Consider the following 55973-nt stretch of genomic DNA (forward strand, 5'->3'; position numbering starts at 1 on the left):
GAGGTCTTCCACAAGGTCGCCAAGCGCTACGACATCATGAACGACGTCATGTCCATGGGCCTGCACCGAGCCTGGAAGGACGCGATGATCGCTGCGCTCAATCCGCGCAAGGACCCTGCCTACAGGGTTCTCGACGTCGCCGGCGGCACGGGCGACATCGCCTTCCGTATCGTCGAGGCCTCGGACCGGCTGGCACATGCGACCGTGCTCGACATCAACGGATCGATGCTTGCCGTCGGCGCCGAGCGCGCGGCGAAGAAGAAGCTTACCGACAACCTCACTTTCGTCGAAGCCAATGCCGAAGAACTGCCCTTCGAGCCCAATTCGTTCGACGCCTACACGATCGCCTTCGGCATCCGCAACGTGCCGCATATCGATGTGGCGCTGAAAGAAGCCTATCGTGTGCTGAAGCGCGGCGGCCGGCTGCTGGTGCTGGAATTTTCCGAAGTCGATCTGCCGCTGCTCGACCGTGTCTACGACGCCTGGTCCTTCAACGCCATTCCGAAGTTCGGCAAGGCGATCACCGGCGATGCCGAACCCTATCAGTATCTGGTGGAATCGATCCGCAAGTTTCCGAACCAGCAGGATTTCGCGACAATGATCCGCGAGGGCGGCTTTTCGCGCGTGAGCTTTACCAACTATACCGGCGGTATCGCCGCCCTGCACTCCGGATGGAAGCTCTGACGCATGATACCGAAAAATGTGAAGCGGTTTTCGGCTGGCATCAAGCGAGACCTTGAGACCTGATGAGTGCTTTCAACGCATATTTCGGCCTTGTCAGGGTCGGCTGGGTGCTGGTGCGCGAAGGCGTGGTCATCGCGCTTCCGTCCGAAGGATTGCCGCCCTCCGTCAGCCTTGCCAAATCCTTCGTCAGCATTTTTGCCCGCAGCCGCGCCAAGACCCAGGCGCGCAGCGACCGTCTGGCCAAGGCCGTCGAGCGCCTCGGACCTTCCTATGTCAAAATCGGCCAGTTCCTGGCGACGCGACCCGATGTGGTCGGCGTCGACATGGCCAATGACCTGTCGCAATTGCAGGACCGCATGGCTTTCTTTCCGCAGGCCGCGGCAAGGGCTGCGATCGAGGGTTCGCTCGGTCGCCCGGTCGACGATCTTTATGTAAGCTTTGACGAACCTATTGCCGCCGCATCGATTGCGCAGGTACATCCGGCGGAAGTGCAGACCGCAGAAGGCCGCAAGCGCGTTGCAGTCAAGGTGGTCCGGCCTGGCGTTCGGCAGCGTTTCGTAAACGATATCAAGGCGATGTATCTTGTCGCCCATCTGCAGGAACGCTTCATGCCGTCGAGCCGCCGCCTAAGGCCCGTCGAAGTGACGCGGACACTGGAGCAGACGACCAAGGTGGAGATGGATCTGCGGCTGGAGGCGGCAGCGCTGTCCGAGATCGCCGAAAACACTATGAAGGATCCCGGCTTCCGCGTCCCTAAGGTCGACTGGGAGCGCACCGGCCGGGACGTCATCACCATGGAGTGGATCGACGGCGTCAAGATGTCTGACGTCGAGGGGTTGAAAGCGGCCGGCCACGATCTCAACGTGCTCGCCGATACGCTGATCCAGTCTTTCCTGCGGCACACGCTGCGCGACGGCTTTTTCCATGCCGACATGCATCCAGGCAATCTCTTCGTCGATGCCGAGGGGGAGATCGTGGCCGTCGACATGGGCATCGTCGGGCGGCTCGGCAAAAAGGAGCGGCGCTTCCTTGCCGAAATTCTCTTCGGCTTCATCACCCGCGACTACGTTCGCGTTGCCGAGGTGCATTTCGAAGCCGGCTACGTACCGGCACATCATAATACCGAGAGTTTCGCGCAAGCGATCCGCGCGATCGGCGAGCCTATTCACGGCCAGCCGGCCGAAACGATTTCCATGGGCAAACTGCTGACGTTACTCTTCGAAGTGACCGAGCTTTTCGATATGGAGACGCGGCCGGAGCTGGTCATGCTGCAAAAGACCATGGTCGTGGTCGAGGGCGTGTCGCGCATGCTCAATCCGCGCTTCAATATGTGGAAGGCTTCGGAGCCCGTCGTCGGTGACTGGATCCGCACCAATCTCGGACCCAAGCGCATTGTAACCGACCTGCGCGACGGTTTGAAAGCCGCCGTGAAACTCGCCGAAGCTGCCCCCGAAATCGCCGCCAAGACCGAAAAATTCCACCACGAACTCCTCGCTATGAGCGAAACCGGCCTGCGCTTCGATCCGCAGACAGCGGAAGCGATCGGCAAGGCAGAAGCGAAACACAGCCGTTCAGGACGCCTGGCGCTCTGGATCATCGCGCTGACGCTGCTTTATATTGCATGGCATTTGAGCTGACCTATTTCTACGGCTATGCCGTTTAATGGAAGTGCGTATCTCCCCCTTTCGGTTGTAGTGCGTCATTGAAGGCGCTGCGGCAGGTTTTGCGTGTGCTTTTGCATATGTGCGCGGCAGGTGTTCGTCATTTGGGATATCCCAAAATCAATGGTGCTCGCTTAGCCTTGCAGGAAAGGAGAACAGCAATATGGAGCGTCAGAAGGCCGACATCGAACTCACCGGACAGCCCCTGGGGTTCAGCGATCTGGTGCGGATCGGCGCCGGCGTCGTGATGCCCACGGCATCGGAAACAGGTCTGGCGCGTGTGCGCGCGGCGCGTGAGGTTCTCGAAAGCACGATCGAGGCCGGCATGCCCGTCTACGGCTCGACCACCGGTGTCGGGGCGATGAAGGATGTGGAGTGGTCGCCCGAGGACCTCGACACCTTCAATCTTGGTCTGGTGCGTGCGCATCATTTCGGCACCGGAGCCCCCTTTTCCATGTCCGTCGTGCGCAACGCCATGGCGATCCGCGTCAATACGGCGCTGACCGGCCGGGTCGGCTGCTCACCGGAGCTGATCGACGCCTATCTCCAGCTTCTGCATGCGGATGTCATTCCCGTTGTGCGCCGCACCGGCTCGATCGGCTGCGCCGATATCGGCCTGATGGGCCAGATCGGAGCGGTGCTGACCGGGGTCGGCGAGGCCGTCTATCACGGCCGGCGCATGCAGGCGGCCGATGCGTTTGCAGCGGCTGGTGTCACTCCGGTAAAGATGCTGCCGCGCGACAGCCTGGCCTCGCTCAGCGTCAATGCTGTAAGTTTCGCAGCGGCAGCCGAGACGACCCGCAATGCCGCCTCCTCGACCCGTGTGCTGCTTGCGACCGGCATGATGGCGGCCGGCGCGCTTGGCGCCTCGCGTGATCCCTGGCACGCGGTACGCCATGTCGGCACGGCGCGCGAGGCTCTAATCGGCGCCTGGCTCTGCAATGCCTCCGAAGAATGGCCTTGGCCCGTCGCGACGCATGTGCAGGACCCCTTAAGCCTGCGCATGATCGGCCAGGTCTTCGGCGCGGTGATCGAAAATCTCCTGACCGCCGGCCACAAGATCCTGGCCGCGACCGGCCGCTCCGACGATAACCCCGTCATCGTCGACGGTCGCGTCATGACGTCGGGTGGCTCCTTGCCGCTCGATGTGACAATCCTGCTCGAGGCTGCGGTCATCTGCATGGCGCATGCAGCGCGCAACGCCTTCAATCGATGCGTCCTGCTCGGCAATGGCCAGCGGCGCGGCTTGCCGGTCAATTTGGTGCCGGAAGGCAAAATAGCTACCGGTTTCGGCCCGATCATCAAGCTTGCCGGCGAGATCTTTTCGCGGGTGCTGTCCATGTCTAATCCGGTATCGGCGCAATCTCTAGTGGTCGCCGCCGGCATGGAGGACGAAGCGGCTTTCCTGCCGCTGGTCATCGAACGTTTCGAGCGGCAAATGCGGGCGCTGAAACGCCTTGCGGCGCTGGAAGCGTTGCTCTCGGCGCAGGCGATCGACATTCTCGGCGACAAGCCGGAGGGTGTGGCCCGCATGCTATACGACGTCGTGCGCAAACATGCCGAATTCTACGTCGTCGACCGGCCGCTTTCGGCGGAAGTCGAAGCGATCGAAGAGGAACTCGGTTCTGAGGCCTTCGTGTCCGAAATGATCGCCCAGGCGCCGATCCTCGCCTATGATGATTTCTTCGCCCTCGGCTCGCTGGAGCGGGTCGAAGAGCGGCTTTATCGCGACGCTGTGGCGATCTGAAGAAACGGTTGAACGGAGACTGGACATGGCTGACTTCGATCTCGTTTTGCAGGGCACCGTGGTTCTGCCCGAACGCATCGTGGAGGAGGGTTATGTCGCCGTGCGTGAGGGCAAGATCGCCCAGATCGGCATCGGCATCCCACCCGCAGCGCGCGAACGGCATCTCCTCGGAAAAGCGCTGATCCTGCCCGGCGCGATCGACGCACAGGTGCATTCGCTCTCTCAGAAGGACCAGGAGGATTTCATCTGGTCGACGCGCTCAGCAGCGGCGGGCGGCGTCACCACCATCGTCGACATGCCCTATGATGAAGGCAACCTCGTCTGTTCGGAGGTAGCCGTGAAGAAGAAAATCGACCATGCCTCGCCGCAAGCTCGTGTCGACTTCGCGCTTTACGGCACGGTCGACCCGGAGGAAGGTCCCGCACGCATCCGCGAAATGGTCGAGGCCGGCGTCGCCGCCTTCAAATTCTCGACATTCGGCACGGACCCGAAGCGCTTCCCGCGCATCCCGCCCGCCTTGCTCGACGCCTGCTTTGCCGCGATCGCCCCGACGGGACTGACGGCCGGCGTGCATAACGAGGACGATGAAGCGGTACGGACCTATATGGAGCAGGTGAAAGCGAGCGGCGTTACCGATTACCGCGCGCATGGTCTATCACGGCCGCCGATCACCGAACTGCTCGCCATGCACACCATCTTCGAGACCGGTGCGGACACCGGCTGCCCGGCGCATGTGGTGCATTGCTCGCTCGGCCGCGGCTACGATATTGCTCGCGCCTACCGCCGCGACGGCTTCGAGGCGACGGTGGAGTGCTGCATCCACTATCTGACCCTGAACGAGGAAAGCGACGTGAAGCGCCTCGGCGGCAAGGCGAAAATCAATCCGCCGATCCGCCCGCGCGCCGAAGTGGAGACGCTGTGGCGCAAGGTGGCTGAAGGCAATGTCTGGCTGGTCTCGACCGACCATGTCAGCTGGTCGGAAAATCGCAAGACCAATCCGGACATGCTGGCGAATGCATCGGGCGTTCCAGGCCTCGAAGTCATGGTGCCGCTCTTCGTCAAGGGCGCATTGGAACGAGGCGTGCCGCTCACCTGGGCAGCGAAGCTGATGGCGCAGAATCCCGCCAAGCATTTCCGCTTGGACCATGTCAAGGGCGCGCTGACGCCCGACAGGGATGCAGATATCGTCGTGTTGGAGCCGCGGGAAACCGTCTACGACGCCGCTTCGAGCGGCAACAATGTCGTCGGTTGGAGCCCTTATAACGGCATCCGCCTGCCTTGGACGGTGTCCGCCGCGTATCTCAGAGGCAAGCAAATTGCCAATGGAAACAAAGTGCTGGCCGAGCCAGGCAGCGGCAGATTCGTCCGGCCACTTCCCCGCCAGATCATCGCCGGAGAGGCCTTACAATGAACCAATCAAAACGCCACAATCTACCCGTCAACGCCGATCGCATTGCCGAAGATATCGACGCCCTTGCCCGGATCACCGAGCCCGATCATCCCTGGACGCGCCGCGCTTTCTCGCCACTCTTTCTGGAAGGTCGTGCCTATATCGAAGCGCGCATGAAGGCGGCGGGGCTGGAGACCCGCATCGATGCCGGCGGAAACCTGATCGGCCGCCGCGCCGGCGCAAAACCCGGCCTCGGGACAATTATGGTCGGCTCGCATTCCGACACCGTGCCCGATGGCGGCCGCTTCGATGGCATTGCCGGTACGATTTCGGCGCTGGAAGTAGCCCGCTCCCTCAGGGAGCGCGGTATCGAGCTGGATCATGACCTGGAGATCGTCGATTTCCTGGCCGAGGAAGTTAGCATCTTCGGCGTCTCCTGCATCGGCAGTCGCAGCATGACCGGGCAGATCCCCGAGGCGTGGCTCACCCGCACCAGCGGCGACCGCACGCTTTCGCACGGAATTGCCGAGGTCGGCGGCAATCCCTCGGTGCTGCTGACGCAGAAGCGCCCGGATCTCGCCGGCTTCCTGGAGCTGCATATCGAGCAGGGTCCGGTACTGGAAGCCGAGAACAAGGATATCGGAATCGTGACTGCAATCGCCGGCATCACCCGCATCGAGATCACCGTGGAAGGCCGCGCCGACCATGCCGGTACGACGCCGATGGACCGGCGCTCGGATGCGCTGGTGGCAGCCTCGCAGCTCGTGCTCGACATCCGGAGCCGAGCAGCCGAACAGGCAAAGAAGCCGGGCCATTTCGCCGCAACGGTCGGCGAATTCCGCATCGAGCCGAACGCCGCCAATGTCGTGCCATCGAAAGTCGTGCTGCTGATCGACGGCCGCGCCGAAATCCGCAGCCACATGGAACAGTTCCTAACCTGGATCGACGGTCAGGTGCAGACCATCGCCGCGGACTATGGCGTGACGATCAACCCGCCGGTGCGCGTCTCCGATAACATGCCGACGCCGGGCGCTCAGGTGTTGCTCGAAACGCTGGAACGGGCTTGCGACACGGTTGGCGCAAAGCATCGCCGCATGGCATCAGGTGCTGGTCACGATACCGCCTGGATTGCCAAGGTCGCGCCTGCCGCCATGATCTTCGTGCCCTGCAAGGAAGGCCGGAGCCATTGCGCCGAGGAATGGGCCGAGAATGATGACATCGCCATGGGCGCCGCCGTTCTTTTCGAAGCGGTACGCGACATGGACAAGAACCTCAAACAGAACCGGGAGTAGTCAATGGGACGCGTACTCGTTGCCAAGGATGTCGAGGCGGCCGTCAAGGGTGGCTCCGTCTATGCGGCTGGCGGAGGCGGTTGGGCCGATCACGGCCGCATGCTCGGCTATGCGGCGGTCAATGTCGGCAAGCCAGAGCTGGTATCGATCGAGGAGCTCGCTGACAACGACTGGATCGCAACGGCGGCCGCCATCGGCGCGCCGGCGTCCACCACGCCTTGGGAGATGCAGGGCATCGACTATGTGAAGGCCGTGCAGATCCTGCAGGACGAACTCGGCGAGAGGCTCTCTGGGCTGATCATCGGCCAGAACGGCCGGTCCTCGACGCTGAACGGCTGGCTGCCGTCGGCCATTCTCGGCACCAAGGTCGTGGATGCGGTCGGCGATATCCGCGCGCACCCGACCGGCGATATGGGCTCTATCGGCATGGCGGGTTCGCCCGAGCAGATGATCCAGACGGCCGTCGGCGGCAATCGCGCGGAAAACCGCTATATCGAATTGGTGGTGAAGGGTGCGACGGCGAAGATTTCGCCGATCCTGCGCGCGGCATCCGACCAGTCCGGCGGTTTCATCGCCTCCTGCCGCAATCCGCTACGCGCCTCCTATGTCCGAACGCACGCGGCGCTCGGCGGCATCTCCATGGCGCTCTCGCTCGGCGAAGCGATCATCGAGGCGGAAAAGAAGGGCGGCAGCGCCGTCATCGACGCTATCTGCAAGACAACCGGCGGCCACATTATTGCCGAAGGCACGATCGGCAAGAAGGATGTCGTCTACACCAAGGAAGCCTTCGACATCGGCACCATCACGGTCGGTTCCGGCGAGAAGGCCGTCACCATGCATGTGATGAATGAGTACATGGCGGTAGAGGATGCCGACGGCGAGCGTCTGGCAACATTTCCTTCGGTCATCACTACGCTGTTGCCCGAAGGCGAACCCTTGAGCGTCGGCCAACTGCATGAGGGCATGCATGTCTTCATCCTGCATGTACCGATGGACATCATCCCGCTTTCGGCCAGCGTGCTCGATCCAACCGTCTATCCGTCTGTCGAAAAGGCGATGGGTATCGAGATCGCCAAATACGCCCTGACCGGCAAGAAGGGCTGACAGCATTGGGAGAAGACAATGGCCCGCGATGCAGGTCTTGAGGAATTGCTGAAAGAGGAGCTCGGGCAACGGCCAGGGCTCAGCGAAAAAGCGATGTTCGGCGGCTGGGCCCTTCTTCTCAACGGCCACCTGCTTTGCGGCGCCCGCGAGGACGGGATGTTGGTACGCCTCGGCAAGGGCAACGACGCATGGGCGCTGGAGCAGCCTGATATCAAGCCCATGCTGTCAGGTGGCCGCGAAATGAAGGGATGGGTACGCGCCGGGCCTGGCGCCTACGGCAATGACATGTTGCGCAAACGGCTACTTCTGGCCGCGCTGAATTTCGTCGAAGGCCTGCCGCCGAAGTAGCGGCTGCCGAAACAACGATCAATCAGGGAAGGGAATTCCATGCCGAAAGCCAATCCACGTCACCCGAAATTTCCCATTCCGGGCGGCCCGGAGCTGCGCGCCAGGGGCTGGCGGCAAGAGGCCTTGCTGCGCCTGCTCGAAAACGTGCTCTCGGTCGGCGAGGACCCGGACAACCTCGTCGTCTACGCCGCACTTGGCAAGGCGGCTCGCAACTGGGCGGCGCACAGAGGCATCGTCAAGGCGCTGACCGAAATGGATGAGAACCAGACGCTGCTTATCCAATCTGGCAAGCCGATCGGCCTCATCCGCACGCATGACAAGGCGCCGCTCGTCGTCATGGCGAACTGCAACATCGTCGGGCAATGGGCGAAGGCCGAAGTGTTCTACGAGCTGCAGCGCAAGGGTCTGATCTGTTGGGGCGGGCTGACCGCCGGCGCATGGCAATATATCGGCAGCCAAGGCGTCATTCAGGGCACCTATGAAATCTTCATGCGCATCGCGGAACGCCGCTTCGGAGGCGATCTCTTCGGCCGTTTCGTGCTGACCGCCGGTCTCGGCGGCATGGGCGGTGCACAGCCGCTTGCCGGCCGGATGGCAGGCGCCGCGATCCTCTGCGTCGATATCGATGCGGAGCGCGCGAAAAAGCGCCAGCAGATCGGCTATCTTCAGGAGATCGCGCCGGATCTGGATTCGGCCCTTGCGATGATCGATGCCGCAGTCAAGAATAAGCGGGCGCTTTCCGTCGGTCTCGTCGGCAATGCGGCCGAGATCTATCCCGAGATCGCGCGGCGCGGCATCGTGCCCGATATCGTCACCGACCAGACCTCGGCGCATGATCTCGTTTATGGCTATGTGCCGAAGGGCATGAGCTTGCAGCAGGTCAAGGATCTCCGCGATGACGGCCAGGGCCAGCTCATGGCGGCAAGCCGCGCCTCGATCGTCGAGCATGTGAAGGCCATGCTCGATTTCCAGAAAAAGGGCGCCGAAGTCTTCGACAATGGCAACCTGATCCGCACCCAGGCGAAGGAAGGCGGAGTTACCAACGCCTTCGATATCCCGATCTTTACCGAGGCCTATCTGCGGCCGCTCTTCTGCCGCGCGATCGGCCCCTTCCGCTGGATGGCGCTTTCGGGCGAAGAAAGCGATATTGCCCGCATCGACGACCTGCTGCTGGAGATGTTCCCCGACAACAAGATTATCACCAACTGGATCCGCCTTGCTCGGGAGCATGTTCCCTTCGAGGGGCTGCCGGCACGCATCGCCTGGCTCGGCCATGGCGAGCGCACGGCACTTGCCCGCCGCGTCAACGAGCTCGTGGCAAGCGGCGAGCTAAAAGGCCCGATCGCGTTTTCGCGCGATCATCTCGATGCCGGCGCTATGGCGCATCCGAACATCATGACCGAGCGGATGAAGGATGGCTCCGACGCCATCGCCGACTGGCCGCTGATCGATGCCATGATGCTTTGCTCGTCCATGGCCGATCTCGTCGTCGTCCATTCCGGCGGCGGCGGCTATGCCGGCTATATGACGAGCTGCGGCGTGACCGTGGTTGCCGACGGCACGCCTGCCGCCGACGAACGGCTCGATCACGCTCTGACCAACGACACAGCGCTCGGCGTCATGCGCTATGCCGATGCCGGCTATGAGGAAGCGCTGGACGAAGTTGCGAAAAAGGATGTGCCCTATATCCGCCTCGGATAAGTACGTCTGTTCTTACCCGCCTCAAGAGATTATGGTCCCGAGCAAATCGAAACGACCTATTATACACGCAATTCCGGGCGGAAAACCGCTGCGTATTTTCCTGGAATTGCTTTGGAGAGTTGCCCGTGATCCCCTGGACCTTGCTCGACACTGCGAAAATCCCCGGTGGCGGCGAGCTGCGTTTGAAGCAGCGCGGCCAGGAATTTTCCATCATGCTCGGCACCAACGAGCTGATGAATAGCCGCTTGAGCGGCTCCGAGCGGGCGCTTGCCACGCTTTCCTGCGAGAAGATCAAGGGCCGGAAGGCGCCGCACATACTGATCGGCGGCCTCGGCATGGGATTCACCTTGCGTGCGGCACTTGGCGAACTCGGTGCGGACGCCACGATCAGGGTTGCGGAACTGGTTCCCGCCGTTGTGACATGGGCCCGCGGGCCGATGGCAACGGTCTTCGACGGCTGCCTCGACGACCCGCGCGTTGCCATTCATGAAGGCGATGTGCGGTCGCTCATCCGTGCAAGCAAGGCAACTTACGACGCCATCCTGCTCGATGTCGACAACGGCCCCGACGGCATCACATCCGAAGCCAATGACGGCCTTTACGACTATCGAGGCCTGAAGGCGGCGCGTGACGCGTTGCGTCCGGCCGGTGTGTTGGCAGTATGGTCTTCCGGTCCCGATCGGGGTTTCACAAGACGGCTGAGCGACAGCGGTTTCGCCGCCGAGGCAGTCAATACGCGAGCCAACGGCAAGAGCGGTGCACGTCACATCATCTGGCTGGCAACAAAGGGGGGATCATAACGCCTCGAATTGAAATCGTACTGCAGTTGCTATATATCAATGTCATATCTCAAGGGAGTTATGGCATGGACACCGCAAAAATATTTTGGTCCGGCCGCTCACAGGCCGTGCGTCTGCCAAAGGAATTCCGCCTCGACGGCGAAGAAGTGCGTATCCGGCGGCAGGGAAAAGCAATCATTCTGGAACCGATCGCCGAAGATTGGGATTGGCTGGAGGCGATTACGGGGCCGCTCGATCAAGACTTCGTAGAAGCGACCGAGGAAGAGCCGGCTGAGCAGCAACGCCCCGAGCTGGATATCTTCAAGTGAAGTATCTGCTCGAAAACAATGCCGTCATCGCCTTGATGAAAGGGCATCCCGGCTTCGTGAGCGAACTTCGCAGACACAAGCCGCAGGATTTCGCCGTTCCGGCCATCGTAGTGCACGAACTATTCTATGGCGCCTACAAGGGCCAGCGTGTTGCCGAGAACCTTGCGCGGGTGGAAGGCCTGCAATTCGAGACGCTGGATTTCGATAAGGAAGATGCCCGTGCGGCCGGCGAAATTCGCGCGGCTCTTGCCTCCCTCGGCACGCCGATCGGTGCCTATGATGTGTTGATCGCGGGTCAGGCAATCGCCCGCGATCTGATCCTGATAACGCATAACGTCAGGGAATTTCAGCGTATTCACAAGTTGCGTTTCGAGGACTGGGAGTCCTTGTCGGACACCTAAAGATACCTCATTTCCTCCGGCGCACGATCGAAGCGATCGTCGCGGCCGTCGAAATAGCCGACGGGAAGGGCGGCGAGTTCCTCGTCGGTGGCATCGTCCAGGCAGCTTATGCTGATTGCATAGAACTTGCCGCCGAGTGCTGGATTCTCACCCCAGTTGAAGGAGCTAATGCCGCAGGTCTTGCAGAACAGATGATGCAGAACGCGCGGGCCGAACTGATATTCGCCGATGTTGTCTTCGCCCGATGTCAGGCGGAAATCGGCGGGTATGGCAACTGCCAGCCAATTGCGCTTCTTCTTGCAGATCGAGCAGTTGCATTTGAAAGTGCCCCCCTGCAGGTCGAGATCGGCCTCGTAGCTGACCGCGCCGCAATGGCAGCTTCCGTGATAGGTCTTCTTCATCACGCTCATCCTTCCCTTGAGGTGGTTTCTGCATAGGCAACATATTTGTCGAGGGCTTGCTCCCAGCCGCCGGTCTGCAGCCTCAGCTCGGTGTCGTCAGGCAGTTCGCTCTTGCGGAAGACCAGACGTGTCTTCTCGCCAAGCTCATGGAACTCCAAGGTAACCTGCATCGGGTTGCCGGGTTTGCCGTCCTGATTTTCCCAGGCGAAGGTGAAGACGAGGCGTTCGGGTGGGACGATTTCGAGATAGCGCCCATGGCTCCAATATTCCCTGCCCTCCGGCGTGAGAATGCAGTGCCGCCAGGCGCCGCCTTCACGCAGGTCGACGGAGACGGACGGCGCCGTCATGTTCTGGGGACCCCACCAACGCATCAGATGTTTCGGCTCGGTCCAGAGGCGAAACAGCAATGTGCGAGGTGCTGCGATTTCGCGATTCAGCACAATTTCGCGCAGTGGACGCGGTCTCCTGATCTCATTTGCTGCGGTCATCAGTTCCTCCCTGTTGCAATAGCGTTGCGTATGCTTCCAGACGATCGAGATTGTCGTTCCAGAACTGGCGATAGCTCTCCAGCCAGTCATCCACCTGCCGGAGCGGCTTGGCTTCCAACCGGCACGGGCGCCACTGCGCCTCCCTGCCCTTCGAGATCAGGCCGGCTTTTTCCAGCACCTTCAGATGCTTGGAAACGGCAACCAGCGACATGTCGAAGGGTTCCGCCAGCTCGGAAACCGAAGCTTCGCCGGTTGCGAGCCGCGCCAGAATCGCCCGGCGAGTCGGATCGGCAAGAGCGGACAGGGTCATGCTCAACGTGTCCATGCAATTTCTAAACCAATCAGTTAATTAACTTTTTGGTTTAATAACGTTGACAGCGCTGCATGTCAAGTGGCCCGAAAATGGGCTGACCTATATAGGGGAAGAGAATGCCGACCATGCGGCGCCCCAAATCTCAGGAAACGGTATTGGAGACTTCGATCAGGTTATCGTCCGGATCGCGGAAATAGGCTGACAGAATTGTGCCGGTGGCACCGATGCGGCGAACAGGCCCTTCTTCCACCGCAACACCCTTTTCCCTCAAGTGAGCAATCACGTCGTCGATGGGTGTCTGACTAATGAAGCAAAGATCGGCAGAGCCTGGCGTCGGGCGCTTGGCCTTCGGCTCGAATTCATGTCCCGCCTGATGCAGGTTGATCTTCTGATTGCCGAAAGTCAGCGCCTTGCGGCCTTCGGCAAAGGTCTCCACGCCCATGCCGAGGACACGGGCATAGAATGCGCAGCTCTCCTCGATGCTGGCGACCGTCAGCACCAAATGATCGAGATGGTCGATGCGGATCATCGTGAACCTCGAATTTCATCGCTCAGCGGCGAGCCAGCCTTGCCACCCCAAGTGCGGCGACAAGGCAGATGGCCAGCATGGTGAGAATGAAGGTAACCACGGCGGACCAGCCGTCGGCAAGCCAGAAATAACCACCAACGGAGCCAGCAATGCTGGAGCCGAGATAGTAGGCCAGCAGATAGAGCGACGAAGCATGGCCTTTGGCTCCACGAGCGAGGCGTCCAACCAAGGCGCTGGCGACGGAATGGGTGACGAAGAAGCCGATGGTCACCAGGACGATGCCGAGGATGACCAATGGCAGCGGCGTAGCCAGCGTAATCGCGGCACCGAGGGCGGCAAGCAACACGCCGGCGGGCAGCACGACGAAATGGCCGATGCGGTCGCCGAGCAGGCCGGCAAGCCAGGAGGCGACGATGCCGAAGAGATAGGCGGTGAAGATCAGGCCGAGTTCGGTCTGGCTGAGATCATAGGGATCGGCAACGAGGCGGAAGCCGGCATAGTTATAGACGGTGACGAAAGAGCCCATAACCAGGAAATCGATGACAAAGAGCAGCGGCAGTGCGGGATTGCGGAAATGACCCGCCCATGCCCTGATATGGAATGCGACGTCAAACCCCTTGCGCGGCGTGAAATTGCGCGATGGGGGCAGCAAAAGCAGGAAGCCGGTGGCAGCAGTCAGCCCAAGCACGCCGACGGCGGCAAGCGCTGGACGCCAGGTAAAGAATTCGGCGATAGTGCCTGTCACAACTCGGCCGGCCATGCCGCCAAAGGCGTTGCCGGCGATATAGAGACCCATGGCGCCGCCAAGGCCACGCGGATCGATCTCTTCCGCCAGATAGGTCATGGCAACCGCTGGCACCCCGCCGAGCAGGAAACCTTCAAGCGCGCGGAAAACCAGCAGCGTCTGCCAATTCGGCGCGATGGCGCAGGCGAGCGTGCAGAGGGCGGCACCCAGCAGTGAAATGAACATCAGGCTGCGGCGGCCGAGGCTTTCGGAAACAGCCGCAGCGCAGAAAATCGCAAAGGCAAGAAAGCCGGTCGAAAGCGATAACGACAACGAGCTTGCAGCGGGTGTGACACCAAAATCCTCGGAGAAGATCGGCATCAGCGGCTGCACGCAATAGAGCAGTGAGAAGGTCGCAAAACCGGAGAGGAACAGCGCGATGGTGGCACGCTTGTAGGCAGGCGTACCGCGCACCAGGAACTGACGAGCCTCAAGCTTCGGCTCGTTTTCGACAAGCGTCAATTCGGGGCGAGACGAGGCTTCTGAGACGGTGAGTTCTTGCTTTTGCGCGACACGGGACATGGGGGACACACAACCTTTCTTGCCCTCAAATCTAGTCAGGCTCGCTTCATTAGTCCAATATATAGATCAGGCGATCTTAATAGGTTTTGGAGATAGCGATGGAGCTACGTCATATCCGCTATTTTCTGGCGCTTGCGGAAGCTGGAAATTTCACCCGTGCAGCCGCCAAACTCGGCATCGGCCAGCCGCCGCTCAGCCAGCAGATCCGCGATCTCGAAAACGAAGTGGGCGCGATGCTGTTTCACCGTGTTCCGCATGGGGCGGAGTTGACCGCGGCTGGCCAGGCTTTTCTTGCGGAGGCTAAGGCCGCCGTGGATGCGGCGGAAAGGGCGAAGCTTGCCGCCCAGCGCGCCAATCGCGGCGAGATCGGCCGCCTGGCGCTCGGTTTCACAGCATCCTCGGCCTTCAACACGATCGTCACCGCCACTATTCGCGAATTCCGTAATCGCTGGCCGGGGGTGCGCCTGTCGCTGACCGAGATGAACACCAATGCGCTGATGGAACGCCTAATGCGTGGCGAGATCGACGCCGCCTTCATTCGCCCCGGCCTCGAAGACCCGCGCGACGTCCGGCTCAAGCGCTTTGCCGACGAGCCGATGCTGATCGCGCTGCCCGCCCATCATCCGCTTGCAGGCAAGGACCGCGTGCCGGTCGCCGCGCTCGCGAGCGAGCCCTTCATCCTCTTCCCGCGCATGGTGGGTTTAAGTCTCTATGACGACATCGCCGCCGCCTGCCGCGATGCAGGTTTCGAATTGGTGGTGACACAGGAAGCGCCGCAGATCCCTTCCGTCGTCAATCTCGTCGCCGCCAATCTCGGGGTGTCCATCGTTCCCGCTTCGATCGCCCAGATCAAGCTTGACGGCGTCGCCTACCGCCCGATCGACGGACCGCCATTGGTGGCACGGCTTGGGCTCACCACCCTCAAGGCGCAGCGTTCGCCGGTTGCGGCCAATCTGATGAGCCTGATCGCCTGACTATCCAGCAGGGTCCCAATAGGGCGGGTCGCCGAATGTCTTCTTCAGATGATCGGCGATGGCGCGCAGCTTTGCGGAGGGGTTGCGCCCCTCGGGATGCGCCATGAAGATGAATTCTGCATCCGGCCTGTAGCCGACATCGATTTCGACAAGCAGCCGTTCGTTGATCGCCGGGCCGACGATGAAGGCCGGCAGCAGCGCAATACCCAGCCCCGCAATCGCCGCATCGCGGCACACGTCGCCATTATTGATGCCGAGCGCCAGTTTCCCCCTGACGACCACGGGACCTTCCGGCCCCTGGAACCGCCAATCGGCGACGCCGCGGTTTGTGTAGAATATTCCTCGGTGATCCTCGAGGTTCGCCAGCGATGCGGGCATGCCGTTGCTCCTGAGATAGTCCGGCGATGCGACGAGAAGCCGGCGACTGGGAGCGAGCTTCCACGCAACGAGCCGCGAATCGGCAATCGGCCCATGGCGGATGATGGCGTCATAGCCGTCCGAGGAAGCGTCGACACGCCGGTCGTCGAGATCGAGTGTCAGTTCGATTTCAGGATGATCGGCCAGGAAAGGATAGAGTGCCGGGCCGAGATGCATGCGGGCGAAGGTGACTGGGGCGGCAATGCGCAGGGGGCCCGTCAGCGTGCCCCGCCGCTCTGCCAGATCGGCCGCCGCCTCCCGCACCTCATGTACGATCCGCGATGCACGCTCCAGGAAGGCGAGACCATCTTCCGTCAAGGTCAGCTTACGCGTCGTGCGATGCAGCAACGTGGCGCCGAGCGTTTTTTCCATCTCGGCCAACCGCTCGCTGACGGCGGATTTCGACAGACGCAACCGCCGCGCGGCTTCGCTGATCGATCCCGCTTCGGCAACGGCCACAAAAGCAGCGATTCCTTCAATCTTGAGCATCGTTCGGCAATCCCGAATTCGAGTTCCATGATTTAAAGACTAATCCGAACGATCGAAAAACACCATTCTCTGCGCATCGGACGGAACAACAGACACGTCCTCACACAGGAGATGGAACAATGAATCGCTTGAATGGAAAAGTCGCAATCGTCACCGGCGCCAGCTCCGGCATCGGCCGCGCCACAGCCAAACTCTTCGCTGCCGAAGGCGCCAAGGTCATCGTCGGCGCCCGTCGCGCACCGGAATTGCAAAGCCTGGTCGCTGAGATCAAGGACGCAGGCGGCGAGGCCGCAGCGCTTGCCGGCGATGTGCGTTCGGAAGCCTATCACAAGGCGCTGGTCGCCCTCGCCGTCGAGCGCTACGGCAAACTCGACATCGCCTTCAACAATGCCGGCATAATCGGTGAAGCCGGCCCGAGCACCGAGGTTTCCGAAGCAGGTTTTGCCGAAGCGCTGACGATCAATCTCACCGCTTCTTTCCTCGCCGCAAAGCACCAGATCGGCGAAATGGTCAAGCATGGCGGCGGTTCGGTGATCTTCACATCGACCTTTGTGGGCTACAGCTTCGCCTTCCCAGGGGTTGCCGCCTATGCCGCCAGCAAGTCCGGCCTGATCGGCCTGACGCAGGCGCTCGCAGCCGAATTCGGCCCGCAGAATGTGCGTGTCAACGCCGTGCTGCCGGGCGCCGTCGATACCGACATGTATCGTGAGATGAACGACACGCCCGACAAGCAGGGCTTTATCACCAATCTGCATGCACTGAAGCGCGTCGCTGGTCCTGACGAGGTTGCCCGCTCGGTCGTCTACCTTGCCTCCGACGATGCGAGCTTCGTCAGCGGCACCGCGTCGTTGGTTGATGGCGGCGCTTCGATCACTCGCACGTAATCGATGACTGCATGAGCAATCTCCGAGGCCCAAACCCGGAGTATCTGAAGCAAGGCCGCGGATGTACTCCACTCCGCGGCCTTTCCGCATTCGAAAGACTTTGACTCAAATGTCCTGCCGCCTCATGATTGCTGACAGAAAATCAGGGATGGCGCAATGTTCGACGGACGATCGCTGAATGGTCTCAGCGTGCTGACGGCAGTGATAGAGGGCGGCAGCTTCGTACGGGCCGCAGAGGTGCTCGGTCTGACGCCTTCCGGAGTCAGCCGGGCAGTCTCGAGGCTGGAGACTCGCATCGGCGTGCGCCTGCTGGACCGCACGACGCGGGCATTGCGGCTGACGGATGACGGCGCGCGCTTTTACAAGCAGGTGGCGCCGCTTCTCAGCGGCATCGAGGAGGCCGCAACGACGGTGGCCGGCGTCGCCCAGTCGGTGCGCGGCCGCCTGCGCATCAATGTCGATCCCTATTTCTCCCGCCTCGTCTTGGCGCCGCGCCTCGGCGCTTTCCTCGACCTCTATCCCGACCTTCAGATCGAGATCCTGACCCGAAACGAGATCGGCGATCTCGTGGCCGACGGCATGGATGTCGCCTTGCGCTTCGGCGAACCGCCGCAGACATCGCTGATTGCCCGGTTGCTTCTCGAAACCCGTGTGGTCACCGTCGCGGCTCCCACCTATATCGAGCACTATGGCCGGCCGAAAACGCCGGCCGACGTCGCCAACCATCTCTGCATCCACTATCAGGATCCGAGCACCGGGCGCGCATTCGAGTGGGAATTCCGACGCGGGCGCAAGGTCATTCCGGTCGAGACGCGCGGCCGCATCCTGGTCAACGATGCCGGAACGACGTTGGGAACCTGTCTCGCGGGTCTCGGTATCGCTCAGGTCTTCACGCTCGGCATTACGGACTTTCTGAATCGTGGAGAGCTTGTCGACCTCTTTCCGGACTGGAAGGACGAGCTCTACCCGCTTTACGCCTTTTACCCGTCCCGCCATCATGTGCCGGCAAAGGTGCGCGCCTTCGTCGACTTCTGCGTCGACATTCTCGGCTGACCGCGAGTGCCGATTGCCTATTGTGTGCCAAAAGCTTAGGTTCATGAGCATAAAAACAAGCGACGGGTTCGGGCCATGGTTCTCGCGGGAAAACGCATCCTTCTCATCATTTCCGGCGGTATCGCGGCCTATAAGAGCCTCGATCTCATCCGGCGGCTGCGCGAGCGCGGCGCCACCGTCCGCCCGATCATGACATCGGGCGCACAGCAATTCATCACACCGCTTGCCGTCGGCGCACTGGCCGCAGACTATGTCTTCACCGATCTGTTTTCCCGGCAGGACGAGCAGGATGTCGGCCATATCCGGCTGGCGCGCGATTGCGACCTCGTTCTGATCGCGCCGGCGACCGCCGATCTCCTGGCCAAGATGGCGAATGGCCTGGCGGATGACCTTGCATCGACCGTACTGCTCGCGACCGACCGGCCTGTACTTGCAGCGCCCGCCATGAATCCGAAAATGTGGGCGAATCCGGCGACAAAGCGCAATATCGCGACACTGAGGGGCGACGGCATCCGCTTCGTCGGCCCGACGTCCGGCGAAATGGCTGAGAGCAAGGAGGCCGGCACCGGCCGTATGGCCGAGCCGCTGGAGATCGTAGCCGCCGTCGAGATGCGACTGGATGACGGAGCAAGGCCGCTCGCAGGCAGAAAGGCCGTCGTCACGTCAGGCCCGACCTATGAGCCGATCGACCCGGTGCGCTATATCGCCAACCGATCCTCCGGCAGGCAAGGCCATGCCATCGCCTCGGCGCTCGCGGCCCTTGGCGCCGATGTCACACTCGTCTCCGGTCCCGTCTCCATTCCCGATCCGATGGGCGTGCACGTCGTGCATGTCGAGCGGGCGGAAGAGATGCGCGATGCCGTGCTTTGCGCTCTTCCTGCCGATATCGCCGTGATGGTCGCAGCCGTCGCCGACTGGCGCGTCGCTTCAGCCGCCGATCAGAAAATCAAGAAGCATCCAGGCGAATCCATCCCGACACTGGCGCTCACCGAAAATCCCGACATCCTGAAGACCGTTGGCCATCATACGCAGCGGCCGAAGCTCGTCATCGGCTTTGCCGCCGAAACGCAGGATGTGGAGGCAAATGCCAAGGCGAAACTGGAACGCAAGGGCGCCGACATGATCATCGCCAACGATGTCTCGCCGGCAACCGGCATCATGGGCGGCACGCGCAACAGCGTGAAACTCATCCGCCATGACGGCGTCGAACAATGGCCCGACCTGGAGAAGGATGAAGTGGCGGCGCGTCTGGCGACTGTAATCGCTGAGCAATTCAAGCCGGAATAACGGCAGCTGCCTCGGGCTCGGCGGATGCCCGCTTTTCCGGGTGGAAGGGCGTGATGTGGACGCCCATATCGTCGATCAATACGCTGCTGCCGTCCGGAATTTCGGTCCAGGCATCGACATCGTCATTCAACGGCTCGGAGACAAGGCAATAGCCGATGCCGACAGGCGAGGCATAGAGCGTCGGCGCTTTGCGGTCGGTAGCGTAGCGCACCGCATACAGCGACTTTCCATCGGAAAAAGCGGCCGTGAAGCGCACCAGCGCCGAACCGGTCAGATGGACGGATAGGCCTTCGACGAAGCTGATGGTCTCCGAAATGGCGGCGACCGGGTTGGCCGCAAGACCGAACTGCAGTGCCAGCAGGAACAGAAGCTCGGAATCCGTCGTGCCGCTGCGGGCTTGAAACAAGGGATCATCGAGCATCGCTTCCATCGGCCGGCGCAAGCGGTCGAAATTGGAGATCTGTCCGTTGTGCTGGAAGGACCAGTTCTCATGCACGAAGGGATGGCAATTGTCGCGGCGCGTGCCGCCGCCGGTCGCGGCGCGGACATGGGCGAGGAAGAGCGGCGAACGGATCTGACGCGCCAGGCTCTTGAGATTACAATCGGACCAGGCCGGGAGGATATCGCGATAACGGCCCGGCTCCGGCCGGTCGCCATACCAGGCAATGCCGAATCCGTCGCCATTGGTCGCGGTCTTGGCGCGGGTGGCGCAGTGGGATTGTTCGATCAGGGAGTGGGCGGGAGAAGACACCAGCTCCTCCAGATAGAGGGGGTCTCCACGATAGGCTGCCCAGCGACACATGCGTCTTTCGCTCCAATTCCCGCTTGCTTCCTCTGTCGCGGGAGAATGTCAAAATCAAGGACGATTGTTCGTGCGGAATAGGTAATAAACTCTTAATTTACCAAAGGATTGATGGACAAGATGACAGATATTTGACGTTCCGTCCGATCACATTTTGCGTCGCAGCATTTTCTTTGTGAACATACTTCTTCAAGGCGGTACGCTCTAATATCACCCAAAAGTTGTACGAGCCGTTGCGTTTCAAGACGACATGAAGAGTGACGCACCTCGTCCGATATGCACTCTTGAATTCAGCAAAATTTGAGTTACGTTAGGCATATCGACAACGTAACGAAAGGAAGGTGATCCAATGTCTAGTGAGATTTCGGTCCTCGTACCAGGCATGGAAATGGTTGTGAGCGTTGCGAGGCAGCCCTCGCTCTGATCAAGCCTTCCGGAAGCGTTTTGCGCTTCAGGCCAGTTACGGGCCAAAACTCATGGAAGGGTCGCTTCGGGCGGCCCTTTTTTGCATCTGTCGGTTGCTGATATTGCAATAGTTCGGGCTATCATTCCCGGAATAAACCTTGTTGTGATCGTTTTTCTCTTGCCGAACGAAAAGCGTGCCATAGCTAACCTCCCATGACTTACGAGGAACAGCCCGACCAGGGTGAAGCCCAACCGGCGCCGCCGAATGAGCCCGCGCTTACCGCACTCTCATTGTATCCCCAGGAATGGGCGCTGTTCCTCGATATCGACGGAACGCTGCTTGATCTTGCCGAGACACCGGAAGCAATTGTCGTGCCTCCGTCCCTGCCCTTCGCGCTTCAGGCGCTTTCCCGCCAGCTCGACGGCGCGTTGGCGCTGGTGACCGGCCGCGCGGTTGCCTTTGTCGACCCTCTGTTTGCTCCGTTCCACTTCCCGGTCGCCGGTCTGCACGGCGCCGAACGCCGCGATGCGGCGGGGCGCTTGCGGCGCGCGCTGATTCCGCCCGCTTTCCAGGAGATGAAGCGAGTGATCGCACAGGAGGTTGGAGCCTGGCCGGGCGTTCTCGTCGAAGACAAAGGGGCTGCGGTCGCGGTTCATTACCGGCTGGCACCCGAACGCGAAGGCGACGTCGCCGAAGCGATGCAGCGCTATCTGCACGAAGCAGGCCCGGATTGGATCCTGCAGCATGGCAAGCTTGTGGTCGAGATTTGCCCCGCACACGCGAGCAAAGGACATGCCGTCGAAGCCTTTCTTGGTGAGCCCCCCTTCAGCGGGCGTCGGCCGCTCGCAATCGGCGACGACGTTACCGACGAGACAATGTTCGGCGTCGCGAACCGCCTCGGCGGTCAGTCTGTGCGCGTCGGCACGCCCGGCGGCAAGACGCTGGCGCGTGCATCCATTCCCTCGCCGGCGCGTTTAAGAGAGATACTCGCAGCGCTCGCCAAATAATCAATTTTGGTCATTTCGGCCTACCGCCGCGGCCCTCTTGAAAGGAGCATTCCGTGAGTCGTCTCATCATTGTTTCCAACCGTGTTTCCGTTCCCGACAACCAAGGGGCGGCGGCGGCGGGCGGACTTGCCGTGGCGTTGCAAGCTGCCCTTGCAGAGCGTGGCGGCGTCTGGATGGGTTGGTCCGGCAAATCGAGCGGAGACATAGAGCCCGAACCGCTGGTGTTGACCGAAGACGGCAACATCACCTACGCATTGACCGATCTCACCCAGACCGATGTCGAGGAATATTACCAGGGCTTCGCCAACCGCGTACTTTGGCCGATCTGCCATTATCGACTGGACCTCGCCGAATATGGCCGGAAGGAAATGGCCAGCTATTTCCGCGTCAATCGCTTCTTCGCCCACCGCCTGGCGCCGCTGGTGGAGCCCGACGACATCATCTGGGTGCATGACTATCATCTCATTCCGTTGGCGGCGGAGCTCAGGCAAATGGGCCTGAAGAACCGCATCGGTTTCTTCCTGCACATCCCCTGGCCGCCGGCAGACGTGCTCTTCACCATGCCGGTGCATGAAGAGATCATGCGCGGCCTCTCTTCCTATGATCTGCTCGGCTTCCAGACCAAATACGATCTCGAAAATTTCGCCGGTTGCTTGAAGCGCGAGGGCATGGGCGTCGAAAACAGTCCCGGCCGTTTCAGCGCTCACGGCCACAACTTCCGCGGCGGCGCCTACTCCATCGGCATCGAGACGGCGGCCTTTGCCGAGTTTGCCCGCAAAGCCGCAGCCCACAGCATGGTGCGCAAGGCGCGGCAAAGCATCGAGGGCCGCGACCTGATCATCGGCGTCGACCGGCTCGATTATTCCAAGGGGATCACGCAACGCATCGATGCCTTCGAGCGCTTCGTCACCAACAATCCGGCCCATCAGCGCCGTGTCACCTATCTGCAGATCACGCCGAAATCGCGATCGGAGGTGCCGGAATACGAGGCGATGCAGCATGCCGTCGCCGAGCAGGCGGGCCGGGTCAACGGCGCGATCGGCACGGTCGATTGGGTGCCGATCCGCTATATCAACCGCTCGATCAGCCGCCCGGTGCTGGCGGGCCTCTACCGGCTGGCGAAAGTCGGTTTGGTAACACCTCTACGCGACGGCATGAACCTCGTCGCCAAGGAATATGTCGCCGCGCAGGACCCGGACGATCCCGGCGTGCTGGTGCTCTCGCGTTTTGCCGGTGCTGCGCGAGAATTGAGAGGTGCGCTGCTGGTCAATCCCTATGACGTGGACGGCACGGCAAATGCCCTGGCGCGCGGGATCAACATGCCGCTGGAAGAGCGACGCGAGCGCTGGCGCGGTATGATGGACCATCTGCTGGAAAATGATGTTTCGCGCTGGTGCGAGAACTTCCTGACTGACCTGAGAGCCGAGTGACGAATGGCCCGCTACATCGCCGCCGCTTCCCTGACCAGCCATTCCGTCAGCCATGCGGCATGCACGCTTTGCGACTTGGGCGGCAGAAGCCAGTAACCGCGGTTCGGCGCGCTCAGTACAGGACCGGCAGTCACCAGCATGCGCCCGGCAAGCAGCGAATCCACCAGTCCCATCCAGCCGAGCGCCAGCCCCTGCTCGCCGATCGCCGCCTGAACGACCAGAGAATAGGTGTTGAACCGCAGATCGCCATGGCCGGCATAGCTATCCCGGCTGATACCAAATTCAGCAAAATAGCTCTTCCAATCGAACCAGGGCGACGGCGTTTCCGTATCCAGATGCACGAGCGTCGCACGGGCCAGGCGGCTTGGATCGCTGAAAGGACCATATTTGTCGACGAAGCCTTGCGCACAGATCGGCGCTACCTTCTCCGGCAACAACAGCGCCGCTTCCGAGCCAAACTCTTCCCGCGCGCCGAAGACGACGGCGACATCGCCGCTTTCCGAATGGCGCTCCTGCCTCTGCGTAGCGACGATCTGTATGTCCAATTCCGGATGCAGCAGACGAAACCGGTGCATGCGCGGGATCAGCCAGAGCGCCGAGAAAGCATAGTCGGTCCGCAGCCGCACTGCCGGGCGCTCTGCCTCGGCTCGGAAGCTGCGCACCAGGGAATCAACGCCGCCGACCGCCTTCTCTGCGATCTCGAACAGCCGGCGGCCTTCCGGGGACAATTCGACACCGCGATGCTGGCGGTGAAAAAGAGCGACGCCCATCTGCTCCTCGATCCTCCGGATCTGATAGCTGACCGCCGGCTGGGTCAGCCCGAGGCTTGCCGCCGCGGACGAGAGGCTGCCCGAGCGCCCCACCTCGACAAAAATTCGCAGCCATCCAAGGTCCACCGACCGTTCAGCCATAGAATTTCCTTATGCTATCTATTCAAAAAAGCCTGCTTCACAGGCCGAATGCTACTGATGTTCAATAAAAACATCAAATACTAAGAGGGAACTATCATTATGCGAATTTCTGTTATGGGCCGGCTTGCTGTCGGCGTGCTCCTTTCGGCTTTTTCCTTCGCCGGCGTTGCAAAAGCAGATGGTGATTCCTGCCGCACCATTCATCTCTCCGATCCGGGCTGGACCGACATCACCTCGACCAACGGCGTGACGGGCGTGCTGCTCAGCGCGCTCGGCTATGAGCCGGACATCAAGACGCTGTCCGTGCCGATCGGCTATCAATCGATGAAGACCGGTGAAATCGACGTCTTCCTCGGCAATTGGATGCCGGCGCAGAAGGCCTTCGTCGACGACCTCAACAAAGCCAAAGCCATCGAGGTGCTGAACCGCAACCTTCAGGGCGCGAAATTCACCCTCGCCGTGCCGACCTATGTCGCCGACAAGGGCGTCAAGGGCTTCGCCGACCTGCAGAAGCATGCCGATGATTTCGATCATAAGATCTACGGCATCGAACCCGGCGCGCCAGCCAACGCCAATATTCAGAAGATGATCGACGCCAACGATTTCGGCCTGAAGGGCTGGGAGCTGGTGGAATCGAGCGAGCAGGCGATGCTGTCGCAGGTCGAGCGCGCCGGCAAAGACAAGCAGGCCATCGTCTTCCTGGCCTGGGCGCCGCATCCGATGAACGATCGCTTCCAGATTGCCTATCTCGCTGGCGGCGACGCCTATTTCGGCCCCAACTACGGCGGTGCGGACGTCTACACGCTGGCGCGTACCGGATGGTCGGCCGCCTGCCCCAACGCCGCAAAACTGTTCCACAATCTGACCTTCGACATCGGCATGGAGAACGCGCTGATGGGCTCGATCCTCGGCGGTCAGGATGCGACAGCGGCGGCCAGTGCTTGGCTGAAGGCGCATCCGGAGGCCTTGACACCCTGGCTCGCCGGCGTGACGACGGTCGAAGGCAAGCCCGGCCTCGATGCCGTCAAGGCTGCAGTCGGCCTCTGATTCAGTCAAGGACATCCAACATGGCGCGCCCGAATATCCTTATCCTCATGGTCGATCAGTTGAACGGGACATTGTTTCCCGACGGCCCGGCCGATTTTCTCCATGCACCCGTGCTGAAGGCATTGGCGAAGCGCTCAGTGCGCTTCGCCAACAGCTATACGGCAAGCCCGCTCTGCGCACCGGCGCGGGCTTCCTTCATGTCCGGGCAACTGCCGAGCCGCACCCGCGTCTATGACAACGCCGCGGAATTTGCCTCCGATATCCCGACCTTTGCGCATCATCTGCGGGCGGCGGGGTACCAGACGGCGCTCTCCGGCAAGATGCATTTCGTCGGGCCGGACCAGATGCACGGCTTCGAGGAGCGGCTGACCACCGACATCTATCCCGCCGATTTCGGCTGGACGCCGGACTATACCAAGCCGGGCGAGCGCATCGACTGGTGGTATCATAATCTCGGGTCGGTGACCGGCGCCGGCATCGCCGAGATCACCAACCAGATGGAATATGACGACGAGGTCGCCTATCACGCGACACGCAAGCTGCTCGACCTGTCGCGCGGCCATGACGAACGACCGTGGTGCCTGACCGTCAGTTTCACTCATCCGCACGACCCCTACGTCGCCCGCCGCCGCTTCTGGGACCTCTACGAGGATTGCCCGGCGCTTGACCCCGACGTTGCGGAAATCCCCTTCGACAAGCAGGACCAGCATTCGCAGCGACTGATGAAGGCGAGCGACCATACCGCCTTCGACATCACGCCCGAACAGGTACGCCGGGCGCGGCGCGGCTATTTCGCCAACATCTCCTATGTCGACGAAAAGATCGGCGAGATTCTCGATGCGCTGGAGCGCGGCCGCATGGCCGACAACACCATCGTGCTCTTCGTTTCCGACCATGGAGATATGCTCGGCGAACGCGGCCTGTGGTTCAAGATGAACTTCTTCGAAGGCTCGGCCCGCGTGCCGCTGATGATCGCCGCGCCCGGCTTGAACGCCCGGCGCATCGATCAGCCAGTGTCGACGCTGGATGTGACGCCGACGCTTGCCGGCCTTGCCGGGCTCGATATCGCCTCACTGAAGCAATGGATCGATGGCGAGGACCTGGCTCCCCTCGCCCAAGGTACCGGAAGCCGTAGTCCGGTACCGATGGAATATGCCGCGGAAGGGTCTGAAGCGCCGCTCGTCGGCTTGCGCGACGGCCGCTACAAGCTGATGCTCTGCCAGAAGGACGCGCCTCTGCTCTTCGATCTCGATTCCGATCCCAAAGAGCTGACGAATCTTGCCGACGACCCTGCATACGCGGAAATCTTGGCGCGGCTGATCGCGCAGGCGAGGCAGCGCTGGAATCTCGCCGCCTTCGACGCCGCCGTGCGCGAAAGCCAGGCACGGCGATGGGTGGTCTATGCGGCGCTGCGCAACGGCGCCTACTATCCCTGGGATTACCAGCCGCTGCAGAGGGCGTCCGAGCGCTATATGCGCAACCACATGGACCTGAACGTGTTGGAGGAGAACCAGCGTTTTCCGCGCGGAGAATGAGGTTTTTGTGGCGGGATTTTCCGATCGCGATATAGTCGCGCCGATATATCGGAGAAACGCCTATGAAAATCAGCGCACGCAACCGTCTCAAGGGCAAAGTCGTCGAGATCACCAAGGGCGCGACGATGGCCCATGTCCGAATCGATATCGGCAACAGCTTCGATCGTTACTTCGTCGATCACCAACGAGGCGGTCGACGAACTGGGGCTGACGGTCGGCGCTGATGCTTATGCCGTCATCAAGGCATCCGATGTCATGGTTGCCGTCGACTGACACCCAAAGCGAGCATGATCTTGTCCGAAAACCGCTTCACAGTTTTCGCTGCGCGGTCCCTCGGTTCGGGATCATGCTTCACGCCTTTTGGCAGTAATGCGCCGTTCCCGCGTCGCCAGTCTGGAAATCGCCGGGCTGCGGCGGCGCGATCGGTTTGAATAGGCTCCAATCGGGCTTGAGGTCGAGAAGCGGCGTGCCGTCGAGGCAATCGAGCCCGCGTACCAGCAGGACGGCGCCTTCGACCGCCTCCAGCTTAACGATGGAGGTGCCGATCGGGTTTGGCCGCACCGGCGAGCGCAGCGAAAATGTGCCGTGCACCTTGCCGTTGCTGGCCGGGCTCTGCAAAACGAGATCGCGGCGCGCGCGGTCCAGCCAATAAAGGATTTCCAGCCGCTCAAAACTCTCTACTCCCTTGAGCGCCGGCACCCAGGGTTCGAAAATCTCGATGCGGCAAAGCGGCCCGTCATGCCGTCCTTGGCGCGGCGTCTCCATCCGCGAAGTCCATGGCGTCGAGATGCGGCCGATGAAGACGAGACCGGCATCGGCTGGCGCCGGCGGTTCGATCGCCACTTCATTTTCTCGAATCTCGTTTTCCCGGACCATGATTTTTCCCTCTCGAGCAAATGTGTAACGCGATCATTCAGCGCTTTTCAGAAGCGCCGCCAGTTGATCATCCGTCAAATCCACCTGATAGAACAGCTTATAAAACCCTCTGACATCGGAGGAGAGATCATTCTTGAAAAGCTGCGGATAAAGCAACGTCTCCAACCAACGAATGCCGACCAGCCTGTTGACGCCGGGCGGTGAATCGAACCAGCCGAAGGGCAGCGACGGTTGCACGAACAGCCTGCCGTCCTTGACTGCCTTGACGCCGGCCCATTGCGGATCGCTTTTGACGGTGGCGGCGAATTTTCCGTCCTCGGCAAGGATCATATCCGGATTCCACGCCACGATCTGCTGTGGCGTCACCTGTGTCAGCCCGCCTTTGCCGGCGGCGGCCGCGACATTGACGGCGCCGGCCGCATTGAGAATCTCAAGATTGATTGAACCCGCCAGCCCTGTCTCCAAACCGTATGCGCCGCGGCCATAATAGACCCGCGACCGCTGAGTATCGGGCAAGGTCGCCAGTTTGTCGTTGAGGTCCTTGATCGAGGCGTCGGCATAATCGGCGAGCGTCTTGGCCCGACCCGTTACGCCGAGGATATCGCCGACTTCGCGCAGCGTATCGCCGGTGCGCGCAAAGCTGCCGTCGATCAGCACATAGGGTATGTGGGTCTCGCCGTGTACCTTGTCCGCCAGCGCGCTATAGGTGGGATCGACCGTGCCGACATCGAGGATGATATCGGGTTTCGCAGTCGTCACCGCCTGCATGCTGATGGTTCCGCCCTTGCCGGTCAGCCGGCCTATGGTCGGCAGGTTGCGAACCGAGGGCGCAAGATAGGCCTTAGCCGCATCGCTTGGCGCGCTTACCCACCCGGCAAGCTTATCCGGCGCCAATACATAAACGAGAGCAGCGGCGGGTGGGCCTGCAACCAAAACGTGGTTGATCGTATTGGGAATCTCGACCTTGCGCCCCGCAGCGTCGGTGATCAGCCGCGCTTCGACGGCCACCGGCGGTAGGCCTAAGAAAATGAACGCTAAGGCCGCGAAAAATTTTGCCATGACGAACCGCCGGCCGTGATGAAGGACGCAGGGCACTATGGCACAGCGCTATATTCGATGGAATATCACGGATGCGCGATCTAATGAACTGAGAGGCCTAGAAATCCTCCATCGCCAACGCGCAATTCGAGACCCGTGCCCAGCGCTCCGCTGACTGCTCGGCTAGTGCCGCCAACGTAACCTTTGCGAACCTCGCCAGTAAAATCGCTTCTCCCTCGCTCATCGCCTCGGCAAGGGAAGCGTTGACTGCCTGCTCGATGACGCAGTTCGGATTATCGCCCGCAAGACCAATCGAAAAAAGCTGCGGCGCACCCAGTGCGTTATGGATGTCCCGCAGCGTTATCTCCCGCAGTGGGCGGGCCAACACCCAGCCCCCGCCATGCCCCTTTTCCGAGCGGACATAACCCTGATCCCTAAGCCCAGCCATGGTTCGGCGCACCACGACGGCATTCGTGCCCAGCATCGCCGCAATGGTCTCGGAGGTCGCAGCACCTTCGTGGCGATCCATGTGGATCAGCACATGCAGCATGCGGGATAGGCGGGTGTCGTGTCTCATGAGTTCCGATCGTCTCCGTGTCGCATACAGATCTACCAAGAACGCGCTCACGCAACAATAGGAGTTGCGTAACTATTGACGCGGGCGATCACGTAACATAGAAAGTATCGTGATATCGCTTCCGGCCTTGCCGGCGATAAAGCAAACTGAGCATGAAAGGTGATTTCCATGTACTTCGATGTCATCATCATCGGCGGCAGCTATGCCGGCATGTCCGCAGGCCTGCAGCTCGCCCGCGCCAGACGGAATATTCTGTTGGTCGATGCGGGAGAGCGGCGCAATCGTTTTGCCGCAAGCTCACACGGCTTCCTCGGTCAGGACGGCCGCGATCCCGGTCTGATCGCCACTGACGCGCGTGCGCAGCTGGAGCGCTATCCGACCGTTCATTGGCTGAACGCCAAGGTGCAAACCGCCAAACAGATTGAACGCGGATTTTCCGTCGCGGTCGGCGCCGGAGAGCTATTGAAGGGCAAGCGACTGATCCTAGCCATGGGTGTCATCGACCAATTGCCGGCCATTCCCGGCCTGCAGGAGCGTTGGGGAAAATCAGTCTTCCACTGCCCCTATTGCCACGGCTACGAACTCGATCAGGGACGCATCGGCGTGATCGCGTCGTCGGAGCTTTCCATGCATCACGCCCTAATGCTTCCTGACTGGGGCACGACAACTCTCTTCACGAACGGCGCCTTCGTCCCCGATGCCGATCAGTCATCTCAGTTGCGTGCACGCGGGGTAGTAGTCGAGACTGTGTCGATTCGCGAGATTGGCGGCGAGCGAGCCGACGTGGTGCTGGAAGACGGCAGGGTCATTGTGATGGATGGCCTGTTCACCTTGACCCAGACCTCGGTGCCGGCACCATGGGCGGAACAGCTGGGCTGCATATTCGAGGAAGGACCGCTCGGTCGCTTCATCAGCACCGATGTTGTGAAACAGACCACCGCGAAAGGCGTGTTCGCTTGCGGCGATGCTGCAAGAGCCGCCGGTTCCGTGGCATTCTCCGTGGGTGACGGAGCCCTTGCCGGCACGGCAGCGCACCGTTCGCTTATGTTCGACAATGATTGACGGCGCCAGACGTCTGAGCAGTCATCCGGAATACCAGAGACGACAGATGGCCGGGCACCATACCAAATATCACGCCGCCTTGACGGCGTGATATTCCTTGATGGCGACCATTTTGATAGCCGGATAACGTTCGGCCTCGTAGCGCAGCGAAAAGCCGTCCTGGGCGAGGAAGACCGGATCGCCGTCGAGGTCGCGGGCGATGTCGCCGCGGCGCGCGGTAACGAACTTGTCGAGCTCGACGGTGTGATCGGCAGAAATCCAGCGGCACACGGAGAAGCGCGACATTTCGAAGGAGACCGGCAGGCCATATTCGGCCATCAGCCGCTCCTTCAACACGTCGAGCTGCAGCGCGCCGACGACACCGACGATGGCCGGTGAGCCGTCTTCTGGCGAGAAGAGCTGCACCACACCCTCTTCGGCCATCTGCTGCAGCGCTTCCTTCAGCTTCTTCGCCTTCATCGCGTCCTCGAGGCGGACGCGACGCAGGATTTCCGGCGAGAAGTTCGGCACGCCCTGGAAAACAAGGGATTCGCCTTCTGTCAGGGTATCACCGATGCGTAGCGTTCCATGGTTCGGAATGCCGACGACGTCGCCGGCATAGGCGGTATCGGCGAGCTGACGCTGTGAGGCGAAAAAGAATTGCGGTGCGGTCAAACCAAGCTGCTTGCCAGTGCGCGACAGCCGCGCCTTCATGCCACGTTCCAGCTTGCCGGAGCAGATGCGCGCAAACGCTATGCGGTCGCGGTGGTTCGGGTCCATGTTGGCCTGGATCTTGAAGACGAAGGCTGTCATCTTGTCGTCGGTCGCCTGCACCGTCCTGATATCGGCGACCTGGTCGCGCGGCGGCGGCGCGAAGTCGCCGAGCGCGTTGATGAGATCGCGCACACCGAAATTGCGAAGAGCCGAGCCGAAGAATACCGGCGTCATATGGCCTTCCAGGAACGATTCCCGGTCGAAGGGACGGCAGGCCTCGATGGCAAGTTCCGTCTCGTCGATGAAGGCTTGCCGCTCATTTTCCGGCAGCCGGCCGGCGACGGCCTGTGGGCCATTGACCCGGGTCGCCTCCACTTCGGTATCGGAGCCGCGGACGGTATTGTCGGCCAGATGATAGGAGCCGCAGAAGGTCTTGGAGCGGCCGACCGGCCAGGTGACCGGAGCAGTGTCCAGCGCCAGCTTCTCTTCCACTTCATCGAGAATCTCGAAGGGATCGCGGCTTTCGCGGTCCATCTTGTTGATGAAGGTGATGATCGGGATGTCGCGCATGCGGCAGACTTCGAATAGCTTCAGTGTCCGCGGCTCGATACCTTTGGCGGCGTCAATGACCATGACGGCGGCATCGACCGCAGTCAGCGTGCGATAGGTGTCGTCAGCGAAGTCCTCGTGACCGGGCGTATCGAGAATGTTGAAGACGTTGCCGTCATATTCGAAGGTCATGACTGAGGTCACAACGGAGATGCCGCGTTCGCGCTCGATCTTCATCCAGTCGGAACGCGTCTGCATACGATCCTTCTTCGCCTTGACCTCGCCGGCAAGCTGAATGGCGCCGCCGAACAGCAGCAGCTTTTCGGTGAGCGTCGTCTTGCCCGCGTCCGGGTGGGCGATAATAGCGAATGTGCGGCGGCGGGAGACCGCCTCGGCGAGACTTTCGGCCATGCTTGTGAAATCCTGTGAATTGCGGCTGTATCTAGCGATTCAACGGCGCAATTGCAATTGACCTCAGCGGTTCCAGCACAAACTAATGCCGCATGACCATTCACACAGATACGCGCCCGACGCTGCACCTCATTCGCCTGGCCCACGGCCAGGGCCTCAATCTGCCCGCCTACGAGACCAAGGGCGCGGCCGGTATGGACTTGCGCGCAGCCATCGAGGAAGGCGCGACGCTGACGATCGCGCCCGGCAAACGGGCGCTCGTGCCGACAGGCTTCATCCTCGAGATTCCCGAGGGTTTCGAAGCCCAGATCCGCCCCCGCTCCGGCCTCGCCTTCAAGCACGGCATAACCTGCCTCAACACGCCCGGCACGATCGACAGCGACTATCGCGGCGAAGTGAAGGTGCTGCTGATCAACCTCGGCGACGAGTCGTTCGACATCACGCGTGGCATGCGCATCGCTCAAATGGTGATCGCTCCGGTAACGCACGCATGTGTCGCGGAAATCGCTAACGTCAGTGAGACGGCGCGCGGCGCCGGTGGCTTCGGCTCGACCGGGGTGTAATGGCGGAATTTTAGGGAGAGAGGGGCGGCAATCGCCGTTTGACCGGGGTCGCCTTGATCATCGATGTATTCGTCTCGGCGCGCTCAGCGATCTTGTCCAAAATGCCGTCGAGTTCGCCCATCGAGCGGACCACAAGGCGGCCGATGAAACAGTCGTCTCCGGTGACCTTGTCGCATTCGATGAATTCCGGTGTTTCCTGAATGATGCGCTCCACCACGTGCAATTGACCGGGCAGCGGCCGGACGCGGACGATCGCCTGCAGGGAATAACCGATCGCCTCGGGCGCGATATCCACAGTGAAGGCCGCGATGACGCCACGGTCCTCGAGCCGGCGTAGCCGCTCGGCTGCGCTCGGCGAGGACAGGCCAGCCACTTCGGCCAATTCCTTCAGCGAAATCCGCGCATTGCGCGCCAAGGCCTCCAGCATGCGCTGGTCGATTGCGTCGAGTTCCATAGCTGCATTAGGCGTACTCATCTCCATACCTCACATAATTAGGCAAGTTAGCCATATCTCCTTATGTAGACTATATTATCTGCTCGCTCGCGGCAATATTATCAGGCTCTGGAAAATAGGGAGCCCTGACAATGAATGAGATAAGACGCGGCGCAGCGGAAATGACGGCGGCGATGCTGATTTCGGGGACGATCGGCTGGTTCGTCCTAATGTCGGGACAGCCTGTCATCGCCGTGGTCTTCTGGCGTTGCGTGTTTGGTGCGCTTACGCTTCTTGTCATCTGCGGGGCCATGGGCCTGTTGCGCCCCGGCATTCTCAGCCTCAGGACCTTTGCCATCGCCGTCGCTGGCGGTGTTGCCATCGTCCTCAATTGGCTGCTGCTTTTCGCCGCCTATTCGCATGCCTCCATCTCGATCGCCACAACCGTCTACAATACGCAGCCCTTCATGCTGCTCGGGCTCGGCGCGCTGTTTCTCGGCGAAAAGATCACGCTCACCAAGCTTTTCTGGCTGGGCTTTGCCTTTGCCGGTATGGCGGTCATCGTCGAGGGCAAGCCTGGAGAAGCTACCGGTGCCAGCAGCTATGCCATCGGCATCCTGCTTTCGATCGGCGCCGCCTTTTTTTACGCCCTTGCCGCTCTTGCCGCCAAATGGCTGAAGGGCACGCCGCCGCATTTGATTGCGTTGATCCAGGTCTCGACCGGCATCCTGATGCTTGCGCCCCTTACCGATTTCTCGACCTTGCCGCGGGACGCGGGCGTATGGCCTATTCTGGCGACGATGGGCATTGTCCACACCGGCCTGATGTATGTGCTGCTCTATGGCGCGATCCAGAAGCTGCCGACCCATCTGACCGGGGCACTGTCCTTCATCTATCCAATTGCGGCAATCGTCGTCGATCGCTTCGCCTTCGGCCATGTGCTCGGTGTGGCGCAGATCATCGGTGCGGCAATCATTTTGGCGGCGGCGGCAGGCATGAACCTTGGCTGGACGATCGCTTTGCCGCGTCCCAAAAGCGGTCATCTTTCAAAGGAAGCCGCCGAATAAGCACCTGCTATTTCCGCTATACTAGCGATCCTTACATGCTCGCGCAAACCGACTAGCGCTGCGCCTCGAAGGCCATGCGCATCGCAAGCCCTGCCAGGACCGTGCCCATCAGCCAGCGCTGCATCAGCATGAAGGACGGGCGGCTTGAGAAGAACAGCGCGACCGACCCGGCCGTCAGCGCGAAGATGGCGTTGAAAGTCATGCTGACGGCGATATGAGTAAAGCCGAAGATAACGGACTGGGCAAAGACGCTGCCGGCCGCGGGATCGATGAACTGCGGCAGCAGCGAGAGATAAAGTACCGCGACTTTCGGGTTCAGCAGGCTGGTAACCAGGCCCATGACGAAGAGCTTGCGCGGCCCGTCCTTCGGGAGATCGCGAACCTGGAAGGCCGAACGGCCGCCCGGCCTCAGCGCATTCCACGCAAGCCAGGCGAGGTAGATCGCACCGGCAAGTCGCAGCGCATCATAGGCAAAGGGCACGGCGAACAGGAAGGCCGTGATGCCGAGGGCGGCCGAAAACATGTAGAAGACGAAGCCGAGCACCACGCCGCCGAGCGAAATCAGCCCGGCCGCCGGCCCCTGCGAGATCGATCGCGACACCAGATAAATCATGTTCGGCCCGGGCGTCAGCACCATGCCGAGACAGATGAGGGCAAAGGTAATCATACTGGTGAAATGCGGCATGGAGTCTCCGGCGGCGAATGAAGTCAGAAGGAGACTTGGAGTGTCGACGCAAGCTTGATGCAATGCGGGCCGGCATCGAAGCCGTCAAGTAACATGTTGTGATGGGCAATGATCGCGTCGAACGTCAACTTGCCCATATCTGCGGTGGTGTGACCATCCGAGAGCAAGGTCACATCAAAGCCGAGCGAGGCGGCGCGCCGTGCGGTGGTGTCGACGCAGAATTGCGTCATGCAGCCGCCGAGAATGAGGTGCGTGATCTCTCGCGCACGCAGGCGCGCCTCGAGATCGGTCTCGAAGAAGGAATCGCAACTGGTCTTGTGGACCACGACATCGCCGGCCTCCGGCGCGATCTCGCGGCGCAACTGCCACCCTTCGCCGCGCTTCGCCAGGCGATGCGTCCCCTGGCCGTCATGCTGGACGATGTAGGAAGGAATGCCGGCGGCACGGGCTTTGCGTTTCAATGCCGCGAGCCTAGCTACCACCGTCTCCAGGGCGTCGTCGATCGCAGGCTGGCGCTGCGGCGAGCCGAGGCCGGTCAAAATGGCATTTTGAAGGTCGATCAGGAGCAATGCGGACGACATGAGAGCCTTGTGCAACACAGTTTCGACGGCCTGTTAACCCTTTGGTAGTATGTTCGCGTCGTTTGCGCAATCGCTTGAAAACGCAAGAGTGGTGGGATAGAGCAATTGCCTGTCCCTGGAGGATCGCATTATGACGCTTGCAGCCCTGCTCGCCTATAGCGGCGCGCTTTTCATCGCCGCCGCGATTCCCGGGCCGGGCATCACTGCGATTGTCGCCCGCGCCCTCGGTTCCGGCTTCCGCATAACCTTTTTCATGGGTCTTGGCCTCGTGCTCGGCGACATGACATATCTGACGGCGGTCATTCTCGGCCTCGCTTTCGTGGCGCAGACCTTCACCGAGGTCTTCATTATCATCAAGATCGCCGGGGCGATATATCTGGTCTATATCGCCTGGAAACTTTGGACCGCCGGACTGCTCTCTACCAATGTCGCGGCGAAAAAATCGACCAGCGTTGGCATGTCTTTCCTGTCCGGGCTGCTGGTAACACTCGGCAACCCTAAGACCATGTTGTTCTATGTGGCGCTGGTCCCAACGCTGATCGATATCCGCGGCATCGGCCTTCGCGAATATGCCATGTTGCTCGCGACGACGTTCGTGGTCCTCCTGGTAGTACTGGTCCCCTATATGCTGCTTGCTTCCCGCGCCCGCACCTTCCTTAAGCGACCGAAAGCGCTGCAGATTTTGAACCGGGTGGCCGCCAGCATTCTCGCCGGAACGGCTGCCTTCATCGCGACCCGCGCGGCCTGAAAAAACCTTTCTTGGGGAAGTTCTCGCAGAAGATTCTTTTCCCTTGGTATAGGATCGGCAGCGTGATCCCATTCTGGTTTCCGCTGACGTTTGACCCTATTGTGCCTCTACTATTCTAATGAAGGGAGAGCTACCCATGTCAGACACCCGCAAACCAGGTCGCGGCCGCGTCTATGCCTCGATCACCGACACCATCGGTGATACGCCGATCGTACGTCTCGACAAGCTGGCCAAGGAGAAGGGCGTTAAGGCCAATCTGTTGGCGAAGCTCGAGTTCTTCAACCCGATCGCCTCCGTCAAGGACCGTATCGGCGTTGCCATGATCGAGAGCCTGGAAGCCCAGGGCAAGCTCACTCCCGGCAAGAGCGTGCTGATCGAGCCGACCTCCGGCAATACCGGCATCGCGCTTGCCTTCGCCGCCGCAGCCAAGGGCTATCGGCTGATCCTGACTATGCCGGAGACGATGTCGATCGAGCGCCGCAAGATGCTGCTGCTGCTCGGCGCTGAGCTGGTGCTGACCGAGGGTCCGAAGGGCATGAAGGGCGCGATCGCCAAGGCCGAAGAGCTGGCCTCGTCGCTGCCCGACGCCATTATCCCACAGCAGTTCGAAAACCCGGCCAACCCGGAAATTCATCGCAAGACGACAGCCGAGGAAATCTGGAACGATACGGACGGCAGGGTCGATATCCTCGTATCCGGCATCGGGACCGGCGGCACGATCACCGGTGTCGGCCAGGTGCTGAAAGCCCGCAATTCGAATGTTAAGGTCATTGCGGTCGAGCCGGCCGACTCGGCGATCCTCTCCGGCGGCAACCCCGGCCCCCACAAGATCCAAGGCATCGGCGCCGGGTTCGCTCCGAAGATTCTCGACACGCATATCTATGACGAAGTCGTCACCGTCACCAATGACGAAGCCTTCCAGCAGGCACGTCTGGTCGCCAGGCTTGAAGGCGTGCCGGTCGGCATCTCCTCCGGTGCGGCCATCGCGGCTGCGATTAAGATCGGCCAACGGCCAGAAAACGAAGGCAAGAATATCGTCGTCATCATTCCCTCCTTCGCCGAGCGCTATCTGTCGACGGCGCTCTTCGAGGGTCTGGGCGGCTGATACGGCCTGCGCCGGTCGTCAGTCATTCAAAGGGCGCGGCGGCGCCTTTTGCATTTCAGCCGCTTGCGCTCGCGCCGCCGCCGGGCCGCGACAGCACTACCCTGTATGGCAGGCGTCCTCTCACGCTCGCTTGGATTCAATCGCGTCCCACAACAAGGCGGCGACATCGGCGCCGCCGAAGCGCTTGACTTCGCGCAGGCCGGTCGGCGAGGTGACGTTGATTTCGGTCATGTAGTCGCCGATGACGTCGATGCCGACGAGCAGGAAGCCGCGCGCCTTCAGTGCCGGGCCTATGCGCTCGCAGATCTCCTTTTCGCGCGGCGTCAGTTCGGTCGCCTCGGCGCGGCCGCCGACGTGCATGTTGGAGCGGCTGTCATGCTCCGCCGGGACGCGGTTGATGGCGCCGACAGCTTCGCCGTCCACCAGAATGATGCGCTTGTCGCCCTTGCGCACATCTGGCAAATATTGCTGAGCAATGAAGGGCTCACGGAACATCTGGCCGAACATTTCGAGCAGCGACGAGAGATTGCGATCGTCACGGGTGGAATGGAAGACACCGGCGCCGCCATTGCCGTACAGCGGCTTCAAGATGATGTCGCCCATCTCCTCGCGGAAACGGCGGATTTCGCCGGCATCGCGCGTGATCAGTGTCTTCGGCATCAGATCGGCGAATTCGGTGACGAAGATCTTTTCCGGCGAATTGCGCACCCAGGCCGGGTCGTTGACGACGAGCGTCTTGGGATGGATGCGCTCGAGCAGGTGCGTCGAGGTAATATAGGCCATGTCGAAGGGTGGGTCCTGGCGCAGCAGCACGACATCCATGGTGGAGAGATCCACGCGTTCCGGGTCGCCGAGCTCAAAATGGTCGCCCTTGACGTCACGCAGGATCATCGGCTCGACCGAAGCATAGATCTTGCCATCAAGCATGCTGAGACGCTCGGGCGTGTAGTGAAAGAGCTTATAGCCGCGGCTCTGGGCCTCGAGGCTCATGGCGAAAGTCGAATCACCAGCGATATTGATGCTCTTCACATGGTCCATCTGGACCGCAACATTCTTGATACCAGCCATAGTCTGCCCTCGCTCGAATTCGCCGACAGATTTAGGTCGCCCGGCTTTCAAACGCAACGGCTATTCAAGCGCTTCGCGAAGCCGCAGGTCCACGCGGTCAGGCCGCGATGCCCTCTATGCCGCCCTGTCTTACGAAGTCGCGCAAGCGATAGGCCATGGTCAGTGGTTTCGGGAACGGTTTGCGGCAAAAGGCGACCTTCCTGACATAGCGATCGATGCGCCATGTGGCCCACGTACCGCCGGCGAAATAGGCGACGTCGCCGGCGCCGAGCATGCGTTCGACCCCATCCTCCGTGGTGATGTGTACTTCGCCTTCGAGGATCATCACGGTTTCATCCCAGCCGAAATGCCAGCGGAAACTGCCCGCTGTGCAATCCCACACCGCCGTCAGCGCAGCATCGTCCAGCCCGCGCGAATGCTCGGCCAGGCGGGCGACCGGGGTACCGGCGATGATCCAGGACGGCTCGATCGGCGACGGATTCAATTCCATATCGTCGGGGGCGCCCGCCACGAAATTCTTTGCCGGCGGTGACGCCACCGCGATTGGCACGACGCGCGCTGCGAAGCCCGCCACACTCGCAAACATCAACTTCCAGACCATAAAATCCCCCGATGCCACCTGTATTTGCACCTTGATGACACGGAAGGGGTAACGACAGGGTTCAGAAAAAGCCGCGCATTTTAACGGTTGCCAAAATCAGGATACGAAACCCTCGATAGTGCAAACGACCATGTCATGATCGGAAAGCGGCTTGCCTTCTCCGTTAAGCGAGGAGACCAGAAGGCTTTCCCCGATTTTCAAGCCCCGGCTCAAAAACCAATCGAGTTTCTTTGCGCGATCTGGAAAACGAGTGATCAGACTGGGGCGCGTGCTCATCTGATCGAGCGGACCGCCATGGCGCCCGAAACCACGGCTTGCCGACATGGCAAACAGCGTATCGCTTTCAAAATCGCCGTTGGTGCTGTGATTGCCGGTGTTGAGGTCCCCACCGATCAGGATTGGCAGACCGGGCGCGTAAGCCTCGACTGCGTCAATCAGCGCCGCTGTCTGGCGTTCGCGGTAAGCACCGTTGGCGGCACTTTCGAGATGCACAGAAACGGCGACGAAAGACCCGTCTTCGGTCTCGACGGTGGCGCCGATGGCGCAGCGCTCGCCGACGCGCGGCTGCTCATTGCTGTCCTTGAACCACACCGCCTCGCCCGGCAGGCGGAACAGGAAGACATCCTTCAGCGCGGTCGATGCCATCAGCGCGTTGCCATGAAAACCCTTCTCATTGAAATCTTGGCTGCAGAAGGAGTGTTCGATCTCGGAGCCAAGGCTGAGTTCGAGGAACTCGACGCCGTAGGCGTAGCTCATGCCAAGTTCGCCGGCGACGATGGCGGTCGGATCACTCTGCTGGGTGCGGGCCATGCCTTCGTCCATTTCGGACAGCAGCACCAGCGGCGCACCGGTCGCCTTCAGTTTGGCGGCGGATTCGATGGGGAAAAGGCAGCGCTCCAAGTTCCATGCGGCGACAGTGAAAGGGAAAGCCAGCTGCCGAACATCGCCGGTCGCGCCACCGGTGCGCACCGTGTTCATGCAAGCAAGAGAAGCCAGCGTTGCGGCGTGAATGTCAGGGGTCTTTTCCAACGAAATGAAGCTCTTGCGTTCCTCATGCGAGGGAACGGCGAAGGCGGAAACAGTGCTGCGGATCATCGTGAGGCCTGTCGAGGTGGGATAAAAGCGCGGTGCCTGGAAGCGGCGTAAGAGCGATCGTCCCGGCAATAGGCCCGTTTTATGACGCCCCCGTGATGGTTTGCGAAATTCCGCAATTGACGTCGGAAAAGCGCACGCCCTGAGATTGCGTCAGCTGCGCTCAAATCCCCAACAATCTGACGCCGATTAGCTTCGCATCAACTGCGAAGTTGTCGCCTTGCCTGAAAAAAACATCCGCAAAATGCCGAGGCCAGCGGCCGGGGAGATGGCGACGATATCGTAGCCTGGCCTTGACTTCGACGAAGACGGCGAGAGCGGGCGCTGATGTCGATTTCGCCGAGCTTGGTGCGGTGGCGGATGGCGAGGATGCGATAGCCCTTGAAAAACAGGAAAAGTGCTGCGGCATATTCGCCGACATGGGCGCGCCGCCAGGCTTTCCGCCGCTTCAGCCTCTCGCCGGTCTCAGTCATGTTGTTTTCTCTCGGGCCGCTCCTTCATATCGAGCAGGCGCTGATAGAGATCCTTGCGCGGCAGGCCGGTCAGGCGCGCCGCCTCCCCTGCGGCCTTGGCGGTCGGCATTGACCGCGCGAGTTCGGTGAGAATTGCCTCGACATCCGCCTCCGCCGCAACGCTTTCCGCCGGCGGGCCTACGAGCAGCACGATTTCGCCTCTCACATGCTCGACGGCCTCATAAAATACCGAGAGCTCCGTGAGCGTGCCGCGACGGAATTCCTCGAAGGTCTTCGTGAGTTCGCGACAGACGGCCGCCTTGCGCTCGCCGCCGAGGACATCGGCGGCCGCAGCGAGCGTCGCGCCGATGCGATGGGGTGATTCAAAAAAGATCAGGGTCGCGGGAACTGCAGCAAGCTCGGCCAGCCGGTCGCGGCGGCCCTTATCCTTGGCGGGCAGGAAACCGGCGAAGAAAAAGGCATCGTTAGGCAGGCCAGAGCCGACCAGCGCGGCAAGCGGCGCTGACGCCCCTGGGATCGGCACCACACGGTAACCCGCCTCGATCGCCTGCTGCGCCAGACGATAACCGGGATCGGAGACCAACGGCGTGCCGGCATCGGACACCAGTGCCACCGAGCGGCCGGCTTCTAGCGCCTGCAGCAGCCGCGGCCCTGCCTCGTCGGCATTGTGCTCATGATAGGCGACGGGCTTGTTCTGGATGCCGTAACGGTCGAGCAGCACGCGCGTGACACGCGTATCCTCACAGGCAAGAACATCGGCACCGGCGAGCGTCTCAAGTGCCCGCAACGTGATGTCACCAAGATTGCCGATCGGCGTGGCGACGAGATAAAGCGCCGACTCAAGCGGCCGCGCGGGAACTGTGGTATTATGCAGGCGGAAGCTGCGCGTTCCGCCGCTTGTGTGTTCGTCGCTCATGCCGACCCTGAATTCGCCTCGAAATCATCGTCTTTATGGGCGAGGTACGGCCTGACGGCAAGAGCGGCGCAAATCCTGTGAGCATTCTCGGGCAAATGCCGAAATGACGTGTGGCAAATCCCGATGCCTCTTGCATTCTCGTGCTGAGTTCTGTCATTTTGCCCGTCCAATCTCGGGCCTTGTCCGAAAAGCATCCTTCGGGCGCCTTTGGCCGCCCGGGCAGTAACGGTCGAAAGCGGTAGCATCATGCGTATTACAATTGAGCGGTCGAACCTCCTGAAATCGCTGAACCACGTGCATCGTGTGGTGGAGCGTCGCAACACGATCCCGATCCTGTCCAACGTATTGCTCAAGGCCGAGGGCACGGGCCTCGACATGAAGGCGACCGACCTCGATCTCGAAATCACCGAGGCGACGCCTGCCACTGTTGAGAAGGCCGGCGCCACCACCGTGCCGGCGCATCTGCTCTACGATATCGTGCGCAAGCTGCCGGACGGTTCGGAAGTGCTTCTCGCCACCAATGCCGACGGCAGCTCGATGACAGTTGCCTCGGGCCGTTCGAAATTCTCACTGCAATGCCTACCGGAATCCGATTTCCCGGACCTCACCGCCGGCAGCTTCAGCCATTCCTTCAAGCTGAAGGCAGCGGACCTGAAGATGCTGATCGACCGGACGCAGTTTGCGATTTCCACCGAAGAAACCCGCTATTATCTGAACGGCATCTTCTTCCACACGATCGAAAGCAAGGGTGATCTGAAGCTGAGGGCCGTGGCCACCGACGGTCACCGTCTCGCCCGCGCCGATGTCGATGCCCCTTCGGGCTCGGAAGGCATGCCGGGCATTATCATCCCGCGCAAGACGGTCGGCGAATTGCAGAAGCTGGTCGATAGCCCGGATGCCATCGTGACGGTCGAAGTGTCCGATGCAAAGATCCGCATGACGATCGGCTCGATCGTCATGACGTCGAAGCTGATCGACGGCACCTTCCCCGATTATCAGCGTGTCATCCCGACCAGTAACGACAAGGAAATGAGAGTCGATTGCCAGACCTTCGCCCAGGCTGTCGACCGCGTCTCGACCATTTCATCCGAGCGCGGTCGCGCCGTGAAGCTCGCGCTGTCGGACGGCCAACTGCTGCTGACCGTCAACAATCCCGACTCCGGCAGCGCTACGGAAGAAGTTGCCGTCGGCTACGACATGGACGCGATGGAAATCGGGTTCAACGCCAAATATCTGCTCGATATCACCGCGCAATTGTCCGGCGATGCGGCGATCTTCCTGCTTGCCGATGCCGGTTCGCCGACGCTAATCCGTGATACCGCGGGTGACGATGCTCTCTACGTCCTGATGCCGATGCGCGTCTAACGAAACCGAAGCGCCCTTCATGCGTTCATATGAGCGAAAGGAGGGCGCCTTTATTTTAGCCTTTGTTGATTGCGACATTTTCTCCTGTTATTGCGTCACAATATTGCAGGATAAGATATAAGAGATTTGTGAGTCGCAACTGTACGAATCTGGTGGGGGAGAGCATGGCGCTGCGTCTCAAGGAACGACTTGGCAAAAAATTCGACGAAGAAATCCGTTTCTTCAAAGGCATGATGCAAGGCCCGAAAACGGTCGGTTCGATCGTTCCGACATCCTCGATCACCGCTCGCAAGATGGCGAGCGTCGTCAACACCCATTCCGGTCTGCCGGTGCTGGAGCTCGGCCCTGGAACCGGCGCGATCACCAAGGCGATCCTGGCGCGTGGCCTCGAACCCGAAAATCTCGTCGCCATCGAATATTCCACCGACTTCTACAATCATCTCCTTCGTCTCTATCCCGGCGTGCATTTCATCAATGGCGACGCCTTCGATCTCGATAAGACGCTTGGAGTCTTGCGCGGCCAGACGTTCGATTCCGTCGTATCCGGCATTCCGCTGCTGAATTTTCCGATGAAAGCGCGCGTGGCGCTGCTTGAAAGCCTGCTGGATCGCATGCCGCGCGGCCGGCCTGTAGTGCAGATATCTTATGGTCCGGTGTCACCGATCATCGCCCGGCCGGATCGCTACCATATCCAGCACTTCGACTTTATCGTCCGCAACATCCCGCCGGCGCAACTCTGGATCTATCGCCGGGGTTAACGCTTCCAAGAAGAATCGCCTTGTCACGGTGTTTCGGCTGGACATATTCCTGCTCCGCAACCATTCAGCATGGAATTCTGCTCCGATGTTCGCCCTCTATATCACTCACCCGCAGGTGCACATCGATCCCTCGGTGCCAGTTCCGGAATGGGGCCTTTCCGTTGTTGGTGCAGCGCGGGCGAAAACTGCTGCGAGCCGCCCTTGGGCGGGTGAGCTTGGTCTGATAGTCTCCAGCGGTGAACGCAAGGCGATCGAGACTGCCGAGATCCTGGCGACGGCAAGTGACGCGAAGGTCGAGATCATCGAAGCCATGCACGAGAACGACCGCAGCGCCACGGGCTTTCTGGCCCCGTTCGAATTCGAGAAGGCGGCGGACTGGTTCTTTGCCCACCCGCACGAAAGCTTCAAAGGCTGGGAGCGCGCGATCGATGCGCAGGCGCGGATAGTCTTGCATGTCGAAGCCGTTCTTTCGCGGCACAACCAGCACACGCCAATTGCCTTCGTCGGACATGGCGGCGTCGGGACATTGCTGAAATGCCACGTGGAGGGAAAGCCGATCGCGCGACAGGGCGATCAACCCGCGGGTGGCGGCAATCTTTTCTGTTTCGATCTTGCGAAGCGCGCCATCTCATGCGACTGGACGCCTATGGAAGATTGGCAGGGATGGGCTTGAGATGACCGCACACGACCGCTTGATCGTCGGACTGGACGTTCCAAACCTTCAGGAAGCCGAAAAAGTCGTCACGGCGCTCGGCGACGATATTCTCTATTACAAGATCGGCTATCAGCTCGCCTTTGCCGGCGGTCTGGAATTTGCGCGCGACCTTGCCGCAGGCGGCAAGAAGATCTTCCTCGACATGAAGCTGCTCGATATCGACAACACCGTCGCTTCCGGCGTCGAAAACATCGTCAAGATGGGCATGTCGATGCTAACGCTGCACGCTTATCCGAAGGCGATGCAGGCAGCCGTCGCCGCGGCCAAAGGTTCAGATCTCTGCCTGCTCGGTGTCACCGTGCTGACCTCCATGGACGAGCAGGACCTGATTGCCGCCGGATACGAATATGACCCGCATACACTGGTGTTGCGACGTGCCGAACAGGCGCTCCTTGCCGGCATGGGCGGTATCGTATGCTCGGCCGAGGAATCCGCCGCCGTGCGCAAGATCATCGGCCCGGACATGGCGCTGGTGACCCCTGGCATTCGCCCCGCCGGCAGTGACAAGGGCGACCAGAAGCGCGTGATGACGCCGGCTGAGGCGATCAAGGCTGGGTCGAGCCATCTCGTCGTCGCCCGGCCCATCGTCAAAGCGCCCGATCCGAAGGAAGCCGCCCGTGCTATCCTGGCGGAAATGGACGCTGCCCTCTAAATCGCAGGAAAGGGGAGACCGGATATGGCAAAGGGATATTGGATCGCACGCGTGGATGTGCGTGACCCCGAGCGCTACAAGGATTACGTTGCCGCCGCCAAGCCGGCTTTCGAGAGATACGGCGCGATTTTCCTCGCCCGCGGCGGAGCTTTCACGCCGCTCGAGGGTCAGGCGCGCGGCCGCAACGTCGTCATCGAATTCCCGTCGCTGCAGCATGCCGTCGATTGCTATAACTCGCCGGAATACCAGATCGCTGCTAAAATCCGCCAGGAAGTGGCCGATGCCGAAATGCTGGTCGTCGAAGGCGTCTAAGGCTTTTAAAAAGCAGCCAGAACATGCGGCGTGATGGCACTTCACCTCGGCCTCCGGATCGGTTAAGACGAAGCCAGATCAGCCTTATCTAAGCCTTTCGAGGAGCCTGCCATGACCCTGTCCAACCTTCCGCCGCTCGTCACCGTGTTCGGGGGATCGGGCTTCATCGGACGGCATGTCGTCCGCGTGCTTGCCAAGCGCGGCTATCGCATCCGCGTCGCCGTGCGTCGCCCCGATCTCGCCGGCTTTTTGCAGCCGCAGGGCAATCTCGGCCAGATCTCAATTGTCCAGGCGAACCTGCGCTACCGCAACTCCATCGACCGCGCCGTCGAAGGCGCGCAGCATGTGGTTAATTGCGTCGGCATTCTCGCCGAAAGCGGCCGCAATACATTCGACGCCGTGCAGGAATTCGGCGCCAAGGCCATCGCGGAAGCAGCACGCGGCGTCGGCGCATCGCTGACCCACATCTCCGCCATCGGCGCCAACGCCAATTCGCCTTCGGCTTATGCCCGCACCAAGGCGCGCGCCGAAGCCGCCATCCTGTCGATCAAGCCGGATGCCGTCATCCTGCGCCCGTCGATCGTTTTCGGTCCGGAGGACGGCTTCTTCAACAAGTTCGCCGATATGGCGCGCACTGCGCCCTTCCTGCCGGTGATCGGCGGCGGCAACACGAAGTTCCAGCCGGTTTATGTCGAGGATGTCGCGGAGACAGTCGCGCGCAGCGTCGACGGCAAGCTCAAGGCCGGCACGACCTATGAACTTGGGGGTCCGGAAGTGCTTTCTTTCCGCGAATGTCTCGAAACGACGCTTTCCGTCATTAACCGGAAGAAGTCGCTGGTTTCGCTGCCGTTTGGCCTCGCTTCCTTCATTGGCGGCATCGCTTCGGCCATACCGCTCGTCACCCCACCGATCACGCCTGACCAGGTTCGCCTGCTGAAGAGCGACAATGTCGTTTCCAAGGAAGCCGAGGCGGAAGGCCGCACACTGAAGGGTATAGGCGTGCTGCCGACCCTGCTCATCTCGGTACTGCCGTCCTATCTGGTGCGCTATCGTCCGCAGGGCCAGTTCACCGGTTCGGGCAAGGCGGCCTGATACACCGCCGAATGGGAAATTGAGGCGCCGTCTGGTTCTGCCCAGGCGGCGTTTTCATGTCTTCAGGCCGCCTCGGTTCCGGCCCTCCAAAAGGCGCCTTTTCACCTCGGTCCACAGCTTGGCGTTGCCGAAAAGCCGCACTGCGAAAATAGTAGCATTAACGTCAAATTTAACATGAACATTTATTGCTATTAGTCGTTTCACTGACTAACACAACCGCGCGTCGTCCAGTCCGGCAAAGGACCGATTTGGGACGCGCTTCACTTCTGCGGAAAGGCATTCTTCGATGGGCAAGTCTATCGCGCTTTTGTTTGCGTGCGCGGCACTGGTGATTCTCGCTGGCTCTTTCGTGGCCCGCGGCAGCATCGCTTCGGTGAAGGGCGAATGCACTCCGACCTATGGTGTCGACCCCTGCACGACTGGCTCCATCGAACCCACTTCCCCGAACTGATCGAGCACGAAAAAGGCCGGTTTTTACCGGCCTTCGTTTTTCCCAAAATTGCGGCTTCAGAGCATGCGCCTCAGCCGATCGTGTAAAGCCCGACCAGACCAAGGGCGCCAATGACGATACGCCACCAAGCGAAGGGGGCGTAGCCACGACGCGAGACGAAGTCGAGCAGCGCCCGGACTACGAACAGAGCCGATATGAAAGCGGTGACGAATCCGATGACGATCAGGAGGCCCTGGTCCATGCTGAGGTCATGACGGCTTTTCCACAGGTCAAGCACGAATGCACCGGCCATGGTCGGCATGGCGAGGAAGAAGGAGAATTCCGCTGCCGAACGCTTGTCGGCGCCGAGAAGCAGGGCGCCGACAATGGTCGAGCCGGAACGCGACGTGCCGGGGATCATTGCCAGACACTGGAAGAAACCGATCTTGATCGCCATCGGCCAGGAAAATTCGTAGGCGCTGGTATATTTGGGCTTGAACGGGATCTTGTCGATGACGAGCAGGACGATGCCACCGAGGATCAGCGAGATACAAATTACCTTGGGCGAATCGAACAACACGGTCTTGATGAAATCATGTGCGATTGCTCCGATGACGGCAGCCGGCAGGAAGCCGAAAAGGACGGCCAGCACGAAGTGGCGAGCCTTAACGCTGACCGGCAGCGCCTTTGCGATTTGAACGAGGCGGTTGAAATAGACAAGCAAGATGGCAAGGATTGCGCCGAGCTGGATCAGAACGTCGAAAGTGGCAGCTCCATCAAAGCCGAGGAAATGTCCGATCAATATCAAATGGCCCGTGGAGGATACGGGAATGAACTCCGTGAGGCCTTCCACGAGGCCTAAAAAGAGAGCGATAATAATTTGTTCAGCCATATTGTGTCCTTTGTCAGACGGCGGGGGGTGGTCCGATTCGCTTGTATTAGCTAGGCCAAACTCCTATAGCTTCAACCGATGACGTATGACAGGGCCGCAGAAAGCTGGACCCGAGACTTCCATAAGCATCAATCGCAAAGCCTGAGTATCAATGCCGACGCTGTATCATCACTCAATGTCATCTCCGTCACGGTTCGTCCGTCTGATCCTGACCGAATACGGTTATCAGACGGAGCTTATCGAGGAACAGACATGGGAAAAGCGACGTGACTTTTTGGCGCTCAATCCGGCAGGCACCTTGCCCGTTTATGTTGACGACAGCATGCGGGCACTCTGTGGCGCAACCGTCATTTCCGAATATCTCGACGAAACGCATGGCGTCCTGAAGCGAGACCGCCGCCTTTTGGCCGAAGACCCCTTCCAGCGCGCGGAGATCCGCCGGCTGACGGAATGGTTCATGCAGAAGATGGAACAGGACGTGACGCGGCCTTTGGTGCGCGAACGGGTGTATAAATTGCAGATGACAGCGGATCAGGGCGGCGGCGCCCCTGATTCCAAGGTGATGCGCATGGCTCGGGGTAATATCCGCCAGCACATGAAGTATCTCTCCTGGCTCGCGGGCTCCCGCCAATGGCTCGCCGGCGACCGGCTGAGCTATGCGGATCTCGCGGCGGCCGCTTCGATTTCCGTTCTCGATTATCTCGGTGAGATCGACTGGATGGAATCGCCCGTTGCCAAGGAGTGGTATCAACGGCTGAAATCGCGCCCGTCTTTCCGGCCGATCCTGGCGGAACGCGTGCGCGGCATCACGCCCGTATCCCACTACGCCGATCTGGATTTCTGACGAGGGCTGGATATGCCCGAAGACCGTGCAACAGAAAAAGAAAGCAAACGACGGCACACGCTGACCGCCTTTCTTCGCGAGGAAGCCCGGAGGCAGGGTTTCGATCTCTGCCGCATCACGCGCTCGGACGCCATTCCCGAAGCAGGGATCAGGCTCAATCAATTCATCGAGCAAGGCTTCCACGGCACCATGGCGTGGATGGAAGAGACGCGTGAACGCCGGGGCGATCCGCATATGCTCTGGAGCGATGTGCGCTCCATCGCCGTCTTCGGTCTCAACTACGGCCCAGAGGAAGACCCGCGCGGCATTCTGGAGAAGCCCGATAAGGCGGCCATTTCCGTCTATGCCCGCAACCGGGATTATCACGACATCATCAAGGGCCGGCTGAAGGAGATCGCCACCCGCTTTGCCGCGCGGTCGCAGGAAGACGTCAAGGTGTTCGTCGACACGGCGCCCGTCATGGAAAAGCCGTTGGCTGCCGCCGCAGGGCTCGGCTGGCAGGGCAAGCATACCAATCTTGTCAGCCGCACGCATGGCTCCTGGCTGTTTCTCGGCTCAATGTTCACGGCAGCCGATCTCGATCCGGATGAAGCCGAGATCGACCGCTGCGGGTCCTGCCGCGCCTGTCTCGACGCCTGCCCGACAGCTGCTTTCCCGGCGCCGTACCAGCTCGACGCGCGCCGGTGCATCTCCTATCTCACCATCGAGCATAAAGGACCCATCAATCCGAAGCTCCGCCCACTGATCGGCAATCGAATCTATGGCTGCGACGACTGTCTTGCGGCCTGCCCCTGGAACAAATTCGCCAGCGCCGCATCCGAGATGAAATTGGCCGCCCGCGAAGACCTCAAGGAACCATCGATCAGCTTTCTGCTGACACTCGACGATGCCGCCTTTCGCAGCTTCTTCAGCGGCTCACCGGTGAAGCGCATCGGCCGCGATCGCTTTATTCGCAATGTGCTGATCGCGGCCGGCAATTCCGGGGAACGCGGGTTGATCGCGGTATGCCGTGTTCTAGCGGACGATCCCTCGCCCGCTGTGCGCGGCATGGCCGTCTGGGCGCTGTCGCGGTTAATGACCGCTGGCGAGTTCGGCACTTTTGCGGCAGAAAGAGGCGACGAGCCGGACGCGGATGTCCGCGCCGAATGGACCATGGCAGGAGTTGCGCGATGCATGTGATAATTTTCGGTTGCGGCTACTCGGGAACGGCCATCGCCAAGGCGTTTGCCGGCCGCGGTATTCGGATCACCGGCACGACCCGTTCGGCCGACAAGACCGCTCCCCTCGCCAAGGAGGGCATCGAGGCTTTCGTCTTTGACGGCGAGACGCTCGATCCGGCACTGAGCGAGGCGATGAAGTCCGCGACCCATCTCATCCAGTCGATCGCTCCCGGCAAGGCGGGTGACCCGCTGCTGCGGCTGGCGCATCTGAATATCCGTGCATTCATGCCGAAGCTCGAGTGGATTTGCTATTTTTCCACTGTCGGCGTCTATGGCGACCACAAGGGCGCATGGGTCAACGAAGACACACCGCTGCATCCGGTCGCTGACCGCTCTGTCGAACGCGTCGAAGCGGAGGACGGCTGGCACCGCGTCGGCATCAGGCTCGGCATTCCTGTTTCCGTGCTCAGACTTGCCGGCATCTACGGCCCCGGCCGCAATGCCTTCTGCAATCTGGAAAAAGGCACCGCCCGGCGGCTGATCAAGGCGAACCAGGTGTTCAACCGCATCCGCGTCGAAGACATCGGTGCCTGTGCCAAGTTCCTCTCCGTTCGTCAGCTGGGCGGTATATATAATGTCACCGACAACGAGCCCGCTCCGCCGCAGGATGTCATCGTCGAGGCTGCCCGTTTGATGGGGATCGAGCCGCCGCCGGAACAGCCCTTCGAAACTTCCGAACTGACGCCTATGGCGCGTTCGTTCTATGGTGAGAACAAGCGGGTTTCGAACGCAAAACTGCGGACCCTCGGCTTTCCATTCCGATATCCAGAATACCGCATGTCGCTTGCCGAGCTCTGGTCCTCGGGGCGCTGGCGGGGCTAAGCGAGAGCGAAGATAGCCCAAAAGAATCGCACGAAAATTCCTACTAACCCATATTGGTTAGTTCAATTTTCTCCGCAATTATGGTTAATGATCTCTGAAATTGCACAAATGCGGCAGTAATTAAGGCGAAGTCGGAAAATTATTTTTTCAAATTTCGTGATCTTTCGCATTGCAGTGAGAGTTTGGGAAAATTCGTTCGGTTTTTAACTGATTCCATTAGGTTTTTTCCACCAAACCTTAATTTTAGCTATATATAATATATTACGCTACAAATCACGAATGTTACATTCCGTAACATTCCGTGATACCTCTAGGCGCTTTTTCGCCATTTTTCGCCCGATTTAAGCCCCCGCCGCTCACAAGGCGCAAGTTCAATTGTTTGAGGGAAAATCGGTTTGAAGAAAATCAATCGTTCTATTGCAATCATCGCAACTATATCCGCCGCATTTGCTATCCTCTCTACGGACGCATTTGCAGCAACGGGATGCGGGGGTGCATCATGGTACGGGGGACATTCCAAGACTGCTTCCGGGGAACGTATGAGTTCGGGTACCTTTACTGCCGCCCACCGCTCGCTTGCCTTCGGCACCCGTCTAAAGGTCACCAACAGCCATAACGGCCGGAGCGTTTTCGTTCGCGTCAACGATCGCGGGCCCTTCGTTCGAGGGCGCGTGCTAGATCTCTCCCGGGCTGCTGCACAGGATATCGGCATGGTATCCTCCGGCACGGCGAAGGTTTGTTACGAGGTTGTCGCCTCGAAGTGACCGATGGATTCGCCGGAACGAATCCTGGCGTTTTGGTGTGACGCTTGCTCTCTCCGTCAATCGCGGCTACCACGCGGTTGAGACGTCTCAATAATCTGCCGCCACGTGCTTAATTCGTGCGGATTGATGAGGTGTCAGTGACCACTTTGTTGGGCGCATGGGCCTTCCGGCAATCCGCGTGATTTCGGGGTCGTGCGCAAGCAGGAGAATAGTGAATGCGTCTGGGCGGCCGGCTGCAGGGTGCCATCGAAGTTCTTGCCGATATCGAAGCGCGCAAGCGACCGGTGGCCGACGCCCTGAAGGATTGGGGACTGGCCCATCGCTTTGCCGGTTCCGGCGACCGTGCCGCAATTGGCAATATCGTCTACGACGCTCTGCGCATGCGACTGTCGCATGCCTGGCTGATGGGTGACGACAGCCCCTCTGCGCTTGCCCATGCCGTGCTCTTTCGGCAATGGGGTCTCGTCCCAGAGGCGCTGGCATCGGAACTCGAAGGCGACAAATTTGCGCCCGAACCGCCAAGTGCCGACGCGCTGGCGGCCTTTTCCGCCCGCAGGATCGAGGATGCACCTCGCTATATCCAGGGCGACATTCCTGAATGGGTCGAACATTCATTCCAACAGGCATTCGGCGACGGCTGGCTTGCCGAGGCACGGGCATTGGCCGAACGGCCGACGCTCGATCTGCGCGCCAATGTGCTGAAGGCCAGCCGCGCCAAGGCGGTGAAGGCGCTGGAACGCGCCGGAGCCCAGGCCTCCAAGATCGCCCGCTACGGCATCCGCATCCCTGCCGGCGAAGGGGCGTCGCGTCTGCCCAATGTCACCGCCGAACTTTCCTTCCAGAAGGGTTGGTTCGAAGTGCAGGACGAGGGGTCGCAGATCGTCGCCGATCTCGTTCTGCCCGAAGAGGGCGACCAGGTGCTCGACTATTGCGCCGGCGGCGGCGGCAAGACGCTCGCCATGTCGGCGGCGATGCACAATAAAGGGCAGGTCCATGCCTATGATTCCGATCGCCGCCGGTTGGCGCCAATCATCGAGCGTTTGAAGCGCGCCGGCACGCGCAATGTTCAGGTCCACGACGAAAGAAGCGGCCTGCTCCCCCTGCGCGGCAAATTCGACAAGGTGCTGGTGGACGCACCCTGCACCGGCACGGGCACCTGGCGTCGTCGCCCCGATACGAAATGGCGACTGACGCAGAAGAACCTCGACGAACGCACCAGCCAGCAGCAGGAGGCGTTGGCCCAGGCCGGCGAATTCGTCCGCCCCGGCGGCATGCTGCTCTATGTCACCTGCTCGGTCCTGCCGGAAGAAAATGAGATGCAGGTCAACCGCTTCACGGCCAACAATCCGGACTTCGAAGTGGTCGAGGCGCTAAGCTCCTGGGAGGACTTATTCGGCAGCGACGCGCCGATGCCGCACTCTTCTGACGGCAAGACCATCACGCTGACGCCGGCTTCGACCGATACCGACGGCTTCTTCTTCTGTCGCTTGCGGCGGAAGGGGTAGGAAGGCTCACTCCGCCAACCCGCCAACGCGTCAAAGCCCGACTGGATGCGAGCCCAGGAGCATCAATGCACGATGTCGTCCCGAGATGCGCCCGTTCCTCAACCAGCGTCTGCCGCCTTTTCAGGCAAATCCACTCCGTAGCTGACGCCAAGTCAAATAAGCTCGTGCCTTAAAGTCATTCCAAACTAGAGTATTTGACACCAGTTTGTTTTTAATACATGACACAAATTTCCAAGTTTCGGACGGCGGCCCGCTGTCATAGGAGAGGATCATGAAACTGAAAGTCAATTTTGGCGCCCCTCTGGCGCTGGCCGTCGCCTCGACTGCCATGTCCGCCCTTCCAGCGCTCGCAGCCGCTCCCGAGCCGGCGGCCATCATCAAGTACTATGCCGAAGTGGGCCATGCCAAATATCAGGACGCGCTGACCACTGCGCAGACACTGGACAAAGCGATCGACGCATTGCTTGCCAATCCCAGCGACAAGACGCTGAAGGCTGCCCAGGCTGCCTGGATCAAGGCGCGCGTTCCCTACGAGCAGACGGAAGTCTACCGTTTCGGCAATCCGATCGTGGACGATTGGGAAGGCGCGGTGAATTCCTGGCCGCTCGATGAAGGCCTCATCGACTATGTGGACGCCTCCTACGGCACCGAAAGCGATGAAAATTCGCTTTATGTCGCCAACGTCATCGCCAACAAGACGATCAAGATCAACGGCAAGGATGTCGACGCTTCGCATCTGACGCCGGAATTCCTCTCCGGCACGCTGCAGCAGGCCGGCGGCGTCGAAGCCAACGTCGCGACAGGCTATCACGCCATCGAATTCCTGCTCTGGGGCCAGGACCTGCACGGCACCGGCCCGGGCGCCGGCGAACGCCCCGCCACCGACTATGACCTGAAGAATTGCACGCACGGCAATTGCGACCGCCGCGGCGAATATCTGAAATCGGCCTCGACCCTACTCGTCGCCGCGATGCAGGAGATGACGAATGACTGGGCGCCGGATGGCGAGGCCACCAAACATATCGAAGCGGATCCGAAGGCTGGCCTTGCCGCCATCCTGACCGGCATGGGCTCGCTCTCCTATGGCGAACTCGCCGGCGAGCGCATGAAGCTCGGCCTGCTTCTGCACGACCCCGAGCAAGAGCACGATTGCTTCTCCGACAACACCTACAACTCCCACAACAATGCCGCCATCGGCATCGCTGCCGCCTATAACGGCAACTATTCGCGGGTCGACGGCACCAAGATGAAGGGCCCGTCGCTTCACGATCTCGTCGCCGCCAAGGACAAGGCATTGGACAAGGAGATGGAAGGCAAGCTGAACGCGACGCTTGAAGCCATGAAGGCCATGGTTCATCGCGGCGAGACGGTTGAGAAGTACGACCAGATGATTGCCGAGGGCAATACCGTCGGCAACGCCACCGTCCAGAAAGCAATCGACGGACTGCTCGACCAGACGAAGACTATCCAGCGCATTGTCGCCGAACTCGATCTCGGCACGATCAAGCTTGAAGGTTCGGACAGTCTCGATAATCCTAACGCCGTCTTCAAGAAGTAACAAAAGGGGGGCGGCGGCATCCGACGGTGCTGCCGCCCTGAACCAGATGATCCGCATTCCGGCCAGCCACGCATTCTTGCCCGCCCTCGTAGCGGGCTTTGTGGTTTCTGCCGTAACGCTGGCAGCAGCCGACGTGCTGAATTTCCCGGCTATCCGAACCGATCTCTCGGCAGACACCCTGAAGCGGGTTCAGGACGTTACCCGCCCGACTGCAGATTTTTCCAAGGCTGAGCCTTATGAGGCGATGGAGAGTGGCGCGACGACATCGATCGCACCCGTCAGCCGCAATATCTTTTCGCAGCCGTCCGCCAATCTGGGCCTGGAACGCCAAGAGAATTTCCATCTCGGCAATGCGCTATTCCGTCAGCTCTGGGTCTCCTCGCCCTCCTCCACGCAAGCAACCGATGGGTTGGGGCCATTGTTCAACGCCCGCTCCTGCCAGAGCTGTCACATCAGGGATGGCCGGGGTCATCCGCTGGAGACGTCAAGAGCTCCCGCCACGTCGATGGTGCTGCGGCTAGGGCGGCCGGCAATCACACCGGAAGAGGAACAGGCCGTCAAGGATTTCAAGGCGCTCAATTTTCCGGATGCGACCTATGGCGTCCAGTTGCAGGATCTCGCCGTGCCAGGCCTCGACGCAGAGGGCAAGGTGGCCGTCACCTATACCGAGGAAACGCTGACGCTACCGGGAGGCGAAACCGTTTCTCTGCGCAAACCGCACTATTCGGCGACCGACCTCGCCTACGGTCCGCTCGGCGACACGACGACTGTCTCACCGCGTGTGGCCCCTCCGATGATCGGTCTCGGCCTGATCGAGGCCATTGCCGATGCCGATATCCTTGCCCGTGCCGATCCCGACGACAGGGACGGCGACGGCATTCGCGGCCGCGCGGCCATCGTCCGCGATCATCGCAGCGGACGGCTCGTGCTCGGTCGTTTCGGCTGGAAGGCGCAGAACGCCACCGTGCGCGATCAGGTCGCCGACGCTTTCCTCAACGATATCGGCATTTCCACGCCCGACCAGCCAAACGCCCACGGCGACTGTACAGCCAAGGAAGCGCCTTGCCTTGCCCTGCCAACCGGCGTGCAGAAACGTCTTGGCGACACGGAAGCACCCGGGCCGATTCTCGATCTTGTCACCTTCTATTCCGAAAACCTCTCCGTGCCTGCTCGCCGCAAGGCGAGCTTTCCCGATGTGCTGCGCGGCAAGGAAATCTTCTATCAATCCGACTGCGCTGCCTGTCACACGCCGAAATTCGTCACCCGTGATGATCTCAAGGGCAGCGATGGCAAGGCGACGGCGCAGGCTTTCCAGCTCATCTGGCCCTATTCAGATTTCCTTCTGCACGACATGGGCGGCGGGCTCTCGGACGGCCAGCAGGTCGGTGTGGCGTCCGGACGGGATTGGCGGACGCCGCCGCTCTGGGGTATAGGCCTGACGCAAAAGGTGAGCGGCCAGCAAGCCTACCTACATGACGGCCGCGCCCGCACACTCACGGAAGCCATCCTCTGGCACGGAGGAGAGGCGGAAAAGGCCCGCAATAACTTCGCAAACCTGTCGCAAAACGACAGGCAAGCGCTCATCAATTTTCTGGAGTCCCTCTAATGCGCCACTGGAAACCCCTCGCGGCAAGCTTTCTCCTCAGCCTTGCGGCTCTACCGGCTAGCGCCCAGGAGGCGACGGCCGATGGCGCCGGGCTGAATGAAGCAGCCGTGCCGGCGGTGTTGCAGAAGGCGGTCGATGACGTCATCCGCCCCGGATACCGGACCATGTATGACAGCGCCACGAAA

Annotated in this window: 59 protein-coding genes and 2 pseudogenes (2 of these 61 running past the window's edge); 40 read left to right on the forward strand and 21 right to left on the reverse strand. The window is 60.8% G+C overall.

The window, feature by feature from the left end; translation table 11 throughout:
- The 11 genes from ubiE to PY650_RS03255 all read left to right on the forward strand — a co-directional run.
- Positions 1-684, forward strand: partial view of a bifunctional demethylmenaquinone methyltransferase/2-methoxy-6-polyprenyl-1,4-benzoquinol methylase UbiE gene (ubiE, locus tag PY650_RS03205; RefSeq protein WP_285877618.1) — the 3' portion only. Its footprint begins 93 nt before the window's first position; 684 of the gene's 777 nt are visible here — the last part of the coding sequence; the start codon falls outside the window, past its left edge; the stop codon is at positions 682-684.
- Positions 685-746: 62 nt separating this feature from the next.
- Positions 747-2321, forward strand: coding sequence for a 2-polyprenylphenol 6-hydroxylase (ubiB, locus tag PY650_RS03210; protein ID WP_285877619.1), 1575 nt, complete (start codon positions 747-749; stop codon positions 2319-2321).
- A 187-nt stretch (positions 2322-2508) separates the two neighbouring features.
- A complete protein-coding gene (locus PY650_RS03215; RefSeq protein WP_285877620.1) occupies positions 2509-4092 on the forward strand; it encodes an aromatic amino acid lyase in 1584 nt (527 codons plus the stop codon).
- 25 nt (positions 4093-4117) lie between these two features.
- A complete protein-coding gene (gene ertD / locus PY650_RS03220) occupies positions 4118-5503 on the forward strand; it encodes a hydantoin-5-propionate amidohydrolase (RefSeq protein WP_285877621.1) in 1386 nt (461 codons plus the stop codon).
- Positions 5500-6774 carry a Zn-dependent hydrolase gene (locus PY650_RS03225; protein WP_432761483.1) on the forward strand — a complete coding sequence of 425 codons (1275 nt, stop codon included), beginning with the start codon at positions 5500-5502 and terminating at the stop codon, positions 6772-6774. Before ertD ends, PY650_RS03225 begins: the two co-directional genes overlap by 4 nt.
- A 3-nt stretch (positions 6775-6777) precedes the next feature.
- A complete protein-coding gene (ertC, locus tag PY650_RS03230; protein ID WP_285877622.1) occupies positions 6778-7878 on the forward strand; it encodes a thiohydantoin desulfurase in 1101 nt (366 codons plus the stop codon).
- 18 nt (positions 7879-7896) lie between these two features.
- Positions 7897-8226 (forward strand): TfoX/Sxy family protein, encoded by a 330-nt coding sequence (locus tag PY650_RS03235; RefSeq protein ID WP_285877623.1) that lies wholly within the window; start codon positions 7897-7899, stop codon positions 8224-8226.
- Between the two features lie 39 nt (positions 8227-8265).
- Positions 8266-9927: a thiourocanate hydratase gene (gene ertB / locus PY650_RS03240; protein WP_285877624.1), complete on the forward strand. Its 1662-nt coding sequence runs from the start codon at positions 8266-8268 to the stop codon at positions 9925-9927.
- 125 nt (positions 9928-10052) lie between these two features.
- Positions 10053-10727, forward strand: coding sequence for a spermidine synthase (locus tag PY650_RS03245; RefSeq protein ID WP_285877625.1), 675 nt, complete (start codon positions 10053-10055; stop codon positions 10725-10727).
- 65 nt (positions 10728-10792) lie between these two features.
- Positions 10793-11035 carry a type II toxin-antitoxin system antitoxin VapB gene (vapB, locus tag PY650_RS03250; RefSeq protein ID WP_285877626.1) on the forward strand — a complete coding sequence of 81 codons (243 nt, stop codon included), beginning with the start codon at positions 10793-10795 and terminating at the stop codon, positions 11033-11035.
- Entirely contained in the window at positions 11032-11436 is a 405-nt protein-coding gene (locus tag PY650_RS03255) for a type II toxin-antitoxin system VapC family toxin (RefSeq protein ID WP_285877627.1), read from the forward strand. Before vapB ends, PY650_RS03255 begins: the two co-directional genes overlap by 4 nt.
- Here PY650_RS03255 and PY650_RS03260 read toward each other — a convergent pair.
- The 5 genes from PY650_RS03260 to PY650_RS03280 all read right to left on the reverse strand — a co-directional run bounded on the left by PY650_RS03260 (position 11433) and on the right by PY650_RS03280 (position 14473).
- Complete coding sequence (locus tag PY650_RS03260; RefSeq protein ID WP_285877628.1) at positions 11433-11837, reverse strand: GFA family protein; 405 nt, start codon at positions 11835-11837, stop codon at positions 11433-11435. The two genes, PY650_RS03255 and PY650_RS03260, sit on opposite strands and share 4 nt — an antisense overlap.
- A 5-nt stretch (positions 11838-11842) precedes the next feature.
- Positions 11843-12325, reverse strand: a complete 483-nt coding sequence (locus PY650_RS03265) for an SRPBCC family protein (RefSeq protein ID WP_285877629.1) — start codon at positions 12323-12325, stop codon at positions 11843-11845.
- A complete protein-coding gene (locus PY650_RS03270) occupies positions 12309-12650 on the reverse strand; it encodes an ArsR/SmtB family transcription factor (RefSeq protein ID WP_285877630.1) in 342 nt (113 codons plus the stop codon). The genes PY650_RS03265 and PY650_RS03270 overlap by 17 nt, the downstream gene beginning before the upstream one ends.
- 130 nt (positions 12651-12780) lie before the next feature.
- On the reverse strand, positions 12781-13167 hold the full coding sequence (locus PY650_RS03275) for a VOC family protein (protein WP_285877631.1): 387 nt from the start codon (positions 13165-13167) through the stop codon (positions 12781-12783).
- A 22-nt stretch (positions 13168-13189) separates the two neighbouring features.
- Complete coding sequence (locus PY650_RS03280) at positions 13190-14473, reverse strand: MFS transporter (RefSeq protein ID WP_285877757.1); 1284 nt, start codon at positions 14471-14473, stop codon at positions 13190-13192.
- 98 nt (positions 14474-14571) lie between these two features.
- Here PY650_RS03280 and PY650_RS03285 point away from each other — a divergent pair, with 98 nt between their 5' ends.
- Entirely contained in the window at positions 14572-15447 is an 876-nt protein-coding gene (locus PY650_RS03285; RefSeq protein WP_285877632.1) for a LysR family transcriptional regulator, read from the forward strand.
- Here the strand turns inward: PY650_RS03285 and PY650_RS03290 are convergent, their stop codons facing one another.
- Positions 15448-16353 carry a LysR family transcriptional regulator gene (locus tag PY650_RS03290; RefSeq protein WP_285877633.1) on the reverse strand — a complete coding sequence of 302 codons (906 nt, stop codon included), beginning with the start codon at positions 16351-16353 and terminating at the stop codon, positions 15448-15450.
- A gap of 119 nt (positions 16354-16472) precedes the next feature.
- Here PY650_RS03290 and PY650_RS03295 point away from each other — a divergent pair, with 119 nt between their 5' ends.
- From PY650_RS03295 to coaBC, 3 genes are all read left to right on the forward strand, one after another.
- Entirely contained in the window at positions 16473-17237 is a 765-nt protein-coding gene (locus PY650_RS03295; protein WP_285877634.1) for an SDR family oxidoreductase, read from the forward strand.
- Positions 17238-17393: 156 nt separating this feature from the next.
- Positions 17394-18290, forward strand: a complete 897-nt coding sequence (locus tag PY650_RS03300; RefSeq protein WP_285877635.1) for a LysR family transcriptional regulator — start codon at positions 17394-17396, stop codon at positions 18288-18290.
- Between the two features lie 75 nt (positions 18291-18365).
- A complete protein-coding gene (coaBC, locus tag PY650_RS03305) occupies positions 18366-19577 on the forward strand; it encodes a bifunctional phosphopantothenoylcysteine decarboxylase/phosphopantothenate--cysteine ligase CoaBC (RefSeq protein WP_285877636.1) in 1212 nt (403 codons plus the stop codon).
- Here coaBC and PY650_RS03310 read toward each other — a convergent pair.
- On the reverse strand, positions 19564-20379 hold the full coding sequence (locus PY650_RS03310) for a class II glutamine amidotransferase (RefSeq protein ID WP_285877637.1): 816 nt from the start codon (positions 20377-20379) through the stop codon (positions 19564-19566). The genes coaBC and PY650_RS03310 overlap by 14 nt on opposite strands.
- Before the next feature lie 618 nt (positions 20380-20997).
- Between PY650_RS03310 and otsB the strand changes: the two genes are divergently transcribed.
- Both otsB and otsA read left to right on the forward strand, forming a co-directional pair.
- Positions 20998-21792: a trehalose-phosphatase gene (gene otsB / locus PY650_RS03315; protein WP_285877638.1), complete on the forward strand. Its 795-nt coding sequence runs from the start codon at positions 20998-21000 to the stop codon at positions 21790-21792.
- A gap of 53 nt (positions 21793-21845) precedes the next feature.
- Positions 21846-23222 (forward strand): alpha,alpha-trehalose-phosphate synthase (UDP-forming), encoded by a 1377-nt coding sequence (otsA, locus tag PY650_RS03320; RefSeq protein WP_285877639.1) that lies wholly within the window; start codon positions 21846-21848, stop codon positions 23220-23222.
- Positions 23223-23233: 11 nt separating this feature from the next.
- Here otsA and PY650_RS03325 read toward each other — a convergent pair whose 3' ends face one another.
- Positions 23234-24133 (reverse strand): choline sulfate utilization transcriptional regulator, encoded by a 900-nt coding sequence (locus tag PY650_RS03325; protein WP_285877640.1) that lies wholly within the window; start codon positions 24131-24133, stop codon positions 23234-23236.
- A gap of 114 nt (positions 24134-24247) precedes the next feature.
- Between PY650_RS03325 and PY650_RS03330 the strand changes: the two genes are divergently transcribed.
- The 3 genes and pseudogenes from PY650_RS03330 to PY650_RS03340 all read left to right on the forward strand — a co-directional run bounded on the left by PY650_RS03330 (position 24248) and on the right by PY650_RS03340 (position 26988).
- Positions 24248-25180, forward strand: a complete 933-nt coding sequence (locus PY650_RS03330) for a choline ABC transporter substrate-binding protein (RefSeq protein ID WP_432761486.1) — start codon at positions 24248-24250, stop codon at positions 25178-25180.
- Between the two features lie 20 nt (positions 25181-25200).
- Positions 25201-26715 carry a choline-sulfatase gene (gene betC, locus PY650_RS03335; protein WP_285877641.1) on the forward strand — a complete coding sequence of 505 codons (1515 nt, stop codon included), beginning with the start codon at positions 25201-25203 and terminating at the stop codon, positions 26713-26715.
- A gap of 62 nt (positions 26716-26777) precedes the next feature.
- Positions 26778-26988, forward strand: a pseudogene (locus PY650_RS03340) (TOBE domain-containing protein).
- A gap of 78 nt (positions 26989-27066) precedes the next feature.
- Here PY650_RS03340 and tsaA read toward each other — a convergent pair.
- The 3 genes from tsaA to PY650_RS03355 all read right to left on the reverse strand — a co-directional run bounded on the left by tsaA (position 27067) and on the right by PY650_RS03355 (position 29206).
- A complete protein-coding gene (tsaA, locus tag PY650_RS03345) occupies positions 27067-27591 on the reverse strand; it encodes a tRNA (N6-threonylcarbamoyladenosine(37)-N6)-methyltransferase TrmO (RefSeq protein WP_285877642.1) in 525 nt (174 codons plus the stop codon).
- 33 nt (positions 27592-27624) lie between these two features.
- The gene (locus PY650_RS03350) at positions 27625-28650 is read right to left on the reverse strand and encodes an ABC transporter substrate-binding protein (RefSeq protein ID WP_285877643.1); all 1026 of its coding nucleotides are present in this window, start codon (positions 28648-28650) and stop codon (positions 27625-27627) included.
- 97 nt (positions 28651-28747) lie between these two features.
- Complete coding sequence (locus PY650_RS03355; protein WP_285877644.1) at positions 28748-29206, reverse strand: Rrf2 family transcriptional regulator; 459 nt, start codon at positions 29204-29206, stop codon at positions 28748-28750.
- 168 nt (positions 29207-29374) lie between these two features.
- Here PY650_RS03355 and PY650_RS03360 point away from each other — a divergent pair, with 168 nt between their 5' ends.
- Positions 29375-30268: an NAD(P)/FAD-dependent oxidoreductase gene (locus tag PY650_RS03360; protein WP_285877645.1), complete on the forward strand. Its 894-nt coding sequence runs from the start codon at positions 29375-29377 to the stop codon at positions 30266-30268.
- 69 nt (positions 30269-30337) lie between these two features.
- On the opposite strand, the gene PY650_RS03365 is transcribed toward PY650_RS03360, so the two are convergent.
- A complete protein-coding gene (locus tag PY650_RS03365) occupies positions 30338-31921 on the reverse strand; it encodes a peptide chain release factor 3 (protein WP_285877646.1) in 1584 nt (527 codons plus the stop codon).
- Positions 31922-32013: 92 nt separating this feature from the next.
- On the opposite strand from PY650_RS03365, the gene dut reads away from it, so the two are divergent.
- Positions 32014-32484 carry a dUTP diphosphatase gene (gene dut, locus PY650_RS03370; RefSeq protein ID WP_285877647.1) on the forward strand — a complete coding sequence of 157 codons (471 nt, stop codon included), beginning with the start codon at positions 32014-32016 and terminating at the stop codon, positions 32482-32484.
- Positions 32485-32494: 10 nt separating this feature from the next.
- On the opposite strand, the gene PY650_RS03375 is transcribed toward dut, so the two are convergent.
- The gene (locus PY650_RS03375; protein WP_285877648.1) at positions 32495-32959 is read right to left on the reverse strand and encodes an Lrp/AsnC family transcriptional regulator; all 465 of its coding nucleotides are present in this window, start codon (positions 32957-32959) and stop codon (positions 32495-32497) included.
- Between the two features lie 110 nt (positions 32960-33069).
- Here PY650_RS03375 and PY650_RS03380 point away from each other — a divergent pair, with 110 nt between their 5' ends.
- Entirely contained in the window at positions 33070-33984 is a 915-nt protein-coding gene (locus tag PY650_RS03380; protein WP_285877649.1) for a DMT family transporter, read from the forward strand.
- Positions 33985-34036: 52 nt separating this feature from the next.
- Here PY650_RS03380 and PY650_RS03385 read toward each other — a convergent pair whose 3' ends face one another.
- Together PY650_RS03385 and PY650_RS03390 are read right to left on the reverse strand one after the other, a co-directional pair.
- Positions 34037-34669 (reverse strand): LysE family translocator, encoded by a 633-nt coding sequence (locus PY650_RS03385; RefSeq protein ID WP_285877650.1) that lies wholly within the window; start codon positions 34667-34669, stop codon positions 34037-34039.
- Between the two features lie 23 nt (positions 34670-34692).
- Positions 34693-35250 carry an isochorismatase family protein gene (locus PY650_RS03390; protein WP_285877651.1) on the reverse strand — a complete coding sequence of 186 codons (558 nt, stop codon included), beginning with the start codon at positions 35248-35250 and terminating at the stop codon, positions 34693-34695.
- 130 nt (positions 35251-35380) lie between these two features.
- Here PY650_RS03390 and PY650_RS03395 point away from each other — a divergent pair, with 130 nt between their 5' ends.
- Positions 35381-35998: a LysE family translocator gene (locus PY650_RS03395; RefSeq protein WP_285877652.1), complete on the forward strand. Its 618-nt coding sequence runs from the start codon at positions 35381-35383 to the stop codon at positions 35996-35998.
- Positions 35999-36134: 136 nt separating this feature from the next.
- Positions 36135-37103, forward strand: coding sequence for a cysteine synthase A (gene cysK, locus PY650_RS03400; RefSeq protein WP_285877653.1), 969 nt, complete (start codon positions 36135-36137; stop codon positions 37101-37103).
- Between the two features lie 120 nt (positions 37104-37223).
- Here cysK and gshB read toward each other — a convergent pair whose 3' ends face one another.
- The 5 genes and pseudogenes from gshB to rsmI form a co-directional block, all read right to left on the reverse strand.
- Positions 37224-38171 (reverse strand): glutathione synthase, encoded by a 948-nt coding sequence (gshB, locus tag PY650_RS03405; RefSeq protein WP_285877654.1) that lies wholly within the window; start codon positions 38169-38171, stop codon positions 37224-37226.
- Positions 38172-38268: 97 nt separating this feature from the next.
- Entirely contained in the window at positions 38269-38772 is a 504-nt protein-coding gene (locus PY650_RS03410; RefSeq protein WP_285877655.1) for a cupin domain-containing protein, read from the reverse strand.
- 96 nt (positions 38773-38868) lie between these two features.
- A complete protein-coding gene (locus tag PY650_RS03415) occupies positions 38869-39867 on the reverse strand; it encodes an exonuclease/endonuclease/phosphatase family protein (RefSeq protein WP_285877656.1) in 999 nt (332 codons plus the stop codon).
- A 283-nt stretch (positions 39868-40150) separates the two neighbouring features.
- Positions 40151-40337 (reverse strand): annotated as a pseudogene (locus PY650_RS03420) (YraN family protein); the annotation flags it as partial.
- Positions 40330-41253 carry a 16S rRNA (cytidine(1402)-2'-O)-methyltransferase gene (rsmI, locus tag PY650_RS03425; protein WP_285877657.1) on the reverse strand — a complete coding sequence of 308 codons (924 nt, stop codon included), beginning with the start codon at positions 41251-41253 and terminating at the stop codon, positions 40330-40332. The gene rsmI and the pseudogene PY650_RS03420, both read right to left, overlap by 8 nt.
- A 246-nt stretch (positions 41254-41499) precedes the next feature.
- On the opposite strand from rsmI, the gene dnaN reads away from it, so the two are divergent.
- The 7 genes from dnaN (at position 41500) to PY650_RS03460 (ending at position 46598) form a co-directional block, all read left to right on the forward strand.
- A complete protein-coding gene (gene dnaN / locus PY650_RS03430; RefSeq protein ID WP_285877658.1) occupies positions 41500-42618 on the forward strand; it encodes a DNA polymerase III subunit beta in 1119 nt (372 codons plus the stop codon).
- A 164-nt stretch (positions 42619-42782) separates the two neighbouring features.
- The gene (pmtA, locus tag PY650_RS03435) at positions 42783-43376 is read left to right on the forward strand and encodes a phospholipid N-methyltransferase PmtA (RefSeq protein ID WP_285867905.1); all 594 of its coding nucleotides are present in this window, start codon (positions 42783-42785) and stop codon (positions 43374-43376) included.
- Between the two features lie 85 nt (positions 43377-43461).
- On the forward strand, positions 43462-44049 hold the full coding sequence (locus tag PY650_RS03440) for a histidine phosphatase family protein (protein ID WP_285877659.1): 588 nt from the start codon (positions 43462-43464) through the stop codon (positions 44047-44049).
- A 1-nt stretch (position 44050) separates the two neighbouring features.
- Entirely contained in the window at positions 44051-44743 is a 693-nt protein-coding gene (gene pyrF / locus PY650_RS03445; RefSeq protein WP_285877660.1) for an orotidine-5'-phosphate decarboxylase, read from the forward strand.
- Between the two features lie 24 nt (positions 44744-44767).
- A complete protein-coding gene (locus PY650_RS03450; protein WP_285877661.1) occupies positions 44768-45055 on the forward strand; it encodes a DUF1330 domain-containing protein in 288 nt (95 codons plus the stop codon).
- 111 nt (positions 45056-45166) lie between these two features.
- Entirely contained in the window at positions 45167-46147 is a 981-nt protein-coding gene (locus PY650_RS03455) for a complex I NDUFA9 subunit family protein (protein WP_285877662.1), read from the forward strand.
- Positions 46148-46433: 286 nt separating this feature from the next.
- Positions 46434-46598: a hypothetical protein gene (locus tag PY650_RS03460; RefSeq protein ID WP_285877663.1), complete on the forward strand. Its 165-nt coding sequence runs from the start codon at positions 46434-46436 to the stop codon at positions 46596-46598.
- Between the two features lie 70 nt (positions 46599-46668).
- On the opposite strand, the gene PY650_RS03465 is transcribed toward PY650_RS03460, so the two are convergent.
- Entirely contained in the window at positions 46669-47469 is an 801-nt protein-coding gene (locus PY650_RS03465; protein WP_285877664.1) for an undecaprenyl-diphosphate phosphatase, read from the reverse strand.
- 151 nt (positions 47470-47620) lie between these two features.
- Between PY650_RS03465 and PY650_RS03470 the strand changes: the two genes are divergently transcribed.
- From PY650_RS03470 to PY650_RS03505, 8 genes are all read left to right on the forward strand, one after another.
- Positions 47621-48313 carry a glutathione S-transferase family protein gene (locus PY650_RS03470; protein WP_120702886.1) on the forward strand — a complete coding sequence of 231 codons (693 nt, stop codon included), beginning with the start codon at positions 47621-47623 and terminating at the stop codon, positions 48311-48313.
- A gap of 12 nt (positions 48314-48325) precedes the next feature.
- Entirely contained in the window at positions 48326-49492 is a 1167-nt protein-coding gene (gene queG / locus PY650_RS03475) for a tRNA epoxyqueuosine(34) reductase QueG (protein WP_285877665.1), read from the forward strand.
- Positions 49483-50355, forward strand: coding sequence for an SDR family oxidoreductase (locus tag PY650_RS03480; RefSeq protein ID WP_285877666.1), 873 nt, complete (start codon positions 49483-49485; stop codon positions 50353-50355). Before queG ends, PY650_RS03480 begins: the two co-directional genes overlap by 10 nt.
- A gap of 395 nt (positions 50356-50750) precedes the next feature.
- Positions 50751-51119 carry a septal ring lytic transglycosylase RlpA family protein gene (locus PY650_RS03485; RefSeq protein ID WP_285877667.1) on the forward strand — a complete coding sequence of 123 codons (369 nt, stop codon included), beginning with the start codon at positions 50751-50753 and terminating at the stop codon, positions 51117-51119.
- Positions 51120-51334: 215 nt separating this feature from the next.
- Positions 51335-52624 (forward strand): RsmB/NOP family class I SAM-dependent RNA methyltransferase, encoded by a 1290-nt coding sequence (locus tag PY650_RS03490; RefSeq protein ID WP_285877668.1) that lies wholly within the window; start codon positions 51335-51337, stop codon positions 52622-52624.
- A gap of 271 nt (positions 52625-52895) precedes the next feature.
- Entirely contained in the window at positions 52896-54182 is a 1287-nt protein-coding gene (locus PY650_RS03495; RefSeq protein ID WP_285877669.1) for an imelysin family protein, read from the forward strand.
- Positions 54183-54228: 46 nt separating this feature from the next.
- Positions 54229-55788, forward strand: coding sequence for a di-heme oxidoreductase family protein (locus tag PY650_RS03500; RefSeq protein ID WP_285877670.1), 1560 nt, complete (start codon positions 54229-54231; stop codon positions 55786-55788).
- Positions 55788-55973, forward strand: the start of a protein-coding gene (locus PY650_RS03505) for an imelysin family protein (RefSeq protein ID WP_285877671.1). 924 nt of this gene lie beyond the right edge of the window; the window shows 186 of its 1110 coding nt (coding positions 1-186); the start codon lies at positions 55788-55790; its stop codon lies off the right edge, out of view. Before PY650_RS03500 ends, PY650_RS03505 begins: the two co-directional genes overlap by 1 nt.

It is taken from the genome of Martinezella calliandrae (assembly GCF_030272695.1).
In the GTDB taxonomy this organism is placed as follows: Bacteria; Pseudomonadota; Alphaproteobacteria; order Rhizobiales; family Rhizobiaceae; genus Rhizobium; species Rhizobium calliandrae.

Bases quoted from the DNA above. Each gene is read 5' to 3' on its own strand.
- PY650_RS03260 (WP_285877628.1), bottom strand. From the start codon at position 11,837: ATGAAGAAGACCTATCACGGAAGCTGCCATTGCGGCGCGGTCAGCTAC.
- ertB (WP_285877624.1), top strand. From the start codon at position 8,266: ATGCCGAAAGCCAATCCACGTCACCCGAAATTTCCCATTCCGGGCGGC.
- PY650_RS03290 (WP_285877633.1), bottom strand. From the start codon at position 16,353: ATGCTCAAGATTGAAGGAATCGCTGCTTTTGTGGCCGTTGCCGAAGCG.
- PY650_RS03360 (WP_285877645.1), top strand. From the start codon at position 29,375: ATGTACTTCGATGTCATCATCATCGGCGGCAGCTATGCCGGCATGTCC.
- PY650_RS03490 (WP_285877668.1), top strand. From the start codon at position 51,335: ATGCGTCTGGGCGGCCGGCTGCAGGGTGCCATCGAAGTTCTTGCCGAT.
- PY650_RS03375 (WP_285877648.1), bottom strand. From the start codon at position 32,959: ATGAGTACGCCTAATGCAGCTATGGAACTCGACGCAATCGACCAGCGC.
- PY650_RS03350 (WP_285877643.1), bottom strand. From the start codon at position 28,650: ATGGCAAAATTTTTCGCGGCCTTAGCGTTCATTTTCTTAGGCCTACCG.
- dnaN (WP_285877658.1), top strand. From the start codon at position 41,500: ATGCGTATTACAATTGAGCGGTCGAACCTCCTGAAATCGCTGAACCAC.
- PY650_RS03355 (WP_285877644.1), bottom strand. From the start codon at position 29,206: ATGAGACACGACACCCGCCTATCCCGCATGCTGCATGTGCTGATCCAC.
- PY650_RS03450 (WP_285877661.1), top strand. From the start codon at position 44,768: ATGGCAAAGGGATATTGGATCGCACGCGTGGATGTGCGTGACCCCGAG.
- rsmI (WP_285877657.1), bottom strand. From the start codon at position 41,253: ATGAGCGACGAACACACAAGCGGCGGAACGCGCAGCTTCCGCCTGCAT.
- PY650_RS03465 (WP_285877664.1), bottom strand. From the start codon at position 47,469: ATGGCTGAACAAATTATTATCGCTCTCTTTTTAGGCCTCGTGGAAGGC.
- otsB (WP_285877638.1), top strand. From the start codon at position 20,998: ATGACTTACGAGGAACAGCCCGACCAGGGTGAAGCCCAACCGGCGCCG.
- PY650_RS03280 (WP_285877757.1), bottom strand. From the start codon at position 14,473: ATGTCCCGTGTCGCGCAAAAGCAAGAACTCACCGTCTCAGAAGCCTCG.
- ertC (WP_285877622.1), top strand. From the start codon at position 6,778: ATGGGACGCGTACTCGTTGCCAAGGATGTCGAGGCGGCCGTCAAGGGT.
- pmtA (WP_285867905.1), top strand. From the start codon at position 42,783: ATGGCGCTGCGTCTCAAGGAACGACTTGGCAAAAAATTCGACGAAGAA.
- PY650_RS03460 (WP_285877663.1), top strand. From the start codon at position 46,434: ATGGGCAAGTCTATCGCGCTTTTGTTTGCGTGCGCGGCACTGGTGATT.
- pyrF (WP_285877660.1), top strand. From the start codon at position 44,051: ATGACCGCACACGACCGCTTGATCGTCGGACTGGACGTTCCAAACCTT.
- vapB (WP_285877626.1), top strand. From the start codon at position 10,793: ATGGACACCGCAAAAATATTTTGGTCCGGCCGCTCACAGGCCGTGCGT.
- PY650_RS03455 (WP_285877662.1), top strand. From the start codon at position 45,167: ATGACCCTGTCCAACCTTCCGCCGCTCGTCACCGTGTTCGGGGGATCG.
- PY650_RS03470 (WP_120702886.1), top strand. From the start codon at position 47,621: ATGCCGACGCTGTATCATCACTCAATGTCATCTCCGTCACGGTTCGTC.
- ubiB (WP_285877619.1), top strand. From the start codon at position 747: ATGAGTGCTTTCAACGCATATTTCGGCCTTGTCAGGGTCGGCTGGGTG.
- PY650_RS03500 (WP_285877670.1), top strand. From the start codon at position 54,229: ATGATCCGCATTCCGGCCAGCCACGCATTCTTGCCCGCCCTCGTAGCG.
- PY650_RS03310 (WP_285877637.1), bottom strand. From the start codon at position 20,379: ATGTGTCGCTGGGCAGCCTATCGTGGAGACCCCCTCTATCTGGAGGAG.
- PY650_RS03275 (WP_285877631.1), bottom strand. From the start codon at position 13,167: ATGATCCGCATCGACCATCTCGATCATTTGGTGCTGACGGTCGCCAGC.
- tsaA (WP_285877642.1), bottom strand. From the start codon at position 27,591: ATGGTCCGGGAAAACGAGATTCGAGAAAATGAAGTGGCGATCGAACCG.
- PY650_RS03410 (WP_285877655.1), bottom strand. From the start codon at position 38,772: ATGGTCTGGAAGTTGATGTTTGCGAGTGTGGCGGGCTTCGCAGCGCGC.
- coaBC (WP_285877636.1), top strand. From the start codon at position 18,366: ATGGTTCTCGCGGGAAAACGCATCCTTCTCATCATTTCCGGCGGTATC.
- PY650_RS03270 (WP_285877630.1), bottom strand. From the start codon at position 12,650: ATGGACACGTTGAGCATGACCCTGTCCGCTCTTGCCGATCCGACTCGC.
- PY650_RS03380 (WP_285877649.1), top strand. From the start codon at position 33,070: ATGAATGAGATAAGACGCGGCGCAGCGGAAATGACGGCGGCGATGCTG.
- PY650_RS03300 (WP_285877635.1), top strand. From the start codon at position 17,394: ATGTTCGACGGACGATCGCTGAATGGTCTCAGCGTGCTGACGGCAGTG.
- PY650_RS03265 (WP_285877629.1), bottom strand. From the start codon at position 12,325: ATGACCGCAGCAAATGAGATCAGGAGACCGCGTCCACTGCGCGAAATT.
- ertD (WP_285877621.1), top strand. From the start codon at position 4,118: ATGGCTGACTTCGATCTCGTTTTGCAGGGCACCGTGGTTCTGCCCGAA.
- PY650_RS03330 (WP_432761486.1), top strand. From the start codon at position 24,248: ATGGGCCGGCTTGCTGTCGGCGTGCTCCTTTCGGCTTTTTCCTTCGCC.
- PY650_RS03365 (WP_285877646.1), bottom strand. From the start codon at position 31,921: ATGGCCGAAAGTCTCGCCGAGGCGGTCTCCCGCCGCCGCACATTCGCT.
- PY650_RS03480 (WP_285877666.1), top strand. From the start codon at position 49,483: ATGCATGTGATAATTTTCGGTTGCGGCTACTCGGGAACGGCCATCGCC.
- betC (WP_285877641.1), top strand. From the start codon at position 25,201: ATGGCGCGCCCGAATATCCTTATCCTCATGGTCGATCAGTTGAACGGG.
- PY650_RS03295 (WP_285877634.1), top strand. From the start codon at position 16,473: ATGAATCGCTTGAATGGAAAAGTCGCAATCGTCACCGGCGCCAGCTCC.
- PY650_RS03495 (WP_285877669.1), top strand. From the start codon at position 52,896: ATGAAACTGAAAGTCAATTTTGGCGCCCCTCTGGCGCTGGCCGTCGCC.
- PY650_RS03385 (WP_285877650.1), bottom strand. From the start codon at position 34,669: ATGCCGCATTTCACCAGTATGATTACCTTTGCCCTCATCTGTCTCGGC.
- PY650_RS03325 (WP_285877640.1), bottom strand. From the start codon at position 24,133: ATGGCTGAACGGTCGGTGGACCTTGGATGGCTGCGAATTTTTGTCGAG.
- PY650_RS03235 (WP_285877623.1), top strand. From the start codon at position 7,897: ATGGCCCGCGATGCAGGTCTTGAGGAATTGCTGAAAGAGGAGCTCGGG.
- PY650_RS03225 (WP_432761483.1), top strand. From the start codon at position 5,500: ATGAACCAATCAAAACGCCACAATCTACCCGTCAACGCCGATCGCATT.
- PY650_RS03395 (WP_285877652.1), top strand. From the start codon at position 35,381: ATGACGCTTGCAGCCCTGCTCGCCTATAGCGGCGCGCTTTTCATCGCC.
- PY650_RS03390 (WP_285877651.1), bottom strand. From the start codon at position 35,250: ATGTCGTCCGCATTGCTCCTGATCGACCTTCAAAATGCCATTTTGACC.
- PY650_RS03440 (WP_285877659.1), top strand. From the start codon at position 43,462: ATGTTCGCCCTCTATATCACTCACCCGCAGGTGCACATCGATCCCTCG.
- PY650_RS03415 (WP_285877656.1), bottom strand. From the start codon at position 39,867: ATGATCCGCAGCACTGTTTCCGCCTTCGCCGTTCCCTCGCATGAGGAA.
- PY650_RS03285 (WP_285877632.1), top strand. From the start codon at position 14,572: ATGGAGCTACGTCATATCCGCTATTTTCTGGCGCTTGCGGAAGCTGGA.
- gshB (WP_285877654.1), bottom strand. From the start codon at position 38,171: ATGGCTGGTATCAAGAATGTTGCGGTCCAGATGGACCATGTGAAGAGC.
- dut (WP_285877647.1), top strand. From the start codon at position 32,014: ATGACCATTCACACAGATACGCGCCCGACGCTGCACCTCATTCGCCTG.
- PY650_RS03215 (WP_285877620.1), top strand. From the start codon at position 2,509: ATGGAGCGTCAGAAGGCCGACATCGAACTCACCGGACAGCCCCTGGGG.
- queG (WP_285877665.1), top strand. From the start codon at position 48,326: ATGCCCGAAGACCGTGCAACAGAAAAAGAAAGCAAACGACGGCACACG.
- cysK (WP_285877653.1), top strand. From the start codon at position 36,135: ATGTCAGACACCCGCAAACCAGGTCGCGGCCGCGTCTATGCCTCGATC.